The sequence below is a fragment of the Pseudomonas sp. genome (assembly GCF_002796985.1).
Lineage (GTDB): Bacteria > Pseudomonadota > Gammaproteobacteria > Pseudomonadales > Pseudomonadaceae > Pseudomonas.
In genome coordinates, this window is the sequence record NZ_PEKX01000001.1 from 1 (window position 1) to 55,027 (window position 55,027).

Consider the following 55,027-nt stretch of genomic DNA (forward strand, 5'->3'; position numbering starts at 1 on the left):
CAAATCCCCACGCCTACCGGCGGTGTATGCACCCCACAGTCGCATTTATTTGAGAATCTTACAGCGGCAGCCGTCCGCAGCCGGGGGAAATCACCCTCGCACACGAAGGTGTGCTGTTCCTCGATGAACTGCCGGAATTCGATAGGAAAGTGCTGGAGGTGCTGCGCGAACCCCTTGAGGGCGGCGAAATCGTCATCGCCCGCGCCAACGGCCGCGTACGCTTCCCGGCGCGCTTCCAACTGGTCGCGGCGATGAACCCCTGCCCCTGCGGCTACCTCGGCGACCCCAGCGGCCGTTGCCGCTGCTCGCCGGAGCAGATCCAGCGCTACCGCGCCAAACTTTCCGGCCCGCTGCTGGACCGCATCGACCTGCACCTCACCGTCAGCCGCGAAAGCACCAGCCTCGCGCCCAGCGGGCCGAGCACCAGCAGCGCCGAGCTGGCCGCGCAGGTCGCCGCCGCGCGCCAGCGCCAGCTTGCCCGCCAGGGCTGCGCGAACGCTTTTCTCACCCTGAAGAAAATGCACCAACATTGTGCATTGAGCCCGGAAGACCAGGCCTGGCTGGAGAAGGCCGGCGAGCGCCTGAACCTGTCACTGCGCGCCCTACACCGGATTCTCAAGGTCGCGCGCACCCTCGCCGACCTGCAGCAGGCCGACGCCATCGCCCGCGCGCACCTGGCCGAAGCACTGCAATACCGCGCCGGGCATTAGCCCGGCAGGTCCTCCGCAACCGCGATGAGATTCAGCTCGACCGTCGCATTCTTCGGCAACTGATAGACGCCGACTGAAGTACGCGTGTGCACGCCGGCCGCGCCCAGTACCTCGTACAGCACCGCCGAAGCGCTGTCGGCCACCTCGCTCTGCTGGGTGAAGTGCTCGGCCGACTGAACGAACACGTTGACGTGCAGCACCTTGCGGACGCGCCCCAGGTCACCCAGCGCCTGCCGCAGCAGCGCCAGCGCCCGCATCACGCAGACCTTGGCGGCACGCTGGGCTTCGGCCAATGACACCTCACCACCCGCCCGGCCGGTGACGACGATCTCGTCACCCACCCGCGGAATCTGCCCGCTGATATGCACCTGGTTTCCTTCGATCAGGAACGGCACATAGTTGCCACCGATCTTGATCTCGCCGCCGAAGTCGTACTCCAGCTCTGCGGCGATCCGCTCAAACGCGGCGGCGCGCGATTCGCTCATAAAGACTCCTCTCCTGATTTTCAGCAGCGCCAGAAAGGCCGCATCGCTTCCAGCTTCGCCTGTTCGCGGCTGATACCAATATCGCGCAGTTGCGCATCGGAAAGCTCCAACAGTTGCTTGCGGGTGCGCACGCGGCACCAGAACTGCTGCCAGCGGTTTTCACCGGGTGCACGCAGGTCTGTACGTACGCCGGGGATTTCCAGCAACTCCTGTTGATAAAGGGTCAGCCGCACATCGCTCAGGCCGCTCATGTCGTCGCTCCTCCGTGGGTTTCTTCGGACGTGGGACAAGCCTGACGAATCGGCAAAAATCATTACAGATTCAACGCTGCGAAGTTTTTTCCATACAGAGGCGAGCGAATTCCTTCTGAATGGCGTATTTTTTCTCGATCTGTACTGCATCGCACCGACCGTGAGAGATCTGTCATGAAACGCTACGCGCAGCTGGCTACCACCCTCGGCGAACGTATCGAACAGGGCCTGTACCGACCCGGCGACCGCCTGCCCTCGGTGCGCGCGCTGAGCGAGGAGCACGGCGTCAGCATCAGCACGGTGCAGCAGGCCTACCGCGTGCTGGAGGATTCCGGGCTGGTGGAGCCTCGGCCGAAGTCCGGCTACTTCGTGCCCGAACGCCGCGAGCTGCCGCCGATGCCGGCCATGACCCGCCCGGCACAGCGGCCGGTGGACGTCTCGCAGTGGGATCAGGTACTGGAGCAGGTACGCCGCGCGCCGGGCGGTGATTTCGTCCAGCTCGGCCGTGGCACGCCGGACATCGCCAGCCCTTCGCTCAAGCCGCTGCAGCGCGCCATGGTCCACGCCGCACGCAAGAGCGACCTGCAGAGCCTCGGCTACGAAGGCATCCAGGGGTCGCTGCCGCTGCGCGAGCAGATCGCCCGACTGATGCTGGATTCAGGCTGCCAGGTGCCGCCCAGCGAAATCGTCATCACCACCGGCTGCCAGGAAGCGCTGGCCATCACCCTGCGCGCCATCTGCGAGCCGGGGGACATCGTCGCGATCGACTCGCCGAGCTTCCACGGTGCCATGCAGGCGCTCAAGGCGTACGGCCTGCGGGCGCTGGAAATCCCCACCGACCCCACCAACGGCATCAGCCTGGAAGCACTGGAGCTGGCCATGGAGCAGTGGCCGGTGAAGCTGATCCTGCTCACGCCCAACTGCAACAACCCCCTGGGCTACATCATGCCCGACGCCCGTAAGCGCGCCCTGCTGACGCTCGCGGCGCGCTACGACGTGCCGATCCTCGAAGACGACGTCTACGGCGAGCTGGCCTACGCCTACCCGCGCCCGCGCAGCATCAAGTCCTTCGACAGCGACGACCGCGTGCTGCTGGCCAGCTCCTTCTCCAAGACAGTGGCACCCGGCCTGCGCACCGGCTGGGTGGTGCCGGGGCGTTATTTGGACCGCATCCTCCACTTCAAGTACATCGCCAGCGGCACCTGCGCGCCGCAACCGCAGATGGCCCTGGCCGAGTTCGTCGGCGGCGGCCACTACGAACCGCACATCCGCCGCATGCGCACGCAGTACCAGCGCCACCGCGACCTGATGACCGAATGGGTCGGCCGCTATTTTCCCGAAGGCGCGCTGGTCAGCCGGCCGCGCGGTGGCTTCATGCTCTGGGTCGAGCTGGACCCGCAGTTCGACAGCGTGCGGCTGAACCAGGAGCTGCGCCGCGACAATGTGCAGGTGGCGGCAGGCAACATCTTTTCCGCCTCGGGCAAGTACCGCAATTGCCTGCGCATGAACTACTCCAACCGCGAGCTGGTGGTGATCGAGGACGCCGTGCGCAAGGTCGGCGCCTGCGCCACACGACTCACCGCCGAGCTACGCACGCAGGAAGAAGACCTGCTGCCGGCCTGACCGGGAAACATTTATCCACAGCCCGGCGCTGCCGCGCGGCGCCGGCTGCTGTACCTTGTTTTCCTTTTGCCAGGCATCCGCTTTGACCAGTCTTACCCTCGGCCCGCTGGCCATCCCCCTGCCCCATGTCCTGCTCTACCTCGGCTTCTTCGGCGCCTTGCTGGCCGGCTGGCTGGCCGGGCGCAAGCGCGGCGCCAACCCGGAAGGCGCGCTATTCGCCATGTTCCTCGGTGGCCTGCTGGTGGCGCGCCTGGCCTTCGTCGCGCGTTACTTCGAGCAGTACGCGGCGATGCCGCTGAGCATCGTGGATATCCGCGATGGCGGCTTTCTCGCCCTGCCGGGCGTGATCGCCGCCGCGCTGATCGGCGCACTGCTGGCGTGGCGCAAAACCGAATTGCGCCGCCCACTGGCCGTCGCCGCGATCACCGGTGTTTGCCTGTGGGGTGGCGGAAAGGCCGTGACCTCGGCGCTGGACCGCAGCCAGCAGCTACCCGAGCTCACGGTGATGGACCTGCGCGGTGCGGCCGTAGACCTGCGCGCGCTGGATGGCCGGCCCATGGTGGTCAACCTCTGGGCCTCCTGGTGCCCGCCGTGCCGGCGCGAAATGCCGGTGCTGGAGGCCGCGCAGAAGCAGCGCAGCGACGTGCGCTTCCTGCTGGTCAACCAGGGCGAGAACGCCGAAGCCGTCCAGCGTTTCCTCCGTGACCAGGGCCTGAGCGAAGCGGCAGTGCTGCTCGACAGCGGCAACCGCCTCGGCCAGGCCACCGGCTCCTACGGCATGCCCACCACGCTGTTCTACGACGCCCAGGGACGCCTGAAGCACAGCCAGATGGGCGAGCTCTCCGCCGCCAGCCTCGAATACGGGCTGGGCCAGCTCAAGGACTGAACCGGCTTGCACCATAGTGCGGATAACGTTCGATGTTGTCCGCCGTCTATCCGTAGTTTCAGAGCACGCCGACCGGTGGGGCGTACAACCTTCCCGGCCCGCGCCACGCCTGTAGGAGATTCTATGTCTACCCCAGCGCCGGTCTCGCCGACGGGCCTCCAACGTAGGATGTGGTGGAGCGAAGCGATACCCATGCTGTCGGTGCCCGGAATCGATGGGTATCGCTTCGCTCCACACCATCCTACGACGTGTTTCTCCTGACGTTGCCGTGAAAGACGACACCCTTCAATCAAACGCCGCAATCGCCTCCAGCTCGCGTAGGGCGCAGGACGCGGGCTCGCTATGCGCCCCGCCAGGGCCAGCCGGGGGCACGGTGTAGGATGGCGTGGAGCGAAGCGATACCCATCGATTCCGCGCGCCGACAGCATGGGTATGCTGCGCTCCACCTATCCCACGAATGCCAAACACCCAGCGCTTACTGGATCTCTTCCGGCGTGACGATCACCCAGTTCTTGTCGGCGGTGACCGGCTGGCCGAGCTTGGCCTGGGCTTCGGCGTTCTTCTTGATCATGCCGTTGAGCTGGTCCATGTACTTGGCCTTGCGGTTGATCCACAGGTGCACGCCGTTCTCGGCGGTGCCGTTGAACAGCATGTAGCCATCGCTGCTGGGGGTGTCGCCGCCAACCAGGATCGGCTTCTTCCACTGGTCGATATAGGTGAGGATCGCCGCCTGCTTGCCGGCCATCCAGGTCGCCGGGGTCCACAGGTAGGGGGTGATTTCCAGGTTCAGGTTGGCCTTGGGATCGTATTTGCCTTCGGTGATCTGCTTGCGCGCGGTGGTCAGCGCGCCGCTCTGGCGGTCCTTGAGCAGGGTGGTGACGCCGATGACGTTCTCGGGCTTCACGTTGTAGCCGTACTTGGGATCGCTGGCGACCATGCGCACCAGTTCCTCATGGGCGGCGGTCATCACGTAGACCTCGATGCCGTTCTCCATCAGCTTGTTGTAAAGCTCGGTCTGCCCGGTGAAGACCTTGGGCGGGTTGATCTCGATGGTCTTGACCACGTCGCCTTCGTAGTAGGTGCTGGGCACCGGCTTGCCGTAGGCCATCAGTTCGTCGACGTAGCCCTTGAGTTCCTTGAGGGTGAAGCCGGAGAACACCTGGGCGACCCAGGGGTAGCAGACCAGGTCGTCGAGCTCGCAGAGGCGGTAGTAGTAGCTGTTGAGGCTTTCCTTGTGGCCGTTGACGTCCTTGAAGGGGATCAGCTTGAGCGAGGGGTCGAGCTTCTCGCGGGTCAGCACGCCTTTCATTTCGAGGAAGGGCAGCAGCGATTCCTCGAGGTCATAGCGGTAGCTGGTGTTGTCCATGTCGAAGACCGCGAAGGCGCCCTTGTTGGCGTTGGCGGCGATCAGGGCGTCGAGCTGCTTGGCGGCCGGTGCGGGCCAGTGCTTCAGTTCGGTTCCTGCGTTAGAAGAGCCGGCGAAAGAGGTGCTGGCGAGGCCGGCCAGGATCAGGCCGGCGAGCAAGGTGCGCATGGGCTTCATGGAGTTCCCCCGAGTGGTGTTATTGGAGTGGGGAAGGCCCGATACGGGCCCTCACTGGACTAGTCCAGCAATGACCCTAGCAAAGCGCTGTTTCAGCTCTGCGACGGCAGCGACGTGAACCGTCGCGAAGGCGGCAGGACATATCCATCCGCGCCATGGGGGTTTTCCAGCAGCGACAGCTGGACTAGTTCACCGCGCGGCGCAGGCGGCCGGGGGCGTCGCCGTAGGTTTCCTTGAACTTCTTGGTGAAGGACGCCTGGGACTGGTAGCCGACCTGCGCGGCGATGTCGGTGAGGCTCAGTTGCGAGCTGCTCAGCAGGCGGTAGGCCAGCTCCATGCGCACTTTCGTCAGCAGCGCCCAGGGCGACAGCCCCGCCACCTGGGTGAACAGGCGCATGAAGGTGGCGCGGGACATGCTGGCGCGCTCGGCCAGGGCTTCGATGGTCCACTGGTGGGCGGGGTCGTCGAGCATGGCCTGCCAGGCGCGGCTCAAACGCTTGTCGGTGAGCAAAGCCAGCGTGCCGCTGCTGGGAGCGTGCTCCTGCAAGTAGACGCGCAGGATCAGCGTGAACAGCGCCGAAGACAGCGCGTCGACCAGGAAGCGCGCGCCAGCCTGGTTGCCGTCCGCCTCGCCGCGCAGCAGGCCGACCAGCGCGGCCAGTTGCTCGCTCAGGCCACGGTCCTGGCTGGAAACGTTGACGAACGCCGGCAGCGCGCCGATCAGCAGGGAGTCGCGCTGGTAGTGGAAGCTGCCGCAGAGGATATCCAGCGCTTCGCCTTCGCTACCGATGCGGTGCACCGGCAGCAGGCCGTCCTGGCTGACCTGGGTGGGCACCGGGCTCACCTTCAGCCCCTGGCTGCGCAACAGGTGTGCGCCACCACGCGGGAAGACCAGGATGTCGCCGGCCTTCAGCTCAAGGATCTGGCCGTCAGGCATTTCGGACTGGCAATGGCCCGACAGCAGGATGTGGTACTGCGCCACGCCGCCGGGTGCCTGCTCGTGGTCCAGCGCCCAGTCACCCTGGAGTTGGCAGCGCAGGTCGAGGCTGCCGCGCAGGCCGGCGAGCTGGATCAGGCGGTCGATGGAGTTCATGGCGTTCCACACGCAGGAAAGGGCCTACAGATTACCCGTGGGATAGGCCAAGTAAACGCGGCTACTTCCTTCTCTCCTGCTCCCGTACCCCCTTGGTGTAAGGCCTCGGGGCCGGCAACGCACATCCGAGAACAACCGACAAAAACCCGAGCACAACGGGCAAGAAGCCCGGCGACGGCATTTCGACAATAGGCACTCCTGATTTCAACCGTCCTTCAAGGAGTTCACATGTCCTCTCCCGTCACCCAGGGCCTGCAAGCGCTGACCCGCCTCGACCACTTCGGCGCCAACCTGATGCGCGTGGCCATCGCCGTGGTGTTCATCTGGATCGGTGCGCTGAAGTTCGTGCCCTACGAGGCCGACAGCATCACGCCCTTCGTCGCCAACAGCCCGTTCATGTCGTTCTTCTACGAACACCCGGAGGACTACCGCGCCCACCTCACCCACGAAGGTGAGCTGGATGTGGAAAAGCGCGCCTGGCAGACCGCCAACAACACCTATGGCTTCTCCCATGGCCTCGGCGTGGTGGAGCTGGGCATCGCGCTGCTGGTGCTGCTCAACCCTTGGTCGCGGCGCCTGGGCCTGCTCGGCGGCTTCCTGTCGTTCGGCACGCCGCTGGTGACCCTGACCTTCCTGATCACTACGCCTGAAGCCTGGGTGCCGGCGCTGGGCGACGCGCAGCACGGCTTCCCCTACCTGTCCGGCGCAGGCCGCCTGGTACTCAAGGACACCCTGATGCTGGCCGGCGGCTTGCTGGTGATGGCCGACTCCGCCCGCTCGCTGCTGCGCGAACGCGCCTGACTCGGCATTGTTGAAGGAAGAACACCATGAAAGCGCTGATTACCCTGATCCTCACCACCTTGTTCGTCGCCGCCTGTGGCACCGTGCCGGCCCACGACAAGCCCGACGTGCACCGGGTTATTTCCATCACCGACACCCAGGAAGCCTGCGGCATCGTGCCGGTGACCATGGTCTACGAAGACGCCCAGGGCCAGCGGCACGAACTGCACTACCAGGTGTGGGCCAACGGTTGCAGCGGCAACTGATCCAGCGTGCCGCCGGGGCCCGCCCCGCGGGCTCTCATTCGAGATAGTCCACCGGCGGCAGCTGCATGGCCTGCATCTCGTCCAGCAGGAAGTCGCGGAGCCGGCGCAGCCGCTCCTGATGCCGGCGCGCACGGGGCCAGACCAGGTAGTAGCTCTCGCCGCTGGCCACCGCGCTCGGCCAGGGCAACGCCAGGCGACCCTGGTTAGCATCCTCGGCGACCATCACCAGGTCGCCGATGGACACCCCATAGCCACGGGTGGCGGCCACGATACCCAGCTCCAGCGTGTCAAATACCTGCCCGCCCTTGAGCGACACCTTCTCCCCCAGGCCCATGCGTTGCAGCCAGCGCCGCCAGTCACGGCGGTCGGGTGTGGGGTGCAGCAGTTCAGCGCCGGCCAGGCGCTCGGCGCCCCAGGGGCCATCCGCCAGCAACGACGGCGGCCCCACCGGGATCAGCCATTCGGGGAACAGCAGGGTGGCTTCCCAATCCGGCGGGAAGTGCCCGGAGCTCAGCAGCACCGCGCAATCGAAAGGCTCATGGACGAAATCCACGCGGTCCACGTCCATCCAGGCGCTGGTCAACTGCACCTCGATATCGCTGTGCTGCATGCGGAACTGGCTCAGCCGCGCCAGCAGCCAGCGCATGGTCAGGGTCGAGGGCGCCTTCAGGCGGAGCACGCCCTCCTCGGCGCGCAACGTGGCACAGGCGCGCTCCAGTGCATCGAAGCCATCACGCAGGCCGGGCAGCAGCATCCGCGCTGTTTCGGTCAGCTCCAGCTGCCGGCCGCGCCGCTGGAACAGGCGGCAGGCGAAGTGTTCTTCAAGCGTCTTGATGTGCCGGCTCACCGCGCTCTGGGTGATCGCCAGTTCCTCGGCGGCGCGGGTGAAGGACGCATGCCGGGCGGCCGCCTCGAAGGCGCGCAGGGCATAGAGGGGCGGCAACTGGCGGTTCATGGCGGGCTCCAAGCGGCGTTATCCATGAGTATGACTCATGGATGGCATCGCATTTTTCCTTTTGTGCCCGCATCCACAGCGGCCGGAGAATGGGCGACTCCCTATCGATGCGGCGCCGCCGCTTGCTGAGCCTGACTCATGAAACGCCTGTACCGCGACGAACTTGCCGCCATCCTTCGCCTCGCCGGCCCGCTGATCGCCGCGCAACTGGCCTACGTGGCCATGGTGTTCACCGACACCGTGATGATGGGCAAGCTCGGCCGCGAGGCACTGGCCGCCGGCGGGCTGGGCGCGTCCACCTACGCGCTGGTGTCGACCTTCTGCGTCGGCATGGTGGCGGCCACCGGCAACCTGGTGGCGATCCGGCATGGTGCGAAGGACGCGCGCGGCGTGACGCAAGCAACCCAGGCCGGCCTGTGGATCGGCGGCGCGCTGGCGCTGCTGGCGGGCCTGCTGCTGTGGAACCTTGGGCCGATCCTGATCGCCTTTGGCCAGGCGCCGGAAACGGTCGCCGGCACGATGAGTTTTCTGCACAGCATCGTCTTCGCCCTGCCCGGCTACATGGCCTTCATGGTGCTGCGCGGCTTCACCAGCGCCATCGAGCGACCCGGCCCGGTCATGGCCATCAGCCTGATCGGCACGCTGGCCAACTTCGCCCTCAACTACGCCTTCATCGAGGGCCTGTTCGGCCTGCCGCGCCTGGGGTTGGCGGGGATCGGCATGGTCACTGCGGTGGTGATGAACGCGCTGCCGGTGATCTTCGCCCTGTACCTGCGCTGGCACCGGGCGTATGCGCCCTACCCGCTACTGGCCGGGCTGTCGAAGCCGGACTTCAAGGTGATCGGCGAATCGCTGCGCCTGGGCATTTCCATCGGCGGCACCTACGCGGTGGAGTCGGGCATGTTCACCGTGGCAACCCTGTGCATGGGCGTGATCGGCAGCACCGCGCTGGCGGCGCACCAGATCGCCATCCAGTCGGTGTACGTGGCCTTCATGGTGCCCATGGGAATGTCCTACGCAGTGACCTTCCGCATCGGCCAGCACTACGGCGCTGGCCGGCTGGTCGAGGCACGCCGCGCCGGGCGGCTGGGCATCGGCTTTGGCGCCACCTGCATGTTCGCCTTCGCTGCGCTGTTCTGGCTGGCGCCGGAGCTGGTCATCGGCCTGTTCATCGACCACCACGACCCGGCCAACCGCGAGGTGGTGCAACTGGCCGTCAGCCTGCTGGCCATCGCCGCGTGGTTCGAGCTGTTCGACGGCACCCAGTGCATCGCCATGGGCGCGATCCGTGGCCTGAAGGATGCGCGCACCACCTTCCTCGTCGGGCTGGCGGGCTACTGGCTGGTGGGCGTGCCGATGGCGCTGCTGCTGACCTTCCCGCTGGGCTGGGGGCCGAGCGGCGTGTGGTGGGGGTTGGCGTCCGGGCTGGCCTGCGCGGCCATCGGCCTGACGCTGGCCTTCGAGGTGAAGACCTCGCGTCTGCTGCGCCCGCGCTCGGCAGGCACGGCGCTGGCTGTGCTAGCTGATCGCTAGCTGACCGGGTCCTGCAGGCGCAGGGCGCGGTTGGCGCCGAATACCAGGAAGCGCGCCAGATCCGCCAGCGGCAGCGGGCGGCTGATCCAGTAGCCCTGCACCTGGTCGCAGCCGAACTGGCGTAGCTCGTCCTGCTGGGCGGCGGTCTCGACGCCTTCAGCCACCACCTCCAAGTTGAGGTTGTGCGCCAGGTTGATCATCGCACGCACCAATTGCAGGTTCTCCGTGCGCTCGTGCATGTCGCCGACGAAGCTCTTGTCGATCTTCAGCAGGGTGATGGGCAGGCTGCTCAGGTGCACGAAGGACGAGAAGCCGGTGCCGAAATCGTCCAGCGAGAAGCGCACGCCCAGGCGGCCGAGGGCCTGCATGGTCTGCTGGACCTGGTCGCTGCGGCGCATCACGGCGGTTTCGGTGAGCTCGAATTCCAGCCACTGGGCGTCAACGCCGCGCTCGCGGATCAGGCGCTCCAGGGTCGGTAGCAGCTGGCTGTCCTGGAACTGGCGGAACGACAGGTTCACCGCCATGTGCAGCGGCGGCAGGCCACGCCCGCGCAGCCACTGCATGTCGCGCAGGGCGCGGGAAATCACCCAGTAACCCAACGGTACGATCAGCCCGCTTTCCTCGGCCAGCGGCACGAAGTCGCCCGGCGTCAGCAGGCCCCGGTCAGGGTGGCGCCAGCGCACCAGGGCTTCGAGGCCGACGATCTGCCCGGTGTGCAGGTCCAGACGCGGTTGGTAGTGCAGCTCCAGCTCGTCGCGGCGCAGCGCCCGGCGCAGTTCGCTTTCCAGGTCGGCGAGGCTGCGGGCGCCACGGTTGATGCGTTCGTCGAAGACATGGAAGGTACAGCCCTGGCGTGACTTGGCCTGCTGCATGGCAATGTGCGCGTGCCACAGCAGCGGGTCGGCGGCTTCACCGGTACGGGCGTGCGCGACGCCCAGGCTGCAACCCAGCAACAGGCTTTCGCCTTCGACCCAGTAGGGCTCGCCCAGGGATTCAACGATGAGTTCGGCGATCTTCTCCACCCGTGCCGGGTCGCGGCGGGTGTCCAGCAGCAGGGCAAACTCGTCGCTGCCCAGGCGGGCGATGTGGTCGCCGTTTTCCAGGTGCGCCTTCAGTCGCGACACCACCTGCAGGATCAGGCGGTCGCCGGCCTGGTGGCCGAGTGCGTCGTTGACGTGGCGGAAGTTGTCCAGGTCCAGGTGGCCCAGCGCCAGGCCGCGCCCGTCGCTCTCGGCCAGGCGCGCCGCGAGCAGGGTCTGGAAGCCCTGGCGGTTGGCGATGCCGGTCAACGGGTCCTGCTCGGCCAGGGTCTGCAAGGTGTTCTGCAGCGAAGCGCGCTCACGCACGTAACGCAGGGTGCGGCGCAGGACTTCGGCAGTGAGGGATTCGGCCACCAGATAATCGGCGACGCCGACCGGCTCCTCCGCGGGCTCGCGCTCGAGCAGCAGGAGCAGCGGCAGGTGGCACTGGTGGGCGGACGGCAGCTTGCCGGGCGTGGCGAGCACCAGACCGACCTGGTCTTCGTCGAACAGGCTGCTGGCGGCCTGCCAGGACGGGGCCGTGATCAACGAATAGCCCTGCCCCAACGCGGCCAGATGCCCGCGCAGTAGCTGGGCCCACTGCGGCGCTTCCGCCAGCAGGAGCAGGCGCGTTGGTTCGACCGACGCTGCCAAGCGACCCCCATGTATCTCTAGAAAGGGAGAAACTCCAGGCACCTTCCCTGCGCCCACTTCTCCCGGTTTTGAAGCTCCGACATCCGGGCTCCAGCGGATGCAGGCGAAACTTCAGAGAAACTCTTAAGAGTTTTCTTCAAGTAATGCTGTCACAAGCCTAATACAAGTACAGATTTATCCAAAACAGAGAAGCACGATCGTGTCACAGATCGCTGCTATTCCAAGCGGCACCCCGACGCCCGGCACGGCCTGCTAGAATACGCCCCCGCTTCACTACAGACCCCCGCCCTTCATGTCCCGACTCAATCCCCGGCAGCAAGAGGCCGTGAACTACGTCGGCGGCCCGCTCCTGGTGCTGGCCGGCGCCGGCTCCGGCAAGACCAGCGTGATCACCCGCAAGATCGCCTACCTGGTACAGCAGTGCGGTATCCGCGCCCAGTACATCGTCGCCGTGACCTTCACCAACAAGGCCGCCCGCGAGATGAAGGAGCGCGTCAGCACCCTGCTGCGCCCCGGCGAGGGCAAGGGCCTGACGGTCTCGACCTTCCACAACCTGGGCCTGAACATCATCCGCAAGGAACACGCGGCGCTGGGCTACAAGCCCGGCTTCTCGATCTTCGACGAGAGCGATGTGAAGGCGCTGATGACCGACATCATGCAGAAGGAGTACTCCGGCGATGACGGTCTGGACGAGATCAAGGGGCTGATCGGCAGCTGGAAGAACGACCTGATCCTTCCGGAAGAGGCGCTGGAAAAGGCTCGCAATCCCAAGGAACAGACCGCGGCGATGGTCTACCTGCATTACCAGCGTACGCTCAAGGCCTACAACGCGGTGGACTTCGACGATCTCATCCTGCAGCCGGTGAAGCTGTTCCAGGAGCACCCGGAGATCCTCGACAAGTGGCGCAACCGCGTGCGTTACATGCTGGTGGACGAATACCAGGACACCAACGCCAGCCAGTACCTGCTGGTGAAGATGCTGGTGCAGCAGCGCGCGCACTTCACCGTGGTGGGCGACGACGACCAGTCGATCTACGCCTGGCGCGGCGCGCGCCCGGAAAACCTGATGCAGCTGAAGGACGACTTCCCCTCGCTGAAGGTGGTGATGCTGGAGCAGAACTACCGCTCCACCAGCCGCATCCTCAAATGCGCCAACATCCTCATCGCCAACAACCCCCACGTGTTCGACAAGCAACTGTGGAGCGAGATGGGCGAAGGCGACCCGATCCGGGTAATCCGTTGCCGCAACGAAGAATCCGAGGCCGAGCGGGTGGCGATGGAAATCCTCACCATCCACCTGAAGACACAGCGGCCCTACAGCGAATTCGCCATTCTCTACCGGGGCAACTACCAGGCGAAGCTGATCGAGCTGAAACTTCAGCACCACCAGATTCCCTATCATCTGTCAGGCGGCACCAGCTTCTTCGGACGCCAGGAGGTGAAGGACCTGATGTCCTATTTCCGCCTGCTGGTGAACCCGGACGATGACAACGCCTTCCTCCGGGTAATCAACGTGCCGCGCCGGGAAATCGGCTCCACCACCCTGGAGAAACTCGGCAACTACGCCACCGAGCGCGGCTGTTCGATGTTCAATGCCTCCGGGGAAATCGGCCTCTCCGAACACTTGGACGCCCGTTACGTCGAGCGCCTGCAGCGCTTCAAGCGCTTCATCGACAAGGTCCGCGAGCAGTGCGCCGGCAGCGACCCGATCGGTGCGCTGCGCAGCATGGTGATGGACATCGACTACGAGAACTGGCTACGGCAGAACGCCTCCAGCGACAAGATCGCCGACTTCCGCATGGGCAACGTCTGGTTCCTCATCGAAGCGCTGAAGAACACCCTGGAGCGCGACGAAGAAGGCGACATGACCATCGAGCAGGCCATCGCCAAGCTGGTGCTGCGCGACATGCTGGAGCGCCAGCAGGAAGAGGAAGAAGGCGCCGACGGCGTGCAGATGATGACCCTGCACGCGTCCAAGGGCCTGGAATTCCCCTACGTGTTCATTCTTGGCGTGGAGGAGGAAATCCTCCCGCACCGCTCCAGCATCGAGGCCGATACCATCGAGGAAGAGCGCCGGCTGGCCTACGTGGGCATCACCCGGGCGAAGCGCAACCTGGCCATGACCTTCGCCGCCAAGCGCAAGCAGTACGGCGAGATCATCGACTGCTCGCCCAGCCGCTTCCTCGACGAACTGCCGCCCGAGGACCTGGTCTGGGAAGGCCTGGAGGACGCGCCGCAGGAGGTCAAGGTGGCCAAGGGCAATTCCGCGCTGGCGGATATCCGGGCGATGCTCAAGCGCTAACGGCTTCACCTGTAGCAGCGAGGGGACGCCATCGTTATTGCTCGCGAAGGCGTTTCCTGCCCGCACTGAAGCTGGGCGGGTTCGCGAGCAAGCTTGCTCCTACAAGAACAAGAGCCCTCACCCTAACCCTCTCCCGCAAGCGGGATAGGGGACTGTTCGGTGCCGGCTGACACCACAGTGTCAGCCGGTTCGGACGGTTCCCTTTCCCTCAGGAGCGGGGCGCGCAGCCAGGGCTGGGGTGAGGGGAAAGCCCCGGCACGGATTCCCCGAGAGGCGGTCCTTCAAGCTCCCGCCCATCGAAAAACTGTCCATTCGATCAGCAATTGCATTGGTCGGAACGTCGCGCAGATGGCCACTGGCGTTGTAGAATTACGCGCTTCATCAGCGACAGCCGCTCCGGAAGCACCCCCGTGAACACTCTCAAAGACAAAATTCGCAGCGAAGGCATCGTTCTTTCCGAACAGGTCCTCAAGGTAGACGCCTTCCTCAATCACCAGATCGACCCGGCGCTGATGAAGTTGATCGGCCACGAGTTTGCCGAACGCTTCAAGAACCAGGGCATCACCAAGATCGTCACCATCGAGGCCTCGGGTATCGCCCCGGCAGTCATGGCCGGCCTCGAGCTGGGTATCCCGGTGATCTTCGCCCGCAAGTTCCAGTCGCTGACGCTGAAGAACGACCTGCTGATCTCCAAGGTCTTCTCCTTCACCAAGCAGACCGAAAGCACCATCGCCATTTCCGCCAAGCACCTGACCGCCGCCGACCATGTGCTGGTGGTGGACGACTTCCTCGCCAACGGCCATGCCGCCAAGGCGCTGATCGATCTGATCCAGCAGGCCGGCGCCAGCATCGCGGGCCTGGGCATCGTCATCGAGAAGTCCTTCCAGGAAGGCCGCGCCCTGCTGGAAAGCGAAGGCTACCGGGTGGAATCCCTGGCCCGAGTGAAGTCCCTGACCAATGGTCAGGTCGAGTTCCTCGAAGACTGATCCACCGCTCCACGAGAAAGGCGGGCACCGACAGGGCCCGCCTTTTTTCATGCCCGCTCGCCCGGCATCACTGCTGCTAGTCCCGCGCCTCCGGCCCGGCGCCTACCCTCGGGAGCCTGGTGCAAGTTGGCGAAAAGGCAGCGGGAGGGAGAAATCGCAGGCATGAAAAAGCCGCCCAAGGGCGGCTCTTTCGCACAGGTCGACTATTACAGGCCGGACATGTGGTGAATCGCAGCTTTCAGCTCGTCGTCGGAGCAATCAGCGCAGGTGCCTTTGGGCGGCATGGCGTTGAAACCCGAGATGGCCTTGGCCAGCAGGCCGTCGATACCGCCCTGCTCTTTGGCACGCTTGCCCCAGTCAGCCTTGTCGCCGACTTTCGGTGCGCCCAGCAGGCCGCTACCGTGGCAGGTGGTGCAGACCTTGCCGACAATCTCCTCACCCGAACGTGGAGCACCGCCGCCGCCAGCGGAAGCAACGGCGCCAACGCCTTCACATTCCTTGCCCTGGACGCAGACTTTGCCGACAGGTTCGAGACGCTTGGCGATGGCGTCATCGTTGGTCGCGGCCTGAACGCTCACTGCCCACAGGGCCAGTACGGCAGCTTGGGCTGCCAGGATTTTTCTAATCAGGTTCACCCTTTCACCCTCATCGTGGCTTATCACGCCCAGTCGCGGTGCAGTCACAGTCTCGGGCCGCGCGAGCGGGCGCAAGTATAACGGCAAAGCTTCGAAGCTCGAAACCATTGCGCCACCTTGCCGGGCTTTCTTACCGGGCATTGCGGCATTAGGTCGCAGCTGATCTGGCCGGTCCTACCGGCTGTTCAAAAATTTGCCGGTGTGGTCGCGCTGATCAGCCGCGCCGGGGCTTCGAACGGATTGCGGAAGCGGTGCGGCTTGGTGCTGTCGAAATAGTAGCTGTCGCCACATTCGAGGACGAAGGTCTCGTCGCCGACGGTCAGCTCCAGACGGCCCTCGACCAGCACGCCGGTCTCTTCGCCTTCGTGGGCGTACATGTCGTCACCGGTATCGGAGCCCGGCGGGTAGGTCTCATCGAGCAGGGTGATGGCGCGACTGGGGTAGTCCTTGCCGATCAGTTTCATGATGATCGAGCCACTGGACAGGTCGCTGAGTTCGTCCGCCTTGTAGACCACCGGGGTGTTGCTGCTCTGTTCCAGGTCCAGGGAGAAGAACTCCACGAGGGACATCGGAATACCACCCAGCACTTTCTTCAGCGAGCTGATGGAGGGGCTGACGCTGTTCTTCTCGATCATCGAGATTGTGCTGTTGGTTACACCCGCCCGTTTGGCGAGTTCGCGCTGGGACAAACCTTTGACTTTACGGATGGCTTGCAGACGAGCACCGACGTCCAAGGGTGGGGTCCTCCTTATTCTTGTGATCAGGCAGGCTCTGAAAGGCAGAACCCGCCAACGGCTTGAGCCGAGCGGGTTCCAAGTGCCACGTATCATGGCAACACCGTTCAGTATTTACAACAGATCGCCTGTCGATCCTGCGCAAACTTTACGGGTGGTCTCCGTCACTCGCCGGAGTAGACCCGCGGTACGCGCTTGAGGTTGCAGAACAGCTGATAAGGAATGCTGCCGCACAGGGAGGCGAGCTGGCTGGCGGGCACGTTCGGGCCCCAGAGCTCGACGCGGCTGCCCAGGCCGGCCTGCGGCAGATCAGTGAGGTCCACGGTGAGCATGTCCATGGACACGCGGCCGATGATGCGGCTCGGCTGACCGTCGATGAACACCGGCGTGCCGTCCGGCGCGTGGCGCGGATAGCCGTCGGCATACCCCATGGCGACCACGCCGACGCGTACCGGGCGGTCAGCGATGAACCGCGCGCCATAGCCCACCGGCTCGCCGGCCGGCAGTTCGCGGATGCTGATGACCTGGGATTCCAGGGTCATCACCGGGCGCAACTGGTCGGCCAGCGGGTGCGCCTGTTCGAAGGGGGTGGCGCCGTAGAGCATGATGCCGGGGCGCACCCAGTCGCTGGGCACCTCGGACCAACCGAGGATGCCGGGGGAGTTGCGCAGACTGATCTCGTGGCCCTGGCCGGCGGCTTCGCGCACGGCCTGGAAGGCAGCGACCTGCTCTTCGGTGCGCGCACAGTCCAGCTCGTCGGCGCGGGAGAAGTGACTCATCAGCACAACCTTGGCCACCTGGGGCAGCGCCTTCAGGCGTGCCAGCGCAGCGGCGTAGTCCTGCGGGAAGAAGCCGACGCGGTGCATGCCCGAGTCCATCTTCAGCCAGACGGTCAGCGGCTTGCTCGGGCGGGCGCGCTCGATAGCTTCCAGCTGCCAGGCCGAGTGCACCACGCACCAGAAGTCATGGGTGTCGATCAGTTCCAGCTCGCTCGCTTCGAAGAAGCCTTCGAGCAGCAGGATCGGTGCGCGGATACCGGCTTGGCGCAGTTCCAGCGCTTCTTCGATGCAGGCCACGGCGAAACCATCGGCCTCGCCTTCCAGCGCTCGGGCACAGACCACCGCGCCATGGCCGTAGGCATCGGCCTTGACCACCGCCAGCGCTCGGGCGCCGGTGACTTCACGGGCCAGGCGGTAGTTGTGGCGCAGGGCGGCGAGATCGATCAGGGCACGGGCGGGACGCATGGCAAGGCTCTCTTTTTATCAAGGTGGAACGAAACGGCAGACGAAAAAAACCCGGCGCTCAGGCCGGGCCACGCAAAACGATCAGGGCAGTGCGGCGACGATGGAAACCTCGACGAGGATTTCCGGGTAGCACAGCGCCGCCTGGACGGTGGCGCGCGCCGGGGCGCAGCCCTGCGGGACCCACTGGTCCCAGACGCCGTTCATGCCGGCGAAGTCGGCGGCGACGTCCTTCAGGTAGATGGTCGCCGAGAGGACCCGCGACTTGTCGGTGCCAGCCTCTTCGAGCAGGCGCTCGACGCTGGCGAGGACTTCGCGGGTCTGTTGCTCGACACCGGCGGAGAGGTCGTCCGCCACCTGGCCGGCGAGGTACACCGTGCCGTTGTGGACGACGACCTGGCTCATCCGCTGGTTAGTGTGCAGGCGCAGGATGGCCATTCTGGACCTCCGAAGTGGAGCCGTAGCGGGAGATATCCAGGCCTTCGGTGCTGATCTGCGGGCTCTTCTTGGCCATCAGGTCGGCGAGGTAGCGGCCCGAGCCGCAAGCCATGGTCCAGCCCAGGGTGCCGTGGCCGGTATTGAGGAACAGGTTGCGGTAGCGGGTGCCGCCCACGATCGGGGTGCCGTCCGGGGTGGCCGGGCGCAGGCCGGTCCAGAACTCCGCCTGGCTGACGTCGCCGCCTTCCGGGTAGAGGTCGGTGGTGATCATTTCCAGGGTGGCGCGGCGACGCGGGTTCAGCGACAGGTCGAAGCCGGCGATTTCCGCCATGCCGCCGACGCGGATGCGCTGGTCGAAGCGGGTGATCGCGACCTTGTAGGTCTCGTCGAGGATGGTCGAGGTCGGCGCCATGTCCGGATTGGTGATCGGCACGGTCAGCGAGTAGCCCTTGAGCGGGTACACTGGGGCGTTGATGCCCAGCGGCTTGAGCATCTGCGGCGAGTAGCTGCCCAACGCCAGTACGTAGCGATCGGCGGTGACCAGTTGGCCATCGACCCACACACCGTTGATGCGGTCACCGGCGAAGTCCAGGCGCTGGATGTCCTGGCCGAAGCGGAACTCCACGCCCAGGGCCTTGGCCATCTCGGCCAGCTTGGTGGTGAACATCTGGCAGTCGCCGGTCTGGTCGTTGGGCAGGCGCAGGGCGCCGACCAGCTTGTCGGCGACCTTGGCGAGGGCCGGCTCGACGCGGGCGATACCGGCGCGGTCGAGCACCTCATAAGGAACGCCAGTGCTTTCCAGGACCGAGATGTCCTTGGCGGCGGCGTCGAGCTGGGCCTGGGTGCGGAACAGCTGGGTGGTGCCCAGGGAGCGGGATTCGTAGCCGATGCCGGTTTCGGCGCGCAGTTCGTCGAGGCAGTCACGGCTGTACTCGGACAGACGCACCATGCGCTCCTTGTTCACCGCGTAGCTCTTGGCGTTGCAGTTGCGCAGCATCTGCCACATCCAGGCGTACTGGAAGGGATCGCCGGTCATGCGGATGGCCAGGGGCGCGTGGGTCTGCAGCAGCCACTTCATGGCCTTGAGCGGGATACCCGGGGCAGCCCAGGGCGAGGCGTAGCCAGGGGACACCTGCCCTGCGTTGGCAAAGCTGGTTTCCAGGGCCGGGCCGGGCTGGCGGTCGACGACCACCACTTCGAAGCCGGCACGGGCGAGATAGTAAGCACTGGCGGTACCGATCACACCGCTGCCGAGCACCAGAACACGCATCTTTGCCTCCTACGTCGCGCCAGGGCGCGGACGTTTCTTATTCTGAACGTAGATGCGCGCAGTATAGGAAGTCAGGCTCAGCGATATTCACTGATTGCGATGCGGTATTTGACGAAAATTCCTGGCAAAAGGCGCTTTGGCGGAGGGACATTCACCAGTTTCAGGGCGCTTCCACCCAAGACCGAATGGTCGAGGATCTGGCGAATTTTTCACCAGATCCAGAGAAAATAACGAACAGCCAGGGGTTGGCCGGAACTTCTCGCGCCGGATCACTCCCTGACGGGAATTACCTGCTTGCGCAGCAACTCCCCGGACTCGCCACCAGAGGTGGCGGCGAGCAGGGAAATCCCCTTGGTCAGCTTATTTGCGCACCCATTGGCCGTTGACCTGCACGTACTGCCCCGATGGCGTACGTTCGATGGCCTTCTTGCCAGCCAGGGTCTCCACGTCTTTCAGCGTGGCGCCGCTCTGCCCGGCGACCTTCTGGTACTCGGCACGGCGCGCGGCGTTGATCTGCGCGGCGATATCGGCGGCCTCGCCGCCATTCTTCACGACACCCAGGTAGCCGTCGGCCTGCTCGCCGACCAACCCCTGGGACTTGGCGCCACCCAGCGCGGACATCGCCTGCTCCAGGCTCATGGCCATGACCGGCAGGCTCAGGCAGAGGGCAACCAGCGCGACGCCCAGTTTGCGGTGCAATCTCATGCAAAGGCTCCTTTTCAGAACAGGCCACTGTTCTCGTTGATGATGCCGTCGAGCGCCTTGTCGACCTTGATATAGATCTCGTGCTCGATCTTCACGTTGAGGTTGATGTTGATCGGCTCCTTGGGCGCCGCCAGCTGCACGGTAGGCGTGCAGCCCTGGGCGAGGCCGGCCAGGAGCAGTAGGGTGAACAGGGCGCGAAGGCGCATTTCAGGTCTCCTTGCGGTCATGGCGCAGCGGCCGGGTCGTTGCGCAGGCGGTCCTGCACGCGCTTGCGGATGGTGTCGCTGACCCGATCGCTCAGTTGCAGGCTGGTGAGCAGCTTGGGCACGTTCTCCTCCAGGTTGACGTTGAGATTGATCGGCCGCCCCTGCTCCAGTTCGGGGTTGCGCCCGCTCAGGCTCAGGGCGAGGAGCAGCTTGCCCGATTCAGCATAATCCACGCGGCTGCTCAACTTGTCGTAGCGAAAATCATCGATGGCCGTGGCCACCAGTTGCATCGCCGGGTTGCTCTGGCCCAGCGAGCGGATCTTCTCCGAACGGAACTGCAGCACGCCCGGCTCACGCGCGGCGATTTCACCATCGCGAATGACCAGCTTGCCGTCGTGCAGCCCCAGCGGCAGGTTGCCGTCGAGGATGCCGGTGCCGGTCAGCCCTTCCGCCGGGTAGGCCGCGAGGATCGCCTCCAGCGCCAGCCCTTCCAGCTTCAGTGTCAGACCCTGGCCGAGGGCGGAAAGATCCACAGCCCCCGCCGGCAGCCAGGCGCGTCCGCTGAACAAGTCGAGCTGCGCTTGCTGCCAGTCGACCCGCCCCGCCCGTGGCGCCGACAGCGAAGCCTTGTAATTGCCCTGCAGGGACAGCGGGCCGAGGGTCACGCCGGGATTGAGCGAGGCGACTTTCACCTGCGGCAGTTGCAGCTCCATCTGCGAGCCTTTCAGGACGAATTTCGCCTTCAGGTCGAGGCCATGCACCTCGCTACGGTCGTAGACGCCCTCCAGCCCGCTGCCGCGCAGGTTCAGGTCGAGACTCTGCGGCGCACCGCCCGGCGGCAGGCGCCAGTTCAGGTCGAGGCTGGCCTTGCCGTTGTTCAGGCTGAGCAGGCCCGGCCAGTCGCCCAGGGACTTTTCCAGCGGGTTGCCGGTGCGCAGGAAGAACTCCGGCTGGCGCGCGACCAGCGCAACGCCCTGCTTCACTGAGTTGTTCAGCTCGATTTCAGCGTTCAGCCCGCCGCTATTGAGCAGCCGGCCCTTGAACTGCTGGGCGTCGAGACTCGCCGCGAGGGTCCCCATGGCATTCCAGGACAGAGGTTTGACGTGGGGCTGGCGCAGCTCGCCCACGGCCAGTTTCAGCGGGGCGTTCAATTGCAGGGCGGCAGCCGGCGTGTCGCTGGCGTATCCCAGGCTCAGCGCGCCTTTACCCAGGGTGGCGGTGAGCTTGCTGGCCCGGAGGGACTGCGGACCGGCCAGCGCGCCGACCTGCACTTGCGCGCCATCGGCCAGGTTGAAACTCGCCGACTGCTGATCGACTCGGCCGTCGAAGCTCAGGTCGATGCGGCTGTTGTCGCCGCGCAGACCGACTATTTCCAGGTGAGGAATCTTGCCCTCCAGCCGCGAGTCGCTCAGTTGCAGCGCCAGCGGGGTCGCTTCCAGCAGGGCCACGCGGGAGCGCAAACGCAGGTCGGCGGCGCCCACGGCGCGCAGGTCGGCGCGGACGCTGCCCAGCTCTTCTTCCACTCCGGGCTCCAGGTGCAGGGTCAGGCGCGCCGGGCGCAGGCCGACCGGCAGCGCTTGCAGCCAGTCACCGTAGAGATCGGAAAGACGCAGGTCACCACTGACCACCGTGGGGCGCCAGCCGATATCGGTTGCGCTGGCGATCAGCCGCAGGTCGCCCTGCAGGTTGCCCACGCCCGGCAGCGGCCAGGGCTGCGGCAGTTGCAGGGCGAGATCGATGCTGCCGCGCCCGTCACGCAGGCTCGGCCAGTCCGGCCAGGCGGCGTTGCCGGCCAGATGGGTGTCCCAGCTCAGGCGCAAACGCCCGGCCTCGGGGATCGGCAGCGGCAGGTTCGGCGTCGGCAGCCACATGCCCAGCCAGTTGCGCACCGCTTGTACTGGCGGCACGGCGGGGGTGGCAATGTCGCCGTTGAGCTGGCGGCTGGCGGGCGCCCAGCTGGAATCCAGGGTGAGCAGTTGTTCGTTGTCGAGGAAGCTGTCCAGGTGCAGGCGCCACTGACCGTCGCCGGGTTGCAGCAGGCCGTTGAACGCGAGCTGCTGGCCGCCCTGGCGCAACTCGCCGCCCAGTGCCGCAGCGCCGCCCTGGATCTGCTGCCAGTGCGCGCTGCCATTAAGCGTGCAGCGTTGCTCGCGAGCGCAGGGCAATTCGAGGGCGACACGCTCGAGCGCCAGTCGACCGGGCAGTAGCGCCAGCCAGCGGTTGAGCTGGGCGATGTCCGGCAGCGTGGCGTCCTCTTCCGGCACGCCCTGCCCCGGCCACTGGCGCACGTCGATGCTGCCGGCTGCCAGCTCCTTCAGGCGCCAGCGACCGTCTTCATGCTCGGGCCAGCCGACGCGCAGGTCCTGCAGCTGGATCGCCAGCCGCGAGCCGTCCGGAGTCTGGCGCTGGATGGCCAGGCGCTGCAGCGTCAGGCCCTGGCGGGAAATGCCCAGCCCCTGCCACTGCTCGATACTGACCCCGGCGCTCGCCAGCAGGCGCGGAACCGTCAGCCACGCCGCGCCGACTACCATTGCCAGGAGCAGCAACAGCAGCAGGAGAACGGTGCGCAGGCGGGGAAACGACATGCGAAAACCTCTGGGGAAAGCGGCCGGCTTCGATCGGCAAGGACGAACCGTTGGCCTACAGGCTGGCCGCCCAGCACGGGAAGTTCAAGGGATGCCAGTGATATTCCCTGCACAACCGACTATATTGCCGACATTCCCCCAAAGCTCATTGCTCGACTTCAGAGTCCTTCCCATGAGAACCCAGCATCAAAGCCGCCGCGAACTGGACAAGATCGACCGCAACATCCTGCGCATCCTGCAGGAGGAAGGTCGCATCTCCTTCACCGAACTGGGCGAGCGCGTCGGCCTCTCCACCACGCCGTGCACCGAGCGCGTGCGCCGGCTGGAGCGCGAGGGGATCATCATGGGCTACAACGCCCGGCTGAACCCGCAGTACCTCAAGGCCAGCCTGCTGGTGTTCGTCGAGATCAGCCTGGACTACAAGTCCGGCGATACCTTCGAGGACTTCCGCCGCTCGGTGCTCAAGCTGCCTCACGTGCTGGAGTGCCACCTGGTGTCGGGCCACTTCGACTACCTGGTGAAGGCGCGCATCTCGGAAATGGCCTCCTACCGCAAGCTGCTGGGCGACATCCTGCTCAAGCTACCCCACGTGCGCGAATCCAAGAGTTACATCGTGATGGAAGAGGTGAAGGAAAGCCTCACCCTGCCCATCCCGGATTGAAAGCAGACGGATTCCCCGTCGTTCGCGGCAAGCCCCCCCGATTTATTTACAACTTCCTGGCGTTTTTTCCCGCACGGCTATTGGCTGCGCGGGAAGTCGGCGTTTATCCTGCGTAAAATTTTAACAACACAAAAATCAGGATATCGCACATGAACGCCCGCGTTCACCAGCCGGTGCACACCGACCGCCACGCCCCGTCCTATTACGCCGCGAGCGTCAATCGTCGGCTCGAAGCAGCGCCCCTGGCCGGCGAGGAAAAGGCCGACGTGTGCGTCATCGGCGGTGGTTTCTCCGGGTTGAACACGGCCATCGAACTGGCCGAGCGCGGTCTCTCGGTGATCCTGCTGGAAGCCCATCAGATCGGCTGGGGCGCCAGCGGCCGCAACGGCGGTCAGTTGATCCGTGGGGTCGGCCACGGCCTGGAGCAGTTCGAGCCGGTGATCGGCAAGGACGGCGTCCATGCGCTGAAGCTGATGGGCCTGGAGGCGGTGGAGATCGTTCGCCGCCGCGTCGAGCAGTACTCCATCGACTGCGACCTGACCTGGGGCTACTGCGACCTGGCCAACAAGCCGGCCGACGTCGAAGGCTTCCAGGAAGATTTCGACGAACTGAAAAGCCTCGGCTACCGCCACGAACTGCGCATGATCCCGCAGGAGCAGATGCGCTCCATCGTCGGCTCCGACCTCTATGTCGGCGGTATGGTGGACTTGGGCTCGGGCCACCTGCACCCGCTCAACCTCGCCCTCGGCGAAGCCGCCGCGGCGCAGAGCCTGGGCGTGAAGCTGTTCGAGAACTCTGCCGTCACCGCCATCGATTACGGCAGCGAAGTCCGCGTGCGCACCGCCAAGGGCAGCGTACGCGCCAAGTCCCTGGTGATCGCCTGCAACGCCTACCAGAACGACCTGAACCACTATCTCGATGGCAAGGTACTGCCCGCCGGCAGCTACGTGATCGCCACCGAGCCACTCTCCGCCGAGCAAGCCCACGCCCTGCTACCGCAGAACATGGCCGTGTGCGACCAACGAGTGGCGCTGGATTACTACCGGCTGTCCGCCGACAACCGCCTGCTGTTCGGCGGCGCCTGCCATTACTCCGGCCGCGACCCGGCGGATATCGCCGCCTACATGCGACCGAAGATGCTCAAGGTGTTCCCGCACCTGGCCAACGTGCGCATCGACTACCAGTGGGGCGGCATGATCGGCATCGGCGCCAACCGCCTGCCCCAGATCGGCCGCCTGCCCGACCAGCCGAACGTGTACTTCGCCCAGGCCTACGCCGGGCACGGGGTGAACGCCACGCACCTGGCCGGCAAGCTGCTCGCCGAGGCCATCGCCGGTCAGCAGGGTAGCGGCTTCGAGCTGTTCGCCAAGGTGCCGCACATCACCTTCCCCGGCGGCAAGCTGCTGCGCTCGCCGCTGCTGGCCTTAGGGATGGCCTGGTATCGCTTCAAGGAAACCCTCGGCGGCTGACCGCCAGCGCGATCCGCGGCTAGAATCTTCCGCAGCCCGTCATCGGCGGGCTCGTCGGAGACTCCTCTTTGCTTCCTCGCCTGATCCTGCTGATCCTGCTGGCCCTGGGTGGCTGCGCCAGCGCGCCAGCGCCCGAGCCCTCGCACGTTCTGCCAGTGCAAGGCACCCGGCTGGACAACCAGATCAGCGAGCGCGCCGCAGCCCATCCCGGCCAGTCCGGCTTCCACCTGCTGGCCTCCAGCGTCGACGCCTTCCTCGCTCGCGCCGAGCTGATCCGCAAGGCCCAGCGCAGCCTCGACGTCCAGTACTACATCGTCCACGACGGCCTCACCACCCGTGCCCTGATCCGCGAGCTGGTGCACGCGGCGGATCGCGGCGTGCGTGTGCGCATCCTCATCGACGACACCAGCAGCGACGGCTGGGACTACGAGCTGGGCACCCTCGCCGCCCACCCGAACATCCAGGTGCGCCTGTTCAACCCGCTGCACCTGGGGCGCAGCACCGGCTTCACGCGCAACATGGGGCGGCTGTTCAACCTCTCCGAACAGCACCGGCGGATGCACAACAAGCTGCTGCTGGCGGACAACAGCGTGGCCATCGTCGGTGGCCGCAACCTGGGCGACGAGTACTTCGATGCCAAGGCCGAGATGAACTTCCGCGATCTCGACCTGATGGGCGTCGGCCCGGTGGCGCAGTCGCTGGGCCAGAGCTTCGACCAGTACTGGAACAGCCGCATCAGCCGGCCCATCGAAGACTACCTGTGGAGCGAGCCGGACCTCGCTGAGCTCAACCACTTGCGCCGCAAGCTGGATCGTTACCTGGCCAAGGAGCGGGTCAAGAGCTCGGGCTATATCGCCCGACTGAACCGCAACAGCGACCGTCCGCATCTGCAGAACTGGCTGGACAGTCTGGTCTGGGCGCCAGGCAAGGCCGTCTGGGACACCCCGCTGAAAGTCCTCGACCAGGGCGACCCGAAGGGCGAACAGCTGCTCAGCACCCAGCTGCAGCCGCTGTTCGACGGGGTGTCGAAGGAACTGATCCTGGTCTCGGCGTACTTCGTGCCGACCAGCGCCGGCGTCGAGTACCTGACCCAGCGCGCCGACCGCGGCGTCAGCGTGCGCCTGCTGACCAACTCGCTCGAAGCAACCGACGTGCCCGCCGTGCACGCCGGCTATGCGCCCTATCGGCGGGAACTGCTGGAGCACGGCGTGAAGCTCTACGAGCTGCGCGCCGACCCGGACCAGCGCCTGCCTGGCGCACCGTGGATGGTGGGGGGGTCGAGCAGCGCCAGCCTGCACAGCAAGGCGGTGGTGTTCGACCAGCGGAAGGTGTTCGTCGGCTCGCTGAACTTCGATCCACGTTCGGTGCTGTGGAATACCGAGGTCGGCATTATCGTCGACAGCCCGGAACTGGCCGACCAGGTGCGCCGGCTGGTACTGGCCAGTATGTCGCCGAACGTCAGCTACCAGGTGAAGATCAAGCCGAACAGCGAGCCACCGAAGCTGGTCTGGATCGAGGAGCGCAACGGCCACCTGGTGGCGCTGGAGCGTGAACCGGGCAACGCCTGGCGCCGACTCAACGCGTGGATCGCCGGCGCCATCGGGCTGGAGAAGATGCTCTAGGGGCGCTCCTGCTGCAGCTCCTCGTCGGTCGTCTGCATCACCGGCGGCAAGCCCCGGTAGGACACCAGCACCACGAACCCGGCGGCACCGAGCGCCATCACCAGCGGCAGCGCATGGCCGCTGATCCACTGGCTGGCCGCACCCGTGGCCAGCGGGCCGATCAGGCAACCGATACCCCACAGTTGGGCGATGTGCGAGTTGGCGCGGACCAGCGCGTCGTCGCGGTAGCGCTCGCCAATGAGGATCAACGATAGGGTGAACAGCCCGCCCGCGCTGGCGCCGAACAGCACAAGCACCGGCCAGATGGCGCTGTGGTGCAGCAGTGGCGGCATGGCCAGGCTGCTGAGGAACAGCACGATGCCGCAGCCCTTGAACAGCGTCTGCCGGGAGATGCGGTCGGCCAGCCAGCCGATGGGAAGTTGCAGCAGCGCATCGCCAACGACCACGGTGCTGACCATCGCCAGCGCCACCGCCTGGGTGAAGCCCTGCTGGATGCCGTAGACCGGAAGCAAGGTGAGGATCATTGCCTCGAAGCCGGCGAACAGCACCACCGCCCAGGCGATTGCCGGCAACTGCGCGCAGAAGGCGAACAGCCCGCGCCCGTTGGCGCTGTGCGGGTCGACCCTGGGTGCACCAGTACGGCCCAGTAGCAGCATGGAACCGCCCACCAACAGGCAGACACTGAACCAGAAGCCACGGTTATCGGCGGTACCGATGAAGGTCAGCAGCACCGGGCCGGACAGCTGGCTCAGCGCATAACCGGTGCCATACAGGGCGACCAGGCGGCCGCGCCATTTCTCGATGGCCAACTGGTTGATCCAACTCTCACCGAGGATGAACACCACGGTCAGCTGCACGCCGATCAGCAGGCGCAGGATCAGCCAGATCGGGTAGCTCTGCAGCAGCGCCAACAGGCCGACCGAGAAGGCTCCTGAGATCAGGCAAATGCGCATCAACAGTGGCGTGCCGACCCGCGCGGCGAGACGGCCGGCAATCATCGCGCCCAGCAACACGCCCACGGCAGGCGTGGACGCCATGACGCCGATGGCGAAGTTGCCGTAACCCCAGCCTTCCAGGCGCAGCGAGACCAGCGGCATGGTCAGGCCAAGGGCGAGGCCGATGCTGATCACGGCCGCACAAACAGCGAAATACGGACCCCAACGCATTGTCTTTCTCCCGTTCCATCCGGAGCGCACGCCAGGCGCGAGGGTGCCCGATGCGCAATGCACAGCGGCCAGGCTTCCCTGAGGGAAACCCGGCCGCGGGTGTGGCTCTTGGTCAGAGCCGGCCCCTGACTCGGGGCCGACCTGCTTCAGCCGAGGATCAGAGTTTGATCCAGGTAGCCTTCAGTTCGGTGTACTTGTCGAACGCATGCAGCGACTTGTCGCGGCCGTTGCCCGACTGCTTGAAGCCACCGAACGGAGCGGTCATATCGCCGCCGTCGTACTGGTTTACCCACACGCTGCCGGCGCGCAGCGCCTTGGCGGTCAGGTGAGCCTTGGACAGATCGCTGGTCCACACCGCAGCGGCGAGGCCGTACGGGGTGTCGTTGGCGATGCGCACGGCTTCTTCGGCATCGGTGAACTCGATGACCGACAGCACCGGGCCGAAGATCTCTTCACGGGCGATGCGCATGGCGTTGGTCACGCCGTCGAAGATGGTCGGCTCAACGTAGGTGCCGCCGGTCTCTTCCAGGGTGCGCTTGCCGCCGGCCACCAGCTTGGCGCCGTCGTCGTGGCCAGCCTGGATGTAGCTCAGCACGTTGTTCATCTGGGTGGTGTCGACCAGCGCACCGACGTTGGTTTCCGGGTCCAGCGGGTTGCCCGGCTTCCAGGCCTTGATGGCTTCGACGACCATCGGCACGAACTCAGCCTTGATCGACTTCTCCACCAGCAGGCGCGAGCCGGCGGTGCAGACTTCTCCCTGGTTGAAGGCGATGGCGCTGGCGGCGGCTTCGGCGGCGGCTTTCAGGTCCGGGGCGTCAGCGAAGACGATGTTCGGGCTCTTGCCACCGGCTTCCAGCCAGACGCGCTTCATGTTGGATTCGCCGGCGTAGACCATCAGCTGCTTGGCGATCTTGGTCGAACCGGTGAACACCAGGGTGTCGACGTCCATGTGCAGGGCCAGGGCCTTGCCCACGGTGTGGCCGAAGCCCGGCAGGACGTTGAACACGCCTTTCGGGATACCGGCCTCGATGGCCAGCTGGGCGACGCGGATACCGGTCAGCGGGGACTTTTCGGAAGGCTTGAGGATCACCGAGTTACCGGTGGTCAGGGCCGGGCCGAGTTTCCAGCAGGACATCAGCAGGGGGAAGTTCCACGGCACGATGGCGGCAACCACACCGACCGGCTCGCGGGTCACCAGACCCAGCTCGTTGTGCGGGGTAGCGGCGACTTCGTCGTAGATCTTGTCGATGGCCTCGGCGCTCCAGCGCAGGCTGTTGGCCGCACCGGAGACGTCGACGTTCAGCGAGTCGCTGATCGGCTTGCCCATGTCGAGGGTTTCCAGCAGGGCCAGTTCCTCGGCGTTCTCCAGCAGCAGCTCGGAGAAGCGGATCATGACCTTCTTGCGCTTGGCCGGAGCCATGCGCGACCAGACGCCGGAATCGAAGGTGGCACGGGCAACCTGCACGGCACGTTCGGCATCGGCCAGGTCGCAGCTGGCAACCTTGGCCAGGAAGCGGCCATCCACAGGGCTGAGGCAATCGAAGGTGGCGCCGGATGCGGCGTCGACGTATTCACCGTTGACGAAGGCGCGGCCTTCGATCTTCAGATCCTTGGCGCGAGCTTCCCAATCGGCGCGAGTGAGGGTACCCATGACAACGTGTCCTCTTATTAATGTACTTATCAGGTACAGGCGCCCGACGGGCGCACTGTCAAATATTCCGCAAGGCGGAGCAAACGCATGCTGTTGGCCACCCTAAACCGGAGGCAGCCGATTTTCAATATTTTTTACACTAAGCGGCCAAATAGCCTTGTCACGTTCGTTTTATTAAACATAGACTGCCCTGATTCGTCGGCTGATGGTTTTCCGACAGCCGCGTCGGAGTAAATATCCAACAGCGCTGCGCGTGCCCGCACGCACTCTCGCCAACAACTCTAAAGAACCGAGACCGCCATGAACGTCGAGCAGATCGTCGATTTCGCCCAGGCCACCACCGCCCCCGAACACTACCGCCCCGCCCCGGACCGCATCATCAAGGGTGACCCGGCACAGAGCGTTCGCAACCACTACGCCAGCGAGTGTGGCCAGTTCAACGTGGGCATCTGGGAAGGCGAGCCGGGCCACTGGAATGTCAGCTACACCGAGCACGAGTACTGCGAGATTCTCCAGGGCGTATCGGTGATTCGTGATGCCAACGGCGGTGCCAAGACCGTGCGCGTCGGCGACCGCTTCGTGATCCCGGCCGGCTTCAGCGGCACCTGGGAAGTGCTGGAGCCCTGCCGCAAGGTCTACGTGATCTTCGAACAGAAGGCCTGATCACCCAGGCATGAAAAAGCCCGCCAATTGGCGGGCTTTTTTTCGCCTCGGCGATCGTCAGAACGAAAAGCCGCAGGCAAGAAAAAACCCGCCACGGAGGGCGGGTTTCTTCACAAGGGCGAAGATCAATTACTTGATCTTGGCTTCCTTGTAGATCACGTGCTTGCGAACAACCGGATCGAATTTCTTGATCTCGATTTTCTCAGGCTTGGTGCGCTTGTTCTTGTCGGTGGTGTAGAAGTGGCCGGTACCGGCGCTGGACACCAAACGGATCAGTTCACGCATGACTGCAGCTCCTTAGAATTTTTCGCCGCGGGCGCGCAGGTCGTTCAGAACGGCCTCGATGCCACGCTTGTCGATGATACGCATACCTTTAGCGGAAACGCGCAGACGCACGAAACGCTTCTCGGCTTCTACCCAGAAACGGTGGTGCTGCAGGTTCGGCAGGAAACGGCGACGGGTTTTGTTGTGTGCGTGGGAAATGTTATTCCCGGTAACCGGACCCTTACCGGTCACTTGGCAAACTCTCGACATGGCTCAGCCCTCTATAAACCACATGCCAAACCCGGCATGGGTTGGCTGCTTAACTCAATAGGATTCTCAGTTTCACCGAGGTCTTAACTGCCGCTTCGCCGCGATCGAGTCGCAGGATCAGAGCAGGGCCCCAGAAAAGAGCGCAGCTTTATATCAGAAAGACACTTCCCGCTGCAAGGGAAAGCATGGCTCGGAAAACCCGACGCCAGCCCCCGCGGGCCGTGGCACTGGTGCCGTTCGTCGCCTGTCATCGTTGTGACAGACGACGGCTTGGTCTAGGGTAGCTCCTTCGAGGCTGCCAACAGCCTTGCATGACCCCGCCCAGCCGCACGGATGGGCATCTTGCCAGCTCACACGGAGTCCGTCATGCGTCTTGCCCTTCTCGCCCTCCTTCTTTCCCCTGCCCTCGCCAGCGCCGCTTCGCTGAGCGTGTGCACCGAAGCCAGCCCCGAGGGCTTCGACGTGGTCCAGTACAACTCGCTGACCACCACCAATGCCTCGGCCGACGCGCTGATGAACCGCCTGGTGGATTTCGACGCCGCGCGCGGCGAAGTGGTGCCGAGCCTGGCCGAGAGCTGGAAGGTCTCCGACGACGGCCTGACCTATGACTTCCAGCTGCGCGACGGCGTGGCCTTCCATCACACCGATTACTTCAAGCCGAGCCGCACGCTGGCCGCCGACGACGTGGTGTTCAGCTTCCAGCGCATGCTCGACCCGGCCCAACCCTGGCACAAGGTCGCGCAGAGCGGCTTCCCCCACGCCCAGTCGATGCAGCTGCCGAGCCTGGTCAAGGCCGTGGAGAAGGTCGATGAGCACCACGTGCGCTTCAGCCTCAACCACCCGGACGCCACCTTCCTGGCCATGCTCAGCATGGGCTTCGCCTCCATCTACTCCGCCGAATACGCCGACCAGCTGATGAAGGCCGGCACCCCGGAGAAGCTCAACGCCCAACCGATCGGCACCGGCCCCTTCGTCTTCAAGCGCTTCCAGAAGGACGCCGTGGTGCGCTACGCCGCCAATGCCACGTACTTTGGCGGCAAGCCGGCTGTGGATAACCTGGTGTTCGCCATCACCCCGGACGCCAGCGTGCGCCTGCAGAAGCTCAAGCGCGGGGAGTGCCAGATCGCCCTGTCGCCCAAGCCGCTGGACGTCGAAGCGGCGCAGAAAAGCGCCGATCTCAAGGTTGAGCAGACCCCGGCCTTCATGACCGCCTTCGTCGGCATCAACAGCCAGCACCCACCGCTGGACAACCCCAAGGTACGCCAGGCGATCAACCTCGCCTTCGACAAGGGCACCTACCTCAAGAGCGTGTTCGCCGGCAGCGCCATCGCCGCCGATGGCGTCTACCCGCCCAACACCTGGAGCTATGCCAAGGATATCCCCGGCTACCCTCGCGACCTGGACAAGGCCCGTGCGCTGCTGGCCGAAGCCGGGCACCAGGACGGCTTCAAGACCACTATCTGGACCCGCCCGGCCGGCAGCCTGCTCAACCCCAACCCCAGCGTCGGCGCGCAACTGCTGCAGGCGGACCTGGCGCAGATCGGCATCCAGGCCGAGATCCGCGTCATCGAGTGGGGCGAACTGATCCGCCGCGCCAAGGCCGGCGAGCATGACCTGCTGTTCATGGGCTGGGCCGGCGACAACGGCGATCCGGACAACTTCCTCACCCCGCAATTCTCCTGCGCCAGCGTCAAATCCGGGCTCAACTTCGCGCGCTACTGCGACGCCAAGCTCGACGGCCTGATCAGCCAGGGCAAGGCGGTGGCCGACCAGGCCAAGCGCAGCGCGCTGTACCACCAGGCCCAGCAGATCATCCACGAGCAGGCGCTGTGGCTGCCGCTGGCGCACCCGACCGCCTCGGTGCTGACCCGCCAGAACGTCAAGGGCTACACGGTGAGTCCGTTTGGCCGCCAGGACTTCTCGAAGGTGCAGTTCTAGCGGGCAACCGCTAGAGCATCCCCAACTCAGCCATGGATTGCGGCTCGCCATCGCCGACGATGAAGTGATCGAGCACGCGCACGTCGATCAGCGCCAGTGCATCGATGATGCGCCGGGTCAGCAGCCGATCGGAGCTGCTCGGCTCGGCGATTCCCGAGGGGTGGTTGTGGGTCAGGATCAGCGCCGCCGCGTTATGCGCCAGGGCGCGCTTGACGATCTGCCGCGGGTAGACGCTGGCGCTGTCGATGGAGCCGCGGAACAGCACCTCGAAGCCCAGCACCCGATGGCGGTTGTCCATGAACAGGCAGGCGAAAACCTCGTGAGGCTCGTGGCGCAGGCGGGCCTTGAGGAAGTCCCGCACGGCCTGCGGGCTCTCCAGCGCCGAGGCGCGGCTGATCTGCTCGGCGAGGTGGCGGCGGGCAATCTCCAGCACGGCCTGTAGCTGCACGAACTTCGCCACCCCGAGCCCCAGATGGCTGCAGAACGAATCCAGGTCGGCCTCCAGCAGCGCGCGCAAGCTGCCGAACTCGCTCAGCAAGCGTCGCGCCAGATCGACGGCGCTGCAGCCAACCACACCCGTGCGTAGAAAGATGGCCAGTAATTCGGCGTCGCTCAGGCTCGCCGCTCCCCTTTCGAGGAGTTTCTCCCGCGGGCGCTCCGCCGCAGGCCAGTCACGAATACTCAAGGGACCTCCCCGTCAGGCCGCCCGCTGTTCCCCTGCGGGCGCTGTGCTATCTTAGCCCCCTCGCTACGCGCAGCCGGAGGCCTGGGGAGGCGTCGCCGGCTTCAGCGCGCGTCATCCATTTCCGTATTTAAGGCTGACCTATGCAGCGGCTCTATCGTAAACGCATCGTTCTGGGCGTCGGCGGCGGTATCGCCGCCTACAAGAGCGCCGAACTGGTCCGCCGGTTGCGCGACCAGGGGGCCGAGGTGCGTGTCGTGATGACCCAGGGCGGCCGCGAGTTCATCACCCCCCTCACGCTCCAGGCGCTATCCGGCCATCCGGTGCACCTGGACCTGCTCGATCCCGCCGCCGAAGCGGCCATGGGCCACATCGAGCTGGCCCGCTGGGCCGACCTGGTGCTGATCGCCCCCGCCACCGCCGACCTCATGGCGCGCCTGGCCCAGGGCGTGGCCAACGATCTGCTGACCACCCTGGTGCTCGCCACCGACGCCCAGGTTGCCCTCGCTCCGGCGATGAACCAGGCCATGTGGCGCGACCCCGCCACCCAGGTGAATGCCGAGCTGCTGCGTTCGCGCGGCCTGCACTTCTTCGGCCCCGCCGCCGGCAGCCAGGCCTGCGGCGATGTCGGCCCGGGGCGCATGCTCGAGGCCGATGATCTGGCACAGCGGGCCGCCGACTGCTTCGAGTTCAAGGCACTGACCGGCCAGCACATCCTGATCACCGCCGGCCCGACCCAGGAAAACATCGACCCGGTGCGCTACATCACCAACCACAGCTCCGGGAAGATGGGCTTTGCCCTGGCCGAGGCCGCCGCCGAAGCCGGCGCCCGCGTGACCCTGGTGACCGGCCCGGTGCATCTGCCGACCCCGGACCGGGTGAGCCGCGTCGACGTGGTCAGCGCCCGCGACATGCTCGCCGCGTGCGAGGCAGCGATGCCGGCGGACATCCTGATCGCCTCCGCCGCCGTGGCCGACTACCGCCCGGAACTGGTCGCCACGCAGAAACTCAAGAAAGACCCCACCAAGGGTGACGGGCTGCTCTTGCAGCTGGTGCGCAATCCCGACATTCTCGCCACCCTCTCGCTGCGCGACGACCGCCCATTCAGCGTCGGCTTCGCCGCCGAGACCGAGAACCTGCTCGACTACGCCTCGCGCAAGCTCAAGGACAAGAATCTCGACCTGATCGTCGCCAATGACGTCGCCAACCCGTCCATCGGCTTCAATAGCGAAGAGAACGCCATCACGGTCATCGACCGTGAATTGCACAAGACTGCGTTCGCCCAGACCAGCAAGGGCAAGATCGCCCGCCAGCTGATCGCCTTTATCGCCGAACGCATCAATCAACACTGAGAACTCAATGCACTCCCTGCAAGCCAAGATCCTCGACCCCCGCCTGGGCAACGACTTCCCGCTGCCACAGTACGCCACCCCAGGTTCCGCCGGCCTCGACCTGCGCGCCATGCTCAAGGAGGATTGCGTCCTCGAGCCGGGCCAGACCGTACTGATCCCCACCGGCCTGTCCATCTACGTCGCCGATCCGGGTCTGGCCGCACTGATCCTTCCGCGCTCGGGCCTGGGCCACAAGCATGGCATCGTGCTGGGCAACCTGGTCGGGCTGATCGACTCGGACTACCAGGGGGAGCTGATGGTTTCGTGCTGGAACCGTGGCCAGACGGCCTTCAAGATCGCCATTGGCGAGCGCATTGCCCAACTGGTGCTGGTACCGGTGGTGCAGGCGCACTTCGAGCTGGTCGAGGCCTTCGACGAGAGCCAGCGCGGTGCCGGCGGCTTCGGACACTCCGGCAGCCATTGACCCTTCCCTTTTTCAGGATGAATCGCCGAGGAGACGTTGCATGAAACTTTTCCAACGCACCGCCAAGGACAGCGACGAACTGCCGGAACTCGTGCCGGCGGAGAAGTCCGTCAAAGGACCGGCTGCCAAGGTCGACCTCAAACCGCTGCTGCCCGCCATCGTAATCACCGTGGGCGGCGTGGTGGCGGCAGGTGCGCTGCTGTGGTTCAGCCTGTTCGGCCAGGCCGACAAGACTCACGTCACCCAGCTGAGCAGCGCCTGGTCGGAAAGCCAGGCCGGCGCATTGCGCCAGAGTCTGAACCTGCTGGCGGCGGACGGCCGCAGCATGGCGGGCGACCCGCTGCTGCTGCCAACCCTGCAGAGCAATGATCCGACGCGCATCGCCGCGCTGGAGAAAGCACTGACACAGGGCCATCTGGACGGACTGGTAGACGTTCACCTCAACGCCAACGGCCAGGCCGTGCAGGACGCCGCCCGCCCCGGCCCGCTGAACTACGCCGCGCTGGACATGCTGCACCGTGTCGAAAGCGGCCAGGCCGTAGCGCCGGAGGCCTATAAGGTCGGCACCCGCTGGCTGGTCTACAGCCCGACCGCCCTGCGTGCCGCAGACAACTCCATCCAGGGCTCGCTGCTGCTGGTGGTGGACCTGCAGCGCCTGCTCGGCACCCTGCCACCGATGTCCGCCGACCTCGGCCAGCTGCAGCTGTCCCAGCAGTTTGGCAATTCCCCGGCGCAACTCCTGCTGCAACGCGGCCAAGCGGGTGACGCCGCGGTGATGGAGCTGCCCAGCGGCAACCCGAACTGGAAGCTGAGCTTCACCCCCGGCCCGACCATCACCGATCCGCTTTACTCGCCCGCCCTGCTGGGCATCGCCGCACTGCTGGCACTGGTGGGCGGCCTGCTCGGCCTTTATCTTGCGCAAAGTGCGATGCAGCGCCGCGTCAGCAAGGATGCCCAGGCCCTGGGCCAGTTCATTCAGGAACTCGCCGGCCAACGCACTGCCAAAGCACCTGAGCTGAGCCTGCCGAGCCTGCAGGCACTGGCCCAGGCATTGGCTCGCCAGCCACGCCGCAAGACCGAAACACCCAGTGCCAGCGCCCCCGCGCCAGCAGCTCTCGCTCAGCCTGCCCCGGCTGCCGCCGCTGCCAACGTCCCGGTCGCTGCCACCGAAACGCCATTGGTCGATCCGCTATTCCAGAACACCGACATTCTGGACATCGACATTCTTGATGAAGACCAGGATCTCCTGGGATTGGAGCAACCCCCCGCTATGAGCACGCCAAAAGCCCCGCAACTGCCCGCCAGCATCTTCCGCGCCTACGACATCCGCGGCGTGGTGGGTGACACCCTGACCACCGAGACCGCCTACTGGGTCGGCCGTGCAATCGGTTCCGAAAGCCTGGCGCGCGGCGAGCCGTGCGTCTCCGTGGGGCGCGACGGGCGCCTGTCCGGTCCCGAACTGGTCCAGCACCTCATCCAGGGCCTGCTCGACTGCGGTTGCCAGGTCACCGACGTCGGCATGGTGCCGACCCCGGTGCTGTACTACGCGGCCAACGTCCTGGAAGGCAAGTCGGGCGTGATGCTCACCGGCAGCCACAACCCGCCGGACTACAACGGTTTCAAGATCGTCGTCGCCGGCGAGACCCTGGCCAACGAACAGATCCAGGCCCTGCGCGAGCGCATCCAGAATGGCGACCTCGCTTCCGGCGTGGGCAGCGTGCAGCAGGTCGACATTCTGCCGCGCTACTTCCAGCAGATCCGCGATGACATCGCCCTGGCCAAGCCGCTGAAAGTGGTGGTGGACTGCGGCAACGGCGTGGCCGGCGTGATCGCCCCGCAACTGATCGAAGCCCTGGGCTGCACCGTGATTCCGCTGTACTGCGACGTTGACGGCACCTTCCCCAACCACCACCCGGACCCGGGCAAGCCCGAGAACCTGGAAGACCTGATCGCCAAGGTCAAAGAGACCGGCGCCGACCTCGGCCTGGCCTTCGACGGCGACGGCGACCGCGTGGGCGTGGTGACCAACGAAGGCACCATCATCTACCCAGACCGTCTGCTGATGCTGTTCGCCAAGGACGTGGTCTCGCGCAACCCTGGCGCCGACATCATCTTCGACGTCAAATGCACCCGCCGCCTGATCTCGCTGATCAGCGGCTACGGCGGCCGTCCGGTGATGTGGAAGACCGGCCACTCGCTGATCAAGAAGAAAATGAAGGAAACCGGCGCCCTGCTCGCTGGCGAGATGAGCGGCCATATCTTCTTCAAGGAACGCTGGTACGGTTTCGACGACGGCATCTACAGCGCCGCGCGCCTGCTGGAAATCATCAGCCTGGACAAGCGCGACGCCGAACGCGTGTTCTCCGCGTTCCCGATGGACATCTCCACCCCGGAGATCAACATCACCGTCACCGACGAGGGCAAGTTCGCCCTGATCGAGGCGCTGCAGGCCCGTGGCCAGTGGGGTGAAGCCAACCTCACCACCCTCGACGGCGTGCGCGTGGATTACCCCAAAGGCTGGGGCCTGGTACGCGCATCCAACACCACACCGGTGCTGGTACTGCGTTTCGAGGCGGACACCCAGGAAGAACTGGAACGCATCAAGGACGTGTTCCGCACCCAGCTGAAAGCGGTCGCCCCCGCCCTCAGCCTGCCCTTTTGACCTCTATGCCGGAGCCCACCATGACCCAGAGCCGCGATGACGCCGCCCAGGTTGCCCGCGTCCTTGCCGAAGCCCTGCCCTACATCCGCCGTTTCGTTGGCAAGACGCTGGTGATCAAGTACGGCGGCAACGCCATGGAGACGGACGAGCTGAAGAACAGCTTCGCCCGCGACGTGGTGCTGATGAAGGCCGTCGGCATCAACCCGGTGGTGGTCCATGGTGGTGGTCCGCAGATCGGCGACCTGCTCAGCCGCCTGTCGATCGAAAGCCACTTCATCGATGGCATGCGCGTCACCGACGCGCAGACCATGGATGTGGTGGAAATGGTTCTCGGCGGCCAGGTGAACAAGGACATCGTCAACCTGATCAACCGCCATGGCGGCAGCGCCATCGGCCTGACCGGCAAGGACGCGGAACTGATCCGTGCGAAGAAGCTCACCGTCACCCGCCAGACGCCGGAGATGACCAAGCCGGAAATCATCGACATCGGCCATGTGGGCGAAGTCACCGGGGTCAACGTCGACCTGCTGAACATGCTGGTGCAGGGAGACTTCATCCCGGTCATCGCGCCAATCGGCGTGGGTGCCAACGGTGAGTCCTACAACATCAACGCCGACCTGGTGGCCGGCAAGGTGGCCGAGGCGCTGAAGGCCGAGAAGCTGATGCTGCTCACCAACATCGCCGGGCTGATGGACAAGCAGGGTGAAGTCCTCACCGGCCTGACCACCGAGCAGGTCAACGAGCTGATCGCCGACGGCACTATCTACGGCGGCATGCTGCCGAAGATCCGCTGCGCCCTCGAGGCGGTGCAAGGCGGCGTGACCAGCGCGCACATCATCGATGGTCGCGTGCCCAACGCCGTGCTGCTGGAGATCTTCACCGACAGCGGTGTCGGTACGCTGATCACCAACCGCAAGTCGCGCTGATCAAAACGATGACACCCGCCAGGAGCGATCCTCGCGGGTGTTTTTTTGCCTGCTCGAAACGGCGTCAGCCTCATGGACATCCCGCCTCGAACAGGCCTTCAGGAGCTTCCGCATGGCCGCATCCCCGGTTTCCCGCAACGACTTCAGCTTTTTCCACGGCCTGCGCGTGCGCTGGTCGGAAGTCGACCCACAGGGCATCGTCTTCAACGGCAATTACCTCACTTACGCTGATGTCGCCACCACCGAGTACTACCGCCACCTGGGCGTGAGCTACCCGGCCGACTTGCTGCGCGGCGGCGGCGATCTGTTCGCGGTGAAGACCACCCTGGAATACCTGGCGCCAGCGCGCTTCGACGACTGGCTGGAAATGGGCGTGCGCGTCAGCCGACTCGGCCGCAGCAGCCTGACCTTCCAGGTGTCGATCTGGTGTGATGAAACCCTGCTGACGCTGGGTGAGCTGATCTACGCCTACGCCGACGAAGATCGGACAAGCCAGCCCTTGCCGGACTGGCTGCGCGGAAAGATCAACGAATTCGAGCGCATCTCGCCGCAACAGTAAGCAGCGAAGGTAGGCTCAGTCGCCCACCAGTTGAGCGACGCGGGCGCGGTCCTCGCCAAAGCTGCTCACGGCCTGCGTGCGCATCTGCTGATAGCGGGCTATGTCGTGTAGCAGGCGCTGTTCGTCACCGCGCAGGTTGCCCAACTGCGCCACCAGATCGGCCGGCACCGGGCGCCCGGCGCGCTCCTGGTCGGCGGCGCGGGCCTGCAGGCTGGCCTGCTGCGTCTTCAACGACTGCAGGTTGCCCTTGGCTACGCTGGTCAGCCCATCGAGCTCGGCCAGCTTGCGGTCGCGGGCACGGTCAACGTCTTCCACGCTGGTGTACATGCGCATCAGTTGCTGATCGGAACTGGCGCGGGCGGCCTCCGCCTTGCGCTGCTCGATCTCGGCGGCAGTCGGCGCCGGCGGTACCTCGCGGATCACCCGGCCCTGGTCGTTGAGCACCTGGTAACCCTTGCCGATGTACTGCGACGGCACACCCAGGCGGTCGATGACGGTGATGCCCTTGTCATTGACGTAGCGGTACATCTCCACCTGACCGCCCGCCTGACCGGCAGCCGCCACCTGGCCTGCGAGCATGGCTCCCAGAAGCCCCATCAACACCCTGTTACGGAAAGCACCCTGCTTGGCCATGCCCGACACCCTGGTTGCGGTTAGATACCGTACTGCGCGCGATACGCCTCGACCGCCGACAGATGTTGCTTGAGCTGCCCGTCGCCGGCCAGATACTCCAGCACCTGCTCCAGCGAGACAATGCTGACGACCGGAATCGAAAAGTCCCGCTCAACCTCCTGGATCGCCGACAGCTCGCCCTTGCCGCGCTCCTGGCGGTTCAGCGCGATCAGCACGCCAGCGGCCTGAGCGCCCTGGGCGTCGATGATCTGCATGACCTCGCGGATCGCGGTACCGGCGGTGATCACGTCATCGATGATCAGCGCCCGCCCCGTCAGCGGTGCGCCAACCAGCGTGCCACCTTCGCCGTGGTCCTTGGCTTCCTTGCGGTTGAAGCACCAGGGCAGGTCGCGCCCATGCTGTTCAGCCAGCGCAATGGCTGTAGCGGCCGCCAGCGGGATTCCTTTATAGGCCGGGCCGAACAACACGTCGAAAGGTATACCGCTGTCGACCACTGCGCTGGCGTAGAAACGACCCAACTGGGACAGCGCAACGCCGGTATTGAACAGACCGGCATTGAAGAAGTACGGGCTGGTACGCCCGGACTTCAGGGTGAACTCGCCGAAGCGAAGAACGCCGCGCTCGATGGCGAAGCGGATGAAATCGCGTTGATATGCGTGCATGGGGAAAGGACCGGCCGGTATGAATTTAGCTAAACCGTTTGAGCTCGGGTATCATACACACACGTGATTTTGGGGGCCATTTATGCGGATCATCAGTGTGAACGTGAATGGTATTCAGGCTGCAGCCGAGCGTGGATTGCTCAGTTGGCTGCAAGCCCAGAATGCCGACGTGATCTGCTTGCAGGATACCCGCGCCTCCGCTTTCGATCTGGATGACCCGTCCTACCAACTGGATGGCTACTTCCTGTACGCCTGCGATGCCGAAGTGCCCAGTCAGGGCGGCGTCGCAATCTATAGTCGTCTGCAACCCAAGGCTGTCATAAGCGGCCTGGGTTTCGAGATGGCCGATCGTTACGGGCGCTACCTGCAAGCCGATTTCGATAAGGTGAGTATCGCCACTCTCCTGCTGCCTACCGGGCAGGAAGGGGACGAGAACCTGAACCACAAGTTCAAGTTCATGGACGATTTCGCCCAGTACATGAACAAGCAGCGCCGCAAGCGCCGCGAATACATCTATTGCGGCTCGCTCTACGTCGCGCACCAGAAACTGGACGTGAAGAACTGGCGCGAATGCCAGCAGAACCCCGGTTTCATGGCGCCGGAGCGTGGCTGGATGGATGAGATCTTCGGCACCATGGGTTATGTCGACGCCCTGCGCGAGGTCAACCGCGAAGGCGACCAGTACAGCTGGTGGCCGGAAAGCGAACAGGCCGAGTTGCTCAACCTGGGCTGGCGTTTCGACTACCAGATCCTCACACCGGGTCTGCGTCGCTTCGTGCGCAGCGCCAAGCTGCCGCGCCAGCCGCGCTTCTCCCAGCATGCGCCGCTGATCGTGGACTACGACTGGACGCTGAGCATCTGAGTCGTGTCGCGCCGTCAAACGGCGGACAGAAAAAAGCCGGCTTCGCGCCGGCTTTTTCGTGCCTGGGGTTCGTCGCTTACTTGATCGGGCGCCAGGTGAAGGGATAGCGGTAATCCAGCCCTTCATTGGCCTTGATCCCGGCGATGATGGTGAGCACCAGCGCGCCGATGCTCACCAGCCCCAGCAGGAAGAAGCCGATCACCACCAGCATCAGCAGGAAGCTGACCACCACGGCGAGGCTCACAGTGATCTGGAAGTTCAGCGCTTCCTTGCCCTGGCGGTCCACGAACGGGTCCGATTCACGCTTGATCTGCCAGACGATCAGCGGCCCGAGCAGATTGCCGAAGGGGAAGATGAACCCGAGGAAGGCGGCGAAGTGACAGAACATCGCCCACTGCCGGGCCTCCCGGCTCGGCTGAACCTGTTGTACCGGTACTTCGTCGCTCATCCTGTCGCTCCTTGCCTTTCAATATCCAGCGGGCGCCGCCCGTCAGGTCACTCGGCCAGCGCGGCGCGTTGCAGTTCGAACAGCTCTTGCAGGCCTTTCTGGGCCAGCTCCAGCATGGCATTGAGTTCCGCTGGCTGGAAGGGCGCGCCCTCGGCAGTGCCCTGGACTTCGATGAAACCGCCGGCATCGGTCATGACCACGTTCAGGTCGGTTTCGGCGGCAGAATCTTCCAGGTAGTCCAGGTCCAGCACCGGCTCGCCCTGGTACATGCCCACGGAAACGGCGGCGACCATCTGCTTGAGCGGGTTACCTTTCAGCGCGCCGCGCTTCTTCAGCACGGCCAGCGCGTCGATCACGGCCACGGTGGCGCCGGTGATGGAGGCGGTGCGGGTGCCACCGTCGGCCTGAATCACATCGCAATCGATGTACAGGGTGTTCTCACCCAGCTTGGAGAGGTCAAGGGCGGCGCGCAGCGAGCGGCCGATCAGGCGCTGGATTTCCAGGGTGCGGCCACCCTGCTTGCCGCGCGCGGCTTCACGCTGGTTACGCTCACCGGTGGAACGCGGCAGCATGCCGTATTCGGCGGTCAGCCAACCCTGGCCCTGGCCCTTGAGGAAGCGCGGCACACCGGCTTCGGCGCTGACGGTGCAGATCACCTTGGTGTCGCCGAACTCGACCAGCACGGAGCCCTCGGCGTGCTTGGTGTAATGGCGGGTGATACGGATCGGGCGCAGTTGGTCGGCGGCGCGGCCACTGGGACGGTTCATGGAGGCATCCTGTACAGATTGCTGGCGGGTGAATGTCCGCCATTATAGAGGCCAGCGGACGGGCGCAACCACCGCCGGCGTGCGGCTGCGCGCTACGCTGGGGTACAATTACCGGTTTCCGACGACCTGTCGGCCGTTTTCCGAATCCTTTCAGAGAGGTGACCCCATGGTCCACAGCATGACCGCCTTCGCCCGCGTCGAGCGCGCCAGCACCCATGGAACCCTCAGTTGGGAGCTGCGTTCGGTCAACCACCGCTACCTCGAGCCCAACCTGCGCCTGCCCGAAGCCTTCCGCGACCTCGAAGGCGCGGTACGCGAGGCGCTGCGCCAGGGCCTGTCGCGCGGCAAGGTGGAATGCACCCTGCGCTTCAATGAGGAAAACGCCGGCAAACCACTGCAAGTCGACCGTGAGCGCGCCGCGCAGTTGGTCGCCGCCGCCGAGACCGTCGCCGGCCTGATCCAGCAGCCCGCCCCGCTCGACCCGCTGGCCGTGCTGGCCTGGCCGGGCGTGCTGGTAGGCGACGCCGCCGACCCGCAGGCGCTCAACGCCAGCGCCCTGGCCGCCTTCACCCAGGCACTGGATGAACTCAAGGCCGGCCGGGCCCGCGAAGGCGCCGATCTGGCGAAGATCATCGAAGAACGCCTGACTGCCATGCAGGAAGACGTGGCGAACCTGCGCCATCTGGTGCCGGAAATGCTCGCCAACCAGCGGCAGAAAGTGCTCGACCGCTTCACCGAGATGAAAGCCGAGCTCGACCCGCAGCGCCTGGAGCAGGAAATGGTTCTGCTGGCGCAGAAGAGCGACGTCGCCGAAGAGCTGGACCGCCTGACCACCCACGTCACCGAGGTGCGCCGCGTGCTCAAGGCCGGCGGCGCCGCCGGCCGACGCCTGGACTTCCTGATGCAGGAACTCAACCGCGAAGCCAACACCCTGGGTTCGAAGGCGTTCGACCCGCGCTCCACCCAGGCGGCGGTCAACCTCAAGGTACTGATCGAGCAGATGCGCGAACAGGTCCAGAATATCGAGTAAGCCGGAGATTTCCGGCCCCAATCCACCGCAACTCCAGGAAAGCGCCATGTCCGGCACCCTGTACATCGTTTCCGCGCCGTCGGGCGCCGGCAAGACCAGCCTGGTCAAGGCCCTGCTCGACGCCATGCCCAGCGTGCGCGTCTCCGTCTCCCACACCACCCGCGGCATGCGTCCGGGCGAAGTGGACGGGGTGAACTACCACTTCGTTGGCCACGACACCTTCAGGGCCATGCTCGAGCGCGACGAATTCCTCGAGCACGCGCAGGTCTTCGACAACCTCTACGGCACCTCCCAGCGCTGGGTCGAGAAGACCCTCGCCGAAGGCAACGACCTGATCCTGGAGATCGACTGGCAGGGCGCGCAGCAGGTGCGCCGGCTGATGCCCCAGGCGCAGTCGATCTTCATCCTGCCGCCGACCCAGGAAGCCCTGCGCCAGCGCCTGACCAACCGTGGCCAGGACAGCGACGAAGTGATTGAGCGGCGCATGCAGGAAGCCGTCAGCGAAATGAGCCACTATGTGGAATACGATCACCTGGTGATCAACGACGATTTCGCCCACGCGCTGGAAGACCTCAAGGCGATCTTCCGCGCCCGCCAGCTGCGCCAGGATGCCCAGCAGCAGCGCCACACCGAGCTGCTGCAACGCCTGCTGGCCTGAAGTCGCCGAGAGAAGGCACTTCCATAAAGATTGGCGATTTTTTAGACTATCCAGTCCGCCCGGCATTTTCCGGGCCTACATTTTAGTAACGAGGAACACCATGGCCCGCGTCACCGTTGAAGACTGCCTGGACAACGTCGATAACCGTTTCGAGCTGGTCATGCTCGCCACCAAGCGTTCGCGTCAGCTGGCCACCGGCGGCAAAGAGCCGAAGGTACCGTGGGAAAACGACAAGCCCACCGTCGTCGCCCTGCGCGAAATCGCTTCCGGTCTGATCGACAACGAAATCGTTCTGCTGGAGGACGTGGTTGAAGAAGAACCGCTGTTCGCTGCCTTCGAAGACGAGGCCAACAACGAGGCCCTGTAAGTCGATGTCCGGCCGACGAATCGGTACACCACGACTGGCCGCTCGGCAGGGGGTAGATCCATGCCGAGCATAGACGCCTTCGCCGATCGTCTGTCGAGCTATCTGGGCCCGGATCAGGTCAACCTGGTCCGCCGCGCCTACTACTACGCCGAGCAGGCCCATGACGGGCAGCGCCGCCGCAGCGGCGAGGCCTACGTCACCCATCCGCTCGCCGTCGCCAACATCCTCGCCGACATGCACATGGACCATCAAAGCCTGATGGCGGCCATGCTGCACGACGTGATCGAGGACACCGGCATCGCCAAGGAAGCGCTCACCGCGCAGTTCGGCGAAACCGTCTCGGAACTCGTGGACGGGGTCAGCAAGCTGACCCAGATGAACTTCGAGTCCAAGGCCGAGGCGCAGGCCGAGAACTTCCAGAAGATGGCCATGGCCATGGCGCGCGACATCCGCGTGATCCTGGTCAAGCTGGCCGACCGCCTGCACAACATGCGCACCCTGGAAGTGCTGTCGGGCGAGAAGCGCCGGCGCATCGCCAAGGAAACCCTGGAAATCTACGCCCCCATCGCCAACCGGCTGGGCATGCACAGCATGCGCGTGGAATTCGAGGACCTGGGCTTCAAGGCCATGCACCCGATGCGCTCGGAGCGCATCCGCCAAGCGGTGAAGAAGGCCCGCGGCAACCGCCGCGAGATCGTCGGCAAGATCCAGGAATCGCTGGTCAACTGCCTCGCCCGCGAGGGCATGGAAGGCCAGGTCCTGGGCCGCGAGAAGCACCTGTTCAGCATCTACAAGAAGATGCGCGGCAAGCGCAAGGCGTTCACCGAGATCATGGACGTCTACGCCTTCCGCATCGTCGTCGACAAGGTCGACACCTGCTACCGCGTGCTCGGCGCCGTGCACAACCTGTACAAGCCGTTCCCCGGTCGCTTCAAGGATTACATCGCGATTCCCAAGGCCAACGGCTACCAGTCGTTGCATACCACCCTGTTCGGCATGCATGGCGTGCCCATCGAAATCCAGATCCGCACCCGCGAGATGGAAGAGATGGCCAACCACGGCATCGCCGCGCACTGGCTGTACAAGTCCAGCGAGGACGAGTCACCCAAGGGCACCCATGCCCGCGCGCGCCAGTGGGTGAAGGGCATCCTCGAGCTGCAGCAGCGCGCCGGCAACTCGCTGGAATTCATCGAGAACGTGAAGATCGACCTGTTCCCGGACGAGGTCTACGTGTTCACGCCCAAGGGCCGCATCATGGAGCTGCCCAAGGGTTCCACGGCGGTCGACTTCGCCTATGCGGTGCACACCGACGTCGGCAACAGCTGCATTGCCTGCCGTATCAATCGCCGCCTTGCACCGCTGTCTGAACCGCTACAGAGCGGCGCGACGGTGGAGATCGTCACCGCACCTGGCACCCGGCCAAATCCGGCCTGGCTCAACTTCGTAGTCACCGGCAAGGCGCGCACGCACATCCGCCACGCGCTCAAGCTGCAGCGCCGCTCCGAGTCGATCAACCTCGGCGAGCGCCTGCTGAACAAGACCCTGGCCGGCTTCGACAGCCACCTGGAGAAGATCCCGCAGGAACGTATCCAGGGCGTGCTCAGCGAGTACCGCATGGAAGTCTTCGAGGACCTGCTCGAAGAGATCGGCCTGGGCAACCGCATGGCCTACGTGGTCGCGCGCCGCCTGCTGTCCAGCGAGGGCGAAGAAGCACCCAGCACCGAAGGGCCGCTGGCGATCCGCGGCACCGAAGGCCTGGTGCTCAGCTACGCCAAATGCTGCACGCCGATCCCCGGCGACCCGATCGTCGGCCACCTGTCGGCCGGCAAGGGCATGGTCGTGCACCTGGAAAACTGCCGGAACATCAGCGAAATCCGCCATAACCCGGAAAAATGCATCCAGCTCAGCTGGGCCAAGGATGTCACCGGCGAATTCAACGTCGAATTGCGCGTCGAACTGGAGCACCAGCGCGGCCTGATCGCCCTGCTCGCCACCAGCGTCAACGCCGCCGACGGCAACATCGAGAAGATCAGCATGGACGAGCGCGATGGCCGCATCAGCGTGGTCCAGCTCGTCGTCAGCGTGCATGACCGTGTGCACCTGGCCCGCGTCATCAAGAAGCTGCGCGCGCTCAAGGGCGTGATCCGCATCACCCGCATGCGCAGCTGATCCCACCCCGTTAGGAGTCGACATGACCAAGACCGTAATCCACACCGACAAAGCCCCGGCCGCCATCGGCACCTACTCCCAGGCGATCAAGGCTGGCAACACCGTCTATGTCTCCGGCCAGATCCCGCTGGACCCGAAAACCATGGAACTGGTCGAGGGCTTCGAAGAGCAGACCGTCCAGGTCTTCGAGAACCTCAAAGCCGTGATCGAAGCCTCCGGCGGCTACCTGCACGACGTGGCCAAGCTGAACATCTTCCTCACCGACCTGTCGCACTTCGCCAAGGTCAACGAGATCATGGGCAAGTACTTCACCCAGCCCTACCCGGCCCGCGCCGCCATCGGCGTTGCCGCCCTGCCCAAGGGTGCCCAGGTCGAGATGGACGCCATCGTCGTCCTCGAGTAAGCGTCACGAAATACCTACGGGGCCCCAGCGGCCCCGTTCTTCTGTCTGCAAGGAGCAAACATGCGTCGCGCCCTGATCCTGAGCGCCCTGATCGGCCTGCTCACCGGCTGCGCCGGCACCCCGTCCGACCCTTCCGGCGTCTGGGTCAACCAGGCCGCCATCGATGCCGCCGGCAAGGGTGGCAAGCTGCGCGAGGCGCTGCTGGCCTACGGCCCGAACCTGGAGTGGAAGCTGGACACCCAGGCCAGCCAGGCCACTTTCAGCAATGGCTTCGAGCTGGGCGAAGGCCAGCTGACTGCCGAAGACCCCAAGCACTACCGCGTCGACTTCTACGGCAGCAAGCAGGAAGCCCTGGAACTGGACGGCAAGGAACTGGTGCAGGTCGGCAGCGACAACTGGCCCGAGCAGCGCTTCCTGCGTCCCAAGGAGCAGCCCGCCGCGCAAGGTCCGGCCGGCAGTACCTTCCAGAATGCCCTGTACGCCGCTTATCTCAAGGGCACCTGGGTGATCGAGGAAGGCGAAGGCAAGGGCAGCAAGGTCAAGTTCCTCGCCAACGGCAGCCTCGAAGGCATGCCTGGCGCCGACCGCTACGCGCTGTGCCTGGCCGGCGATTGCGCGGCCATGAGCGGCGACAACGACAGCATCTGGCTGCAACAGGGCCAGCAAGGACGCGAGTACCTGTTCGAGCGCGACGGCGACAAGCTGGAGCTGTTCGAGGCAGTGAACCGCGCCCAGGCCGATGAGATGCCGCAGTACGCACCGGGCAACAAAGTCTGGACACTGGAGCGCGACTGATTGGTGCGAGCGGGCTCCAATGGCGGGCTGCAATGACAAAAGTCAGCGAAGCCCGCTCCACAACAGCCAGCCGCCCAGCGCCAGCAACAGAGCCCCGCAAATACGGTCCAGCGCCGTCACCCGGCGCTTCAGCCAGCCGCGCCAGCGCGGGCGATCCAGCAGACGCACCAGCGCCATGTCCCACAGCAGCACTACCGCGCCCATCCACAGCACACACACGCCCAGCGCCCAGCCCGGCAAGTGGAACTGGCCGAGTACACCGAACAGCCCGGCGTAGAAGATCGGCAGCTTGGGATTGAGGCTGCTGGCAAGCAGCCCTTCGCGCATACCCCGTAGAAAGCCTCCGCTTCGCTGCTGGCCCAGCTCCTCGGGAATCTCCAGCTCCCGCCGCGCCAGCAACGCCTGCGCGCCGAGCCAGACGAAGTAGGCGCCGCCCAGCAACTGCACCACTCGCAACCCGTGGCTCGCCACTTCCGGCAGCAGGCCGAGGACGAACAGCACCAGCAGCATGCTCGCCAGATTGGCCAGGGCGATGCCCGCCGCGCAGCCGTCGGCATGGCGGCGGCCGCGCAGCAGCGCCGCGCGGATCAGCAGGAAGAAATCCGGCCCGGGCGACAGCAGGGCGGCGAAGTGGGTGCTGGCGACCAGCGCGAAGGCGGCGAACATGGTGATCTCCCGGATAGCGGCGTCGCGCAGTCTGGAAGCGCCGGGGTTCGCCGGTCTTGGAAGAAACTCAGGTGCGCGTGGCGCGCAGGAAACGGCCGGGCGTGACGCCGGTGAAACGACGGAAGGTCCCGGAGAAATGCGCCTGGTCGTAGAAGTCCAGGGTCAGTGCAACCTCCAGCGGCTTTTCGCCGGCCACCAGCAGGCGCTTGGCCTCGCGGATACGGCGCTGCAGCAGGTAGGTGTGCGGCGGCACACCGTAGGCGTTGCGGAAGGCTTCGATCAGGTGGCGCGGATGGCGCTGCAGCAGCGCCGCAAGCTCTTCGAGGCTGACTGCCTCGCGGTAATGCACCTCCAGGTAATCCCGCAGCCTGGCTGTGACGCTGCCGTCGCGCGATGCCAAGGCGTTCGGGCGCATGCCGCCGTGGCGGACGAAGACCAACTCCAGCAGCGCCAGCAGTTCACTTTCCAGCGCCAGCGCATCGTTCCCCTCGAACTCCGTAGCGACGCGCCGCAACGCTTCGGCCACCTGTCCGTCATCGTGCGGATTGAGCGCCTGGAAGCCGCGCGGCAGCTGCTTGCGGCCGAGCAGCGGCAGCAGCCGCGATTCCTCGATGTAGAGCATGCGATAGACCAGCCGCTCGGACTCGGCGTTGCCGGTGTGCGGCTCCTCCGGGTTCATCAGCGACAGGGTGCCGGCCGGCAGCACGTGGTGTGCGCCGCGGCACTGGTAGCCGCCGGCGCCCTGCAGGATGGCACCGATGGCGAAGGCATCGTGACTGTGGCGGCCGAACGGCTGGCCGGAGAAGTCCGCATGGAACAACTCCACCCCCGGCAACCAGGGGCGCACCAGCAGCCGGTTGGCGTCCATCAGAGCCTTATTAGTCCTGTTTACCGGCGAGGATCGCCGCGTAGCCTTCGCGGAAGCTCGGGTAGCGCGGCTCCCAGCCCAGCGCTCGGGCGCGGGCGTTGCTGCAGCGCTTGCTGCCAGCGCGGCGTACGGTCTGCTCGTCGGCCCAGTGGGTGACGCCCAACTGCTCGCGCAGCCAGCCGACTACGTCGTGCAGCGCCGCCGGGTCGTTGTCGACACCGAGGTAGCAATCTTCCAGTGCAACGCCGCTGCGGTCGGCCTCCAACAGCGCGGCGAGCAGGCCGGCGGCATCCTCGGCATGGATACGGTTGGCGTACAGCGGCGGCTCTGTGGCGACGCGATAACCCTCGCGCACCTGCTTGAGCAGCCACTCGCGGCCGGGACCGTAGATGCCGGTGAGGCGCACGATGCTGGCGGGAATGCCACTCTGCAGCGCCAGTTGCTCGGCTTCGAGCATCACGCTGCCGGAGTAGCTTTGCGCCTCGGCCGGGGATGTCTCGTCGATCCACTCGCCGTCGCGCTGGGCATAAACGCCGCTGCTGGAGACGAACAGCAAGCGCCTGGGCATCTGCCCGCGCTGCTGCAGCCAGCCGAGGGTGTTGCGCAGGCCTTCGACGTAGGCCGCGCGATAACCGGCCTCATCGTGCTGGGTAGCGGCGGCGCAGAACACCAGGTAGTCCAACTGGCCGACCGGCCAGGTGTCGGGGCATTCGAGCTGGCCCAGGTCGCCGGCTACCGGCAGCACTTCCAGCGGCAGCGCGGCGACGTTGCGGCGCAGGCCGTGGACGCGCCAGTCGCGCGCGGCCAGTTGACGAGCCAGGCGGCTGCCGACATCGCCGCAACCGACGATCATCAGGCTGGGGAAGGTGCTCTTGCTCATGCTTGGCTCCGCGAATCAAAGCTCGGCAGTTTAGCGCGGTTGGTTCGCAGCGGTGCAGCCGCTATGCTTGGGCCACCTCAACGGATTAGTCGCCATGACCCTGACCGAACTGCGCTACATCGTCACGCTTGCCCAGGAGCAACACTTCGGCCGCGCCGCGGAGCGCTGCCACGTCAGCCAGCCGACTCTCTCGGTCGGCGTGAAGAAGCTGGAAGACGAGCTCGGCGTGCTGATCTTCGAGCGCAGCAAGAGTGCGGTGCGCCTGACTCCGGTCGGCGAAGGCATCGTGGCGCAGGCACAGAAGGTGCTGGAGCAGGCGCAGGGCATCCGCGAACTGGCCCAGGCCGGCAAGAACCAGCTCACCTCGCCACTCAAGGTCGGCGCCATCTACACCATCGGCCCGTACCTGTTCCCACACCTGATTCCGCAGCTGCACCGGGTCGCTCCGCAGATGCCGCTGTACATCGAGGAAAACTTCACCCACATCCTGCGCGACAAGCTGCGCACCGGCGAGCTGGACGCGATCATCATCGCCCTGCCGTTCCATGAAGCCGACGTGCTGACCCTGCAGCTGTTCGACGAACCGTTCTACGTGCTGATGCCGGCGGGCCATCAGTGGACCGCGAAGAAGACCATCGACCCGGAGTTGCTCAACGACAAGAGCCTGCTGTTGCTCGGTGAAGGCCACTGCTTCCGCGATCAGGTCCTGGAAGCCTGCCCGACTACCCACAAGGGCAGCGAAAACAAGCACACCACGGTGGAATCCAGCTCGCTGGAAACCATCCGCCACATGGTCGCCTCGGGCCTGGGCGTGTCGGTGCTGCCGTTCTCCGCCGTGGACAGCCACCACTACGCGCCCGGCGTGCTGGAAGTGCGCCCGTTCAGTGCACCAGTGCCCATGCGTACCGTCGCCATCGCCTGGCGCGCCAGCTTCCCGCGCCCGCGCGCCATCGAGGTGCTGGCCGACTCGATCCGCCTGTGCTCGGTCGCCAAGCCGACCGTCAAGGGTGAAGCCGAACCGGCATGACCGATCTGTCGAACGTCCCGGTCACCGCGCTCAAGGGCGTGGGCGCCGCGCTGGAAGAAAAGCTGGCGAAGGTCGGCCTGGAGAACCTCCAGGACATCCTCTTCCACCTGCCACTGCGCTACCAGGACCGCACCCGCATCACCCCGATCGGCGCACTGCGCCCGGGGCAGGATGCGGTGGTCGAAGGCGTGGTCTCCGGCGCCGACGTGGTGATGGGCAAGCGCCGCAGTCTATTGGTGCGCCTGCAGGACGGCAGCGGCACCCTGAGCCTGCGCTTCTACCACTTCAGCCAGGCACAGAAGGAAAACCTCAAGCGCGGCACGCACCTGCGTTGCTACGGCGAGGCGCGCCCCGGCGCCTCGGGCCTGGAGATCTACCACCCCGAATACCGCTCGCTCACCGACGCCGCCGCGGCGCCGGTGGAGCAGACGCTGACGCCGATCTACCCGACCACCGAAGGTCTCACCCAGCAGCGCCTGCGCCAGCTCAGCGAGCAGACCCTGGCGCGCCTGGGCCCGTCGAGCCTGCCGGACTGGCTGCCGGCGGAGCTGGCCCGCGACTACCGCCTCGGCCCGCTGGACGAAGCCATCCGCTACCTGCACCGGCCGCCGCCGGATGCCGACCTGGAAGAACTCGCCGAAGGCCGCCACTGGGCCCAGCACCGCCTCGCCTTCGAGGAACTGCTGACCCACCAGCTGTCGCTGCAACGCCTGCGCGAGAGCGTGCGCTCCCAGGCCGCGCCTCAGCTGCCACCGGCCAAGCGCCTGCCAGCGCTGTACCTGAAGAACCTCGGTTTCAAGCCGACCGGCGCGCAGCAGCGCGTCGGCGCGGAGATCGCCTACGACCTTGCGCAGAACGAGCCGATGCTGCGCCTGGTACAGGGCGACGTCGGCGCCGGCAAGACCGTGGTCGCCGCCCTTGCCGCCCTGCAGGCGCTGGAAGCTGGCTACCAGGTGGCCCTGATGGCGCCGACCGAAATTCTCGCCGAGCAGCACTTCGTCAACTTCACCAAGTGGCTGCAGCCGCTGGGCATCGATGTCGCCTGGCTGGCCGGCAAGCTCAAGGGTAAGGCCCGCGCCAGCGCGCTGGAGCAGATTGCCAGCGGCGTTCCGATGATCGTCGGCACCCACGCCCTGTTCCAGGAAGAGGTGAAATTCAAGCGCCTGGCTCTGGTGATCATCGACGAACAGCATCGCTTCGGCGTACAGCAGCGCCTCGCCCTGCGCCAGAAAGGCGTCGACGGACGGCTCTGCCCGCACCAGTTGATCATGACCGCCACGCCCATCCCACGGACCCTGGCGATGAGCGCCTACGCCGACCTGGACACCTCGATCCTCGATGAGCTGCCGCCCGGCCGCACCCCGGTGAACACCGTGCTGGTGGCCGACAGCCGCCGCATCGAAGTGATCGAGCGAGTACGCGCCGCCTGCGCCGAAGGCCGCCAGGCCTACTGGGTGTGCACGCTGATCGAGGAATCCGAAGAACTCACCTGCCAGGCCGCGGAAACCACCTACGAGGAGCTCTCTTCGGCACTGGGTGAACTGCGCGTCGGCCTGATCCACGGGCGCATGAAGCCGGCGGACAAGGCCGTGGTCATGGAAGCCTTCAAGGAAGGCATGCTGCAGTTGCTGGTCGCCACCACGGTGATCGAGGTCGGCGTGGACGTGCCCAACTCCAGCCTGATGATCATCGAGAACCCCGAGCGCCTCGGCCTGGCCCAGCTGCACCAGCTGCGCGGCCGCGTCGGCCGGGGTAGCGCGGCGAGCCACTGCGTGCTGCTCTACCACCCGCCGCTGTCGCAGATCGGCCGCGAGCGCCTGGGGATCATGCGCGAAACCTGCGACGGCTTCGTCATCGCCGAGAAGGACCTGGAACTGCGCGGCCCTGGCGAAATGCTCGGCACCCGCCAGACCGGCCTGCTGCAATTCAAGGTCGCCGACCTGATGCGCGATGCCGATTTGCTGCCGGCGGTACGCGATGCCGCCCAGGCCCTGCTGGCGCACTGGCCGCAATCGGTGAGCCCGCTGCTGGCGCGCTGGCTGCGGCACGGCCAGCAATACGGACAAGTGTGATCTATTTCACTTTCGCCGGTCGGTTGACTGCTCGGTCACGCTGACCGCGTGGTTATACTCCGACCCAGCCGTTGATAACCGGATCACATTCATGAGCGACCTTGCACGCGCCCCATCCGACACCTCGCAGGCCCCAGAGGTCATCCTGCAGCTGCTCGCCAAGCTGGGCGTTCCTTCTTGCGAGGTCAGCGACGTCACCACGCTTCCGGCAGCACGCCGGGTACAGGCCAGCCTGCTGGAAGATGCCGTCGGCACTCTGCTGGTGCTGTTCCCGCAAAGCCAGCTGCTGGACCTGAACCGCCTGGCCGAACTCACCGGGCGCAAGCTGGTGGCGGTCAAGCCCGACCGCCTGGAGCGCATGCTCGGCAAACACCAGCTCGGCCGCTTGCCGGCGCTACCGCCGCTGACCAGCTCGCCATGCCTGTATGACGAACGCCTGCTGCAGGAACCCCAGCTGCTGATCGAATCCGGCGCGCCGGGCACGCTGCTGGAGATTCCCACCCCGGCCTTCCGCAGCCTGCTGGAGAAAGCCAGCGCAGCGCGCTTCGGCGTGGCGCTGGAATCGATCCGACCGAACCTCGACCGCCCGGACGATGACCGCAAGGAAATCACCCAGGCCGTGCAGGCGTTTACCGCCCGCCGCATCCAGCAGCGTCTCGAAGAAACCATCGAGATTCCGCCGCTGCCGGAAACCGCACAGAAGATCATCAAGCTGCGTGTCGACCCCAACGCCACCGTGGACGACATCACCGGCGTGGTGGAAACCGACCCGGCGCTGGCCGCGCAGGTGGTCAGCTGGGCCGCCTCGCCCTACTACGCCGCGCCCGGCAAGATCCGTTCGGTGGAAGACGCCATCGTTCGCGTACTGGGCTTCGACCTGGTGATCAACCTCGCCCTGGGTCTGGCCCTGGGCAAGACCCTGAGCCTGCCCAAGGACCAGCCGCAGCACGCCACCCCCTACTGGCACCAGGCGATCTACACCGCCGCGGTGATCGAGGGCCTGACCCGCGCCGTGCCGCGCGCCGAGCGTCCGGAAGCCGGCCTGACCTACCTCGGCGGCCTGCTGCACAGCATTGGCTACCTGGTCCTGGCACATATCTTCCCGCCGCATTTCTCGCTGATCTGCCGGCACCTGGAGGTGAACCCGCACGTCGAGCACAACCTCGTCGAGCAGCACCTGCTGGGTATCACCCGCGAGCAGATCGGCGCCTGGCTGATGCGCACCTGGGACATGCCGGAAGAGATCTACACCGCACTGCGCTTCCAGCACGACCCGACTTACGCCGGCGACTACTCGGCCTACGCCAACCTGGTTTGCCTGGCGACCCGCCTGCTGCGCAACCACGGCATCGGCAGCGGCCCGGAGACCGATATTCCGCAGGACCTGCTGGACCGCCTGGATATCCCGCGCGAGAAGGCCGAAGACGCCGTGCGCAAGGTACTCGACGCCGAAGCGGTGCTGCGCGAACTGG

General features: G+C 65.6%; 53 protein-coding genes and 1 pseudogene (1 of these 54 cut by a window edge). 28 read left to right on the plus strand and 26 right to left on the minus strand.

Features of this window, described 5'->3' with window-relative positions:
• Nucleotides 1–65 precede the first annotated feature (65 nt).
• Nucleotides 66–710, plus strand: a pseudogene (locus tag CTR55_RS00005) (ATP-binding protein); the annotation flags it as partial.
• Here CTR55_RS00005 and CTR55_RS00010 read toward each other — a convergent pair.
• The gene (locus CTR55_RS00010) at nucleotides 707–1,195 is read right to left on the minus strand and encodes a RidA family protein (RefSeq protein ID WP_296283408.1); all 489 of its coding nucleotides are present in this window, start codon (nucleotides 1,193–1,195) and stop codon (nucleotides 707–709) included. The pseudogene CTR55_RS00005 and the gene CTR55_RS00010 sit on opposite strands and share 4 nt — an antisense overlap.
• 20 nt (nucleotides 1,196–1,215) lie before the next feature.
• Entirely contained in the window at nucleotides 1,216–1,446 is a 231-nt protein-coding gene (locus CTR55_RS00015) for a DUF1127 domain-containing protein (protein WP_296283410.1), read from the minus strand.
• Nucleotides 1,447–1,620: 174 nt separating this feature from the next.
• On the opposite strand from CTR55_RS00015, the gene CTR55_RS00020 reads away from it, so the two are divergent.
• Nucleotides 1,621–3,069 carry a PLP-dependent aminotransferase family protein gene (locus CTR55_RS00020; protein WP_296283411.1) on the plus strand — a complete coding sequence of 483 codons (1,449 nt, stop codon included), beginning with the start codon at nucleotides 1,621–1,623 and terminating at the stop codon, nucleotides 3,067–3,069.
• A gap of 82 nt (nucleotides 3,070–3,151) precedes the next feature.
• Nucleotides 3,152–3,955 (plus strand): TlpA disulfide reductase family protein, encoded by an 804-nt coding sequence (locus tag CTR55_RS00025; RefSeq protein WP_296283413.1) that lies wholly within the window; start codon nucleotides 3,152–3,154, stop codon nucleotides 3,953–3,955.
• Nucleotides 3,956–4,430: 475 nt separating this feature from the next.
• Here the strand turns inward: CTR55_RS00025 and CTR55_RS00030 are convergent, their stop codons facing one another.
• A complete protein-coding gene (locus tag CTR55_RS00030) occupies nucleotides 4,431–5,498 on the minus strand; it encodes a haloacid dehalogenase-like hydrolase (protein ID WP_296283415.1) in 1,068 nt (355 codons plus the stop codon).
• 184 nt (nucleotides 5,499–5,682) lie between these two features.
• The gene (locus CTR55_RS00035) at nucleotides 5,683–6,591 is read right to left on the minus strand and encodes an AraC family transcriptional regulator (RefSeq protein WP_296283417.1); all 909 of its coding nucleotides are present in this window, start codon (nucleotides 6,589–6,591) and stop codon (nucleotides 5,683–5,685) included.
• 228 nt (nucleotides 6,592–6,819) lie between these two features.
• On the opposite strand from CTR55_RS00035, the gene rclC reads away from it, so the two are divergent.
• Together rclC and CTR55_RS00045 are read left to right on the plus strand one after the other, a co-directional pair.
• Complete coding sequence (gene rclC, locus CTR55_RS00040; protein ID WP_296283418.1) at nucleotides 6,820–7,392, plus strand: reactive chlorine resistance membrane protein RclC; 573 nt, start codon at nucleotides 6,820–6,822, stop codon at nucleotides 7,390–7,392.
• Nucleotides 7,393–7,418: 26 nt separating this feature from the next.
• A complete protein-coding gene (locus CTR55_RS00045) occupies nucleotides 7,419–7,637 on the plus strand; it encodes a DUF2790 domain-containing protein (RefSeq protein ID WP_296283419.1) in 219 nt (72 codons plus the stop codon).
• A 34-nt stretch (nucleotides 7,638–7,671) separates the two neighbouring features.
• Here the strand turns inward: CTR55_RS00045 and CTR55_RS00050 are convergent, their stop codons facing one another.
• Complete coding sequence (locus CTR55_RS00050) at nucleotides 7,672–8,592, minus strand: LysR substrate-binding domain-containing protein (RefSeq protein WP_296283420.1); 921 nt, start codon at nucleotides 8,590–8,592, stop codon at nucleotides 7,672–7,674.
• A gap of 138 nt (nucleotides 8,593–8,730) precedes the next feature.
• Here CTR55_RS00050 and CTR55_RS00055 point away from each other — a divergent pair, with 138 nt between their 5' ends.
• Nucleotides 8,731–10,125, plus strand: coding sequence for a NorM family multidrug efflux MATE transporter (locus CTR55_RS00055; protein ID WP_296283421.1), 1,395 nt, complete (start codon nucleotides 8,731–8,733; stop codon nucleotides 10,123–10,125).
• Here the strand turns inward: CTR55_RS00055 and CTR55_RS00060 are convergent.
• Nucleotides 10,122–11,798 carry a bifunctional diguanylate cyclase/phosphodiesterase gene (locus CTR55_RS00060; RefSeq protein WP_296283422.1) on the minus strand — a complete coding sequence of 559 codons (1,677 nt, stop codon included), beginning with the start codon at nucleotides 11,796–11,798 and terminating at the stop codon, nucleotides 10,122–10,124. The two genes, CTR55_RS00055 and CTR55_RS00060, sit on opposite strands and share 4 nt — an antisense overlap.
• 292 nt (nucleotides 11,799–12,090) lie before the next feature.
• On the opposite strand from CTR55_RS00060, the gene rep reads away from it, so the two are divergent.
• Together rep and CTR55_RS00070 are read left to right on the plus strand one after the other, a co-directional pair.
• Nucleotides 12,091–14,100, plus strand: coding sequence for a DNA helicase Rep (rep, locus tag CTR55_RS00065; RefSeq protein WP_296283423.1), 2,010 nt, complete (start codon nucleotides 12,091–12,093; stop codon nucleotides 14,098–14,100).
• 410 nt (nucleotides 14,101–14,510) lie between these two features.
• Nucleotides 14,511–15,086, plus strand: coding sequence for a xanthine phosphoribosyltransferase (locus CTR55_RS00070; protein ID WP_296283424.1), 576 nt, complete (start codon nucleotides 14,511–14,513; stop codon nucleotides 15,084–15,086).
• A gap of 206 nt (nucleotides 15,087–15,292) precedes the next feature.
• Here CTR55_RS00070 and CTR55_RS00075 read toward each other — a convergent pair whose 3' ends face one another.
• The 8 genes from CTR55_RS00075 to CTR55_RS00110 all read right to left on the minus strand — a co-directional run bounded on the left by CTR55_RS00075 (nucleotide 15,293) and on the right by CTR55_RS00110 (nucleotide 22,900).
• A complete protein-coding gene (locus tag CTR55_RS00075) occupies nucleotides 15,293–15,721 on the minus strand; it encodes a cytochrome c5 family protein (RefSeq protein ID WP_363710329.1) in 429 nt (142 codons plus the stop codon).
• A gap of 185 nt (nucleotides 15,722–15,906) precedes the next feature.
• On the minus strand, nucleotides 15,907–16,455 hold the full coding sequence (locus tag CTR55_RS00080; RefSeq protein WP_138217086.1) for a cupin domain-containing protein: 549 nt from the start codon (nucleotides 16,453–16,455) through the stop codon (nucleotides 15,907–15,909).
• Nucleotides 16,456–16,619: 164 nt separating this feature from the next.
• Entirely contained in the window at nucleotides 16,620–17,699 is a 1,080-nt protein-coding gene (alr, locus tag CTR55_RS00085) for an alanine racemase (RefSeq protein WP_296283425.1), read from the minus strand.
• Between the two features lie 81 nt (nucleotides 17,700–17,780).
• Nucleotides 17,781–18,134: a RidA family protein gene (locus CTR55_RS00090; RefSeq protein ID WP_081515166.1), complete on the minus strand. Its 354-nt coding sequence runs from the start codon at nucleotides 18,132–18,134 to the stop codon at nucleotides 17,781–17,783.
• On the minus strand, nucleotides 18,109–19,404 hold the full coding sequence (dadA, locus tag CTR55_RS00095; RefSeq protein WP_296283426.1) for a D-amino acid dehydrogenase: 1,296 nt from the start codon (nucleotides 19,402–19,404) through the stop codon (nucleotides 18,109–18,111). Before dadA ends, CTR55_RS00090 begins: the two co-directional genes overlap by 26 nt.
• A 360-nt stretch (nucleotides 19,405–19,764) precedes the next feature.
• Complete coding sequence (locus CTR55_RS00100) at nucleotides 19,765–20,109, minus strand: YdbL family protein (RefSeq protein WP_296283427.1); 345 nt, start codon at nucleotides 20,107–20,109, stop codon at nucleotides 19,765–19,767.
• 14 nt (nucleotides 20,110–20,123) lie between these two features.
• Entirely contained in the window at nucleotides 20,124–20,315 is a 192-nt protein-coding gene (locus CTR55_RS00105; RefSeq protein ID WP_296283428.1) for a YnbE family lipoprotein, read from the minus strand.
• Between the two features lie 17 nt (nucleotides 20,316–20,332).
• Entirely contained in the window at nucleotides 20,333–22,900 is a 2,568-nt protein-coding gene (locus CTR55_RS00110; RefSeq protein WP_296283430.1) for a YdbH domain-containing protein, read from the minus strand.
• Nucleotides 22,901–23,072: 172 nt separating this feature from the next.
• Between CTR55_RS00110 and dadR the strand changes: the two genes are divergently transcribed.
• The 3 genes from dadR to CTR55_RS00125 all read left to right on the plus strand — a co-directional run bounded on the left by dadR (nucleotide 23,073) and on the right by CTR55_RS00125 (nucleotide 26,652).
• Nucleotides 23,073–23,561: a transcriptional regulator DadR gene (gene dadR, locus CTR55_RS00115; protein WP_015479539.1), complete on the plus strand. Its 489-nt coding sequence runs from the start codon at nucleotides 23,073–23,075 to the stop codon at nucleotides 23,559–23,561.
• A 149-nt stretch (nucleotides 23,562–23,710) separates the two neighbouring features.
• Nucleotides 23,711–25,030, plus strand: a complete 1,320-nt coding sequence (locus CTR55_RS00120) for an FAD-binding oxidoreductase (protein WP_296283431.1) — start codon at nucleotides 23,711–23,713, stop codon at nucleotides 25,028–25,030.
• A 68-nt stretch (nucleotides 25,031–25,098) separates the two neighbouring features.
• Nucleotides 25,099–26,652 (plus strand): phospholipase D family protein, encoded by a 1,554-nt coding sequence (locus CTR55_RS00125; protein WP_296283432.1) that lies wholly within the window; start codon nucleotides 25,099–25,101, stop codon nucleotides 26,650–26,652.
• Here CTR55_RS00125 and CTR55_RS00130 read toward each other — a convergent pair.
• A complete protein-coding gene (locus tag CTR55_RS00130; RefSeq protein ID WP_296283433.1) occupies nucleotides 26,649–27,818 on the minus strand; it encodes an MFS transporter in 1,170 nt (389 codons plus the stop codon). The two genes, CTR55_RS00125 and CTR55_RS00130, sit on opposite strands and share 4 nt — an antisense overlap.
• Nucleotides 27,819–27,975: 157 nt before the next feature.
• The gene (locus tag CTR55_RS00135) at nucleotides 27,976–29,469 is read right to left on the minus strand and encodes an aldehyde dehydrogenase (protein WP_296283435.1); all 1,494 of its coding nucleotides are present in this window, start codon (nucleotides 29,467–29,469) and stop codon (nucleotides 27,976–27,978) included.
• A 300-nt stretch (nucleotides 29,470–29,769) separates the two neighbouring features.
• Here CTR55_RS00135 and CTR55_RS00140 point away from each other — a divergent pair, with 300 nt between their 5' ends.
• Nucleotides 29,770–30,132 (plus strand): cupin domain-containing protein, encoded by a 363-nt coding sequence (locus CTR55_RS00140; protein WP_296283436.1) that lies wholly within the window; start codon nucleotides 29,770–29,772, stop codon nucleotides 30,130–30,132.
• 129 nt (nucleotides 30,133–30,261) lie between these two features.
• Here the strand turns inward: CTR55_RS00140 and rpmG are convergent, their stop codons facing one another.
• Both rpmG and rpmB read right to left on the minus strand, forming a co-directional pair.
• Nucleotides 30,262–30,417, minus strand: a complete 156-nt coding sequence (gene rpmG, locus CTR55_RS00145; protein WP_009614117.1) for a 50S ribosomal protein L33 — start codon at nucleotides 30,415–30,417, stop codon at nucleotides 30,262–30,264.
• A gap of 12 nt (nucleotides 30,418–30,429) precedes the next feature.
• Nucleotides 30,430–30,666 (minus strand): 50S ribosomal protein L28, encoded by a 237-nt coding sequence (gene rpmB, locus CTR55_RS00150; RefSeq protein WP_184596581.1) that lies wholly within the window; start codon nucleotides 30,664–30,666, stop codon nucleotides 30,430–30,432.
• A 366-nt stretch (nucleotides 30,667–31,032) separates the two neighbouring features.
• On the opposite strand from rpmB, the gene CTR55_RS00155 reads away from it, so the two are divergent.
• Entirely contained in the window at nucleotides 31,033–32,604 is a 1,572-nt protein-coding gene (locus tag CTR55_RS00155) for an ABC transporter substrate-binding protein (RefSeq protein WP_296283439.1), read from the plus strand.
• A 10-nt stretch (nucleotides 32,605–32,614) separates the two neighbouring features.
• On the opposite strand, the gene radC is transcribed toward CTR55_RS00155, so the two are convergent.
• Complete coding sequence (gene radC / locus CTR55_RS00160; RefSeq protein ID WP_296283441.1) at nucleotides 32,615–33,289, minus strand: DNA repair protein RadC; 675 nt, start codon at nucleotides 33,287–33,289, stop codon at nucleotides 32,615–32,617.
• 140 nt (nucleotides 33,290–33,429) lie between these two features.
• On the opposite strand from radC, the gene coaBC reads away from it, so the two are divergent.
• The 5 genes from coaBC (at nucleotide 33,430) to CTR55_RS00185 (ending at nucleotide 39,248) form a co-directional block, all read left to right on the plus strand.
• The gene (gene coaBC / locus CTR55_RS00165; RefSeq protein WP_296283442.1) at nucleotides 33,430–34,638 is read left to right on the plus strand and encodes a bifunctional phosphopantothenoylcysteine decarboxylase/phosphopantothenate--cysteine ligase CoaBC; all 1,209 of its coding nucleotides are present in this window, start codon (nucleotides 33,430–33,432) and stop codon (nucleotides 34,636–34,638) included.
• A gap of 7 nt (nucleotides 34,639–34,645) precedes the next feature.
• Complete coding sequence (dut, locus tag CTR55_RS00170) at nucleotides 34,646–35,101, plus strand: dUTP diphosphatase (protein ID WP_296283444.1); 456 nt, start codon at nucleotides 34,646–34,648, stop codon at nucleotides 35,099–35,101.
• Between the two features lie 40 nt (nucleotides 35,102–35,141).
• On the plus strand, nucleotides 35,142–37,763 hold the full coding sequence (locus tag CTR55_RS00175) for a phosphomannomutase/phosphoglucomutase (protein ID WP_296283446.1): 2,622 nt from the start codon (nucleotides 35,142–35,144) through the stop codon (nucleotides 37,761–37,763).
• Nucleotides 37,764–37,783: 20 nt separating this feature from the next.
• On the plus strand, nucleotides 37,784–38,689 hold the full coding sequence (gene argB / locus CTR55_RS00180) for an acetylglutamate kinase (RefSeq protein WP_296283448.1): 906 nt from the start codon (nucleotides 37,784–37,786) through the stop codon (nucleotides 38,687–38,689).
• Nucleotides 38,690–38,801: 112 nt separating this feature from the next.
• Nucleotides 38,802–39,248 carry a thioesterase family protein gene (locus CTR55_RS00185; RefSeq protein WP_296283450.1) on the plus strand — a complete coding sequence of 149 codons (447 nt, stop codon included), beginning with the start codon at nucleotides 38,802–38,804 and terminating at the stop codon, nucleotides 39,246–39,248.
• Nucleotides 39,249–39,263: 15 nt separating this feature from the next.
• Here CTR55_RS00185 and CTR55_RS00190 read toward each other — a convergent pair whose 3' ends face one another.
• Nucleotides 39,264–39,845: a DUF4124 domain-containing protein gene (locus tag CTR55_RS00190; RefSeq protein WP_296283451.1), complete on the minus strand. Its 582-nt coding sequence runs from the start codon at nucleotides 39,843–39,845 to the stop codon at nucleotides 39,264–39,266.
• Between the two features lie 56 nt (nucleotides 39,846–39,901).
• Entirely contained in the window at nucleotides 39,902–40,543 is a 642-nt protein-coding gene (pyrE, locus tag CTR55_RS00195) for an orotate phosphoribosyltransferase (protein ID WP_296283452.1), read from the minus strand.
• Between the two features lie 82 nt (nucleotides 40,544–40,625).
• Between pyrE and CTR55_RS00200 the strand changes: the two genes are divergently transcribed.
• On the plus strand, nucleotides 40,626–41,405 hold the full coding sequence (locus CTR55_RS00200) for an exodeoxyribonuclease III (protein ID WP_296283453.1): 780 nt from the start codon (nucleotides 40,626–40,628) through the stop codon (nucleotides 41,403–41,405).
• 76 nt (nucleotides 41,406–41,481) lie between these two features.
• On the opposite strand, the gene CTR55_RS00205 is transcribed toward CTR55_RS00200, so the two are convergent.
• Nucleotides 41,482–41,853 (minus strand): DUF4870 domain-containing protein, encoded by a 372-nt coding sequence (locus tag CTR55_RS00205; RefSeq protein WP_296283455.1) that lies wholly within the window; start codon nucleotides 41,851–41,853, stop codon nucleotides 41,482–41,484.
• A gap of 47 nt (nucleotides 41,854–41,900) precedes the next feature.
• A complete protein-coding gene (gene rph / locus CTR55_RS00210; protein ID WP_296283458.1) occupies nucleotides 41,901–42,620 on the minus strand; it encodes a ribonuclease PH in 720 nt (239 codons plus the stop codon).
• A gap of 166 nt (nucleotides 42,621–42,786) precedes the next feature.
• Here rph and CTR55_RS00215 point away from each other — a divergent pair, with 166 nt between their 5' ends.
• From CTR55_RS00215 to CTR55_RS00240, 6 genes are all read left to right on the plus strand, one after another.
• A complete protein-coding gene (locus CTR55_RS00215) occupies nucleotides 42,787–43,650 on the plus strand; it encodes a YicC/YloC family endoribonuclease (protein WP_296283460.1) in 864 nt (287 codons plus the stop codon).
• A 46-nt stretch (nucleotides 43,651–43,696) separates the two neighbouring features.
• Entirely contained in the window at nucleotides 43,697–44,308 is a 612-nt protein-coding gene (gene gmk / locus CTR55_RS00220; protein ID WP_296283462.1) for a guanylate kinase, read from the plus strand.
• Between the two features lie 100 nt (nucleotides 44,309–44,408).
• Nucleotides 44,409–44,675 (plus strand): DNA-directed RNA polymerase subunit omega, encoded by a 267-nt coding sequence (gene rpoZ / locus CTR55_RS00225; RefSeq protein ID WP_045217709.1) that lies wholly within the window; start codon nucleotides 44,409–44,411, stop codon nucleotides 44,673–44,675.
• Nucleotides 44,676–44,735: 60 nt separating this feature from the next.
• Nucleotides 44,736–46,844 (plus strand): bifunctional GTP diphosphokinase/guanosine-3',5'-bis pyrophosphate 3'-pyrophosphohydrolase, encoded by a 2,109-nt coding sequence (gene spoT / locus CTR55_RS00230; RefSeq protein ID WP_296283465.1) that lies wholly within the window; start codon nucleotides 44,736–44,738, stop codon nucleotides 46,842–46,844.
• 22 nt (nucleotides 46,845–46,866) lie between these two features.
• Nucleotides 46,867–47,247, plus strand: coding sequence for a RidA family protein (locus CTR55_RS00235; protein WP_024762056.1), 381 nt, complete (start codon nucleotides 46,867–46,869; stop codon nucleotides 47,245–47,247).
• 60 nt (nucleotides 47,248–47,307) lie between these two features.
• Nucleotides 47,308–48,042 carry a hypothetical protein gene (locus tag CTR55_RS00240; RefSeq protein ID WP_296283469.1) on the plus strand — a complete coding sequence of 245 codons (735 nt, stop codon included), beginning with the start codon at nucleotides 47,308–47,310 and terminating at the stop codon, nucleotides 48,040–48,042.
• 42 nt (nucleotides 48,043–48,084) lie between these two features.
• On the opposite strand, the gene CTR55_RS00245 is transcribed toward CTR55_RS00240, so the two are convergent.
• The 3 genes from CTR55_RS00245 to CTR55_RS00255 form a co-directional block, all read right to left on the minus strand.
• Nucleotides 48,085–48,708 (minus strand): LysE family translocator, encoded by a 624-nt coding sequence (locus CTR55_RS00245; RefSeq protein WP_296283471.1) that lies wholly within the window; start codon nucleotides 48,706–48,708, stop codon nucleotides 48,085–48,087.
• A gap of 67 nt (nucleotides 48,709–48,775) precedes the next feature.
• A complete protein-coding gene (locus CTR55_RS00250; protein WP_296283473.1) occupies nucleotides 48,776–49,576 on the minus strand; it encodes an AraC family transcriptional regulator in 801 nt (266 codons plus the stop codon).
• Nucleotides 49,577–49,586: 10 nt separating this feature from the next.
• Entirely contained in the window at nucleotides 49,587–50,456 is an 870-nt protein-coding gene (locus tag CTR55_RS00255; protein ID WP_296283474.1) for an NAD-dependent epimerase/dehydratase family protein, read from the minus strand.
• Nucleotides 50,457–50,550: 94 nt separating this feature from the next.
• Between CTR55_RS00255 and CTR55_RS00260 the strand changes: the two genes are divergently transcribed.
• The 3 genes from CTR55_RS00260 to CTR55_RS00270 form a co-directional block, all read left to right on the plus strand.
• Nucleotides 50,551–51,483 carry a hydrogen peroxide-inducible genes activator gene (locus CTR55_RS00260; protein ID WP_296283475.1) on the plus strand — a complete coding sequence of 311 codons (933 nt, stop codon included), beginning with the start codon at nucleotides 50,551–50,553 and terminating at the stop codon, nucleotides 51,481–51,483.
• Entirely contained in the window at nucleotides 51,480–53,555 is a 2,076-nt protein-coding gene (gene recG, locus CTR55_RS00265; RefSeq protein WP_296283477.1) for an ATP-dependent DNA helicase RecG, read from the plus strand. The genes CTR55_RS00260 and recG overlap by 4 nt, the downstream gene beginning before the upstream one ends.
• A 91-nt stretch (nucleotides 53,556–53,646) precedes the next feature.
• A protein-coding gene (locus CTR55_RS00270) for an aminoacyl-tRNA deacylase and HDOD domain-containing protein (RefSeq protein WP_296283479.1) crosses the window boundary here: on the plus strand, nucleotides 53,647–55,027 show its 5' portion. It continues 26 nt past the right edge of the window; 1,381 of the gene's 1,407 nt are visible here — the first part of the coding sequence; it begins with the start codon at nucleotides 53,647–53,649; its stop codon lies beyond the right edge, outside the window.

Bases quoted from the DNA above. Each gene is read 5' to 3' on its own strand.
- CTR55_RS00260 (WP_296283475.1), top strand. From the start codon at position 50,551: ATGACCCTGACCGAACTGCGCTACATCGTCACGCTTGCCCAGGAGCAA.
- pyrE (WP_296283452.1), bottom strand. From the start codon at position 40,543: ATGCACGCATATCAACGCGATTTCATCCGCTTCGCCATCGAGCGCGGC.
- CTR55_RS00205 (WP_296283455.1), bottom strand. From the start codon at position 41,853: ATGAGCGACGAAGTACCGGTACAACAGGTTCAGCCGAGCCGGGAGGCC.
- dut (WP_296283444.1), top strand. From the start codon at position 34,646: ATGCACTCCCTGCAAGCCAAGATCCTCGACCCCCGCCTGGGCAACGAC.
- CTR55_RS00010 (WP_296283408.1), bottom strand. From the start codon at position 1,195: ATGAGCGAATCGCGCGCCGCCGCGTTTGAGCGGATCGCCGCAGAGCTG.
- CTR55_RS00020 (WP_296283411.1), top strand. From the start codon at position 1,621: ATGAAACGCTACGCGCAGCTGGCTACCACCCTCGGCGAACGTATCGAA.
- CTR55_RS00240 (WP_296283469.1), top strand. From the start codon at position 47,308: ATGCGTCGCGCCCTGATCCTGAGCGCCCTGATCGGCCTGCTCACCGGC.
- coaBC (WP_296283442.1), top strand. From the start codon at position 33,430: ATGCAGCGGCTCTATCGTAAACGCATCGTTCTGGGCGTCGGCGGCGGT.
- gmk (WP_296283462.1), top strand. From the start codon at position 43,697: ATGTCCGGCACCCTGTACATCGTTTCCGCGCCGTCGGGCGCCGGCAAG.
- CTR55_RS00090 (WP_081515166.1), bottom strand. From the start codon at position 18,134: ATGGCCATCCTGCGCCTGCACACTAACCAGCGGATGAGCCAGGTCGTC.
- CTR55_RS00105 (WP_296283428.1), bottom strand. From the start codon at position 20,315: ATGCGCCTTCGCGCCCTGTTCACCCTACTGCTCCTGGCCGGCCTCGCC.
- CTR55_RS00110 (WP_296283430.1), bottom strand. From the start codon at position 22,900: ATGTCGTTTCCCCGCCTGCGCACCGTTCTCCTGCTGCTGTTGCTGCTC.
- CTR55_RS00015 (WP_296283410.1), bottom strand. From the start codon at position 1,446: ATGAGCGGCCTGAGCGATGTGCGGCTGACCCTTTATCAACAGGAGTTG.
- dadA (WP_296283426.1), bottom strand. From the start codon at position 19,404: ATGCGTGTTCTGGTGCTCGGCAGCGGTGTGATCGGTACCGCCAGTGCT.
- rph (WP_296283458.1), bottom strand. From the start codon at position 42,620: ATGAACCGTCCCAGTGGCCGCGCCGCCGACCAACTGCGCCCGATCCGT.
- CTR55_RS00250 (WP_296283473.1), bottom strand. From the start codon at position 49,576: ATGGACGCCAACCGGCTGCTGGTGCGCCCCTGGTTGCCGGGGGTGGAG.
- CTR55_RS00120 (WP_296283431.1), top strand. From the start codon at position 23,711: ATGAACGCCCGCGTTCACCAGCCGGTGCACACCGACCGCCACGCCCCG.
- rep (WP_296283423.1), top strand. From the start codon at position 12,091: ATGTCCCGACTCAATCCCCGGCAGCAAGAGGCCGTGAACTACGTCGGC.
- CTR55_RS00235 (WP_024762056.1), top strand. From the start codon at position 46,867: ATGACCAAGACCGTAATCCACACCGACAAAGCCCCGGCCGCCATCGGC.
- CTR55_RS00130 (WP_296283433.1), bottom strand. From the start codon at position 27,818: ATGCGTTGGGGTCCGTATTTCGCTGTTTGTGCGGCCGTGATCAGCATC.
- CTR55_RS00055 (WP_296283421.1), top strand. From the start codon at position 8,731: ATGAAACGCCTGTACCGCGACGAACTTGCCGCCATCCTTCGCCTCGCC.
- CTR55_RS00200 (WP_296283453.1), top strand. From the start codon at position 40,626: ATGCGGATCATCAGTGTGAACGTGAATGGTATTCAGGCTGCAGCCGAG.
- CTR55_RS00155 (WP_296283439.1), top strand. From the start codon at position 31,033: ATGCGTCTTGCCCTTCTCGCCCTCCTTCTTTCCCCTGCCCTCGCCAGC.
- rpoZ (WP_045217709.1), top strand. From the start codon at position 44,409: ATGGCCCGCGTCACCGTTGAAGACTGCCTGGACAACGTCGATAACCGT.
- dadR (WP_015479539.1), top strand. From the start codon at position 23,073: ATGAGAACCCAGCATCAAAGCCGCCGCGAACTGGACAAGATCGACCGC.
- CTR55_RS00190 (WP_296283451.1), bottom strand. From the start codon at position 39,845: ATGGGGCTTCTGGGAGCCATGCTCGCAGGCCAGGTGGCGGCTGCCGGT.
- rclC (WP_296283418.1), top strand. From the start codon at position 6,820: ATGTCCTCTCCCGTCACCCAGGGCCTGCAAGCGCTGACCCGCCTCGAC.
- CTR55_RS00255 (WP_296283474.1), bottom strand. From the start codon at position 50,456: ATGAGCAAGAGCACCTTCCCCAGCCTGATGATCGTCGGTTGCGGCGAT.
- CTR55_RS00045 (WP_296283419.1), top strand. From the start codon at position 7,419: ATGAAAGCGCTGATTACCCTGATCCTCACCACCTTGTTCGTCGCCGCC.
- alr (WP_296283425.1), bottom strand. From the start codon at position 17,699: ATGCGTCCCGCCCGTGCCCTGATCGATCTCGCCGCCCTGCGCCACAAC.
- CTR55_RS00185 (WP_296283450.1), top strand. From the start codon at position 38,802: ATGGCCGCATCCCCGGTTTCCCGCAACGACTTCAGCTTTTTCCACGGC.
- CTR55_RS00135 (WP_296283435.1), bottom strand. From the start codon at position 29,469: ATGGGTACCCTCACTCGCGCCGATTGGGAAGCTCGCGCCAAGGATCTG.
- argB (WP_296283448.1), top strand. From the start codon at position 37,784: ATGACCCAGAGCCGCGATGACGCCGCCCAGGTTGCCCGCGTCCTTGCC.
- CTR55_RS00175 (WP_296283446.1), top strand. From the start codon at position 35,142: ATGAAACTTTTCCAACGCACCGCCAAGGACAGCGACGAACTGCCGGAA.
- rpmB (WP_184596581.1), bottom strand. From the start codon at position 30,666: ATGTCGAGAGTTTGCCAAGTGACCGGTAAGGGTCCGGTTACCGGGAAT.
- recG (WP_296283477.1), top strand. From the start codon at position 51,480: ATGACCGATCTGTCGAACGTCCCGGTCACCGCGCTCAAGGGCGTGGGC.
- spoT (WP_296283465.1), top strand. From the start codon at position 44,736: ATGCCGAGCATAGACGCCTTCGCCGATCGTCTGTCGAGCTATCTGGGC.
- CTR55_RS00030 (WP_296283415.1), bottom strand. From the start codon at position 5,498: ATGAAGCCCATGCGCACCTTGCTCGCCGGCCTGATCCTGGCCGGCCTC.
- CTR55_RS00035 (WP_296283417.1), bottom strand. From the start codon at position 6,591: ATGAACTCCATCGACCGCCTGATCCAGCTCGCCGGCCTGCGCGGCAGC.
- CTR55_RS00100 (WP_296283427.1), bottom strand. From the start codon at position 20,109: ATGAGATTGCACCGCAAACTGGGCGTCGCGCTGGTTGCCCTCTGCCTG.
- CTR55_RS00140 (WP_296283436.1), top strand. From the start codon at position 29,770: ATGAACGTCGAGCAGATCGTCGATTTCGCCCAGGCCACCACCGCCCCC.
- CTR55_RS00050 (WP_296283420.1), bottom strand. From the start codon at position 8,592: ATGAACCGCCAGTTGCCGCCCCTCTATGCCCTGCGCGCCTTCGAGGCG.
- rpmG (WP_009614117.1), bottom strand. From the start codon at position 30,417: ATGCGTGAACTGATCCGTTTGGTGTCCAGCGCCGGTACCGGCCACTTC.
- CTR55_RS00215 (WP_296283460.1), top strand. From the start codon at position 42,787: ATGGTCCACAGCATGACCGCCTTCGCCCGCGTCGAGCGCGCCAGCACC.
- CTR55_RS00245 (WP_296283471.1), bottom strand. From the start codon at position 48,708: ATGTTCGCCGCCTTCGCGCTGGTCGCCAGCACCCACTTCGCCGCCCTG.